Source organism: Sessilibacter sp. MAH3 (assembly GCF_054658275.1).
Genome location: NZ_BAAGIE010000019.1, coordinates 1 through 57671, shown reverse-complemented (window position 1 = coordinate 57671; position 57671 = coordinate 1). Strand labels below are relative to the sequence as shown.

Below are 57671 nucleotides of genomic sequence, written 5' to 3'. Positions count from 1 at the left end.
GGTTGAACAAGAGGGTACTTATCCTCTTCCAGAAGCGCAACTTGATCGATTTCTTCTGCACGTCAATGTCGACTATCCGAACGCCGCTTCTGAGAAAAAAATTCTGCAACTCGCCAGAAGCGAAGCCAAACACGAAAATCTTGAAAAACCAACACCTATTAGCCAAGAAGAATTATTCGCTGCTCGCAAAGAGGTGTTATCTGTGCACATGGCCGACAGTATTGAAGACTATATTGTTAATCTCACCTGTGCGACACGACGCCCCGCCGCGGTTGATATTGATCTCGCCAACTGGGTGGAATTTGGTGTTAGCCCACGCGGCACTATTGCCCTAGATCGCTGTGCCAGAGCCAATGCATGGTTGAACAGTCGAGACTATGTTAGCCCTGAAGACGTACATGCCGTTATTCACGATGTATTTCGCCATCGCCTAATTTTAAGTTTTGAATCAGAAGCCAGCGGTATTAATACCGATGAGGTTATTGATCATCTATTAGAGCTGATTGCCATCGCGTAATCGCCTACGACAATTTTCTAACAACAAACGTAATAGCGAAGTTATTTTGAGCGCGAGACAAGATTTTATACCTACCGGCGCCTATTCCGATTTACAAGCGCTATTGAATACTCGTTTTTTAGTTTCTGGTTTGAAATTGAAACTCGTCGGCCCGAGCAAAGGTATTGTCAACGGCCCTATTCGCACGCGTTTTCGTGGTCGAGGCATGGAATTCGAAGAAGTTCGAATCTACCAACCCGGTGACGATATTCGTACCATCGATTGGCGAGTGACTGCGCGTACCCGGGTTCCCCACACCAAACTTTTTACGGAAGAACGAGAACGTCCTGTTGTTATTCTGGTTGATCAGCGTTCGAATATGTTCTTTGGTAGCCAGGTGTGTTTTAAGTCGGTATACGCTTCTACATTGGGCGCCATGCTGGGCTGGATTGGACTTTCACAAAATGATCGCATCGGTGCGCTCGTCTTTAACGATAATGAGCAGTGTGACGTTAGGCCAAAGCGCGGCAAACACGCTCAACTAGAATTAGTGCACAGACTCAACGAGTTTAATCACAAACTGACGTCGCCAATTGCGCCTTCAGGCAGTCTTTCACTCTCAAACATGTTCAAAGAAACGCTAAGAATTGCACGACCTGGTTCGTTAGTGTTGATTATCAGCGACTTCCACGACTTTTCTGCGGAATGTGAGCAACAGCTAGGCAGTATTTCTCGTCACAGCGACATTACACTGTTTCATACCTTCGATCCTATCGAAACTCACTGGCCAGAGTCGGAATTAGTAGTCAGCGATGGCAAACAGAAAATGCGTGTTAGCGGTCGAGACAACGCATTCCAAAAGCAATACGAAGCTCAATTTAGAAATAACAAATCTAAGTTAACCCACTTTGCAAATAAGCATGCTATTCCCTTGGTTTCTATGGATATCACCACAGATCCTGCATCAGTGCTGCGAAGTATTTATTCGGGAAGAAAATAGTCTGAACAAAATTCAAACACCTAGATCTTAAATTGTGTTTAAACCTGGGTTTGCGGCAAATGCTTACATTGCAACGTGAACTTAACAAAAACAACGGTAATTTTTATATTTTTCAAGCGCTCATTGAAGATATCGCCACAAAAGCATAGAGCAATAAAAGGAAATACTGAGTACCCACTCTTATCATGGATACACAAAAACCAATCGCACCAACTCTAGACAATCTAACGCAAAATGCGCCTGTGGCTGCGCCTCAAACAGGTCTAGAACAATTAAACGACATTTTAGTCCCACAGACAGTCACGACCTATGTCATTACTCCAGGTTTGGTGATTTGCGCGGTTGCCATAGCCATTATGGTAATGGCTGCGTATTTGTTTTACCGAAAGCATAAAAAGTCTAATGCCTATAAAAGTATTGCTATTGTCGAGCTGCACCAATGGATGAGCGAACAATCGCCCGACGCTACCATTAACAGTTCACAATTGAGTTATCTGAACGGATTGCTAAAACGAGTAGCAATGTCTCAAGAGGGTCGCCGAAAAGTAGCATCTTTATACGGCGCTAAATGGCAGGATTATTTGACTAGCACCGGTAATCTACCAGAACCTATTGCCGTAGTTCTAAGCGAAAACCAATACCAAAATAACCATTCAGAACACAAACTTAACGAACTTTGTGTGAGCGTCGAAAAATGGATTAAAAATTATCGACCACCAAAAGAGCTGGCGTCATCTAAAACTGTGCAGTCCGAATCCGCCGAGGTCAGCCATGCTTGAATTTTCTTGGCCTTGGGTGTTTGTTTTATTACCGCTACCGATTGTTGTGCGCTTTTTATTGCCCAAGGCACGGCAGCAACAATCTGCTTTGCTAGTACCATTCTTTGCGAACCTAGCGCCTATGGCAGAAACCCAAACCGCTCTCACTCAAACAAAATACGCAAAAATTGCCTGTTTAACCCTTATTTGGCTTGCAATGGTATGCTCAGCCGCCAAACCACAATGGTTGGGCCAACCCATTACCCTGCCAATATCTGGACGTGACCTACTACTGGCGGTGGATATTTCTGGCAGTATGGATACCCGAGACATGCAAGTGAGCGGGCAAACCTTAGACCGTTTAACTGTGGTGAAATACGTGGTTGGCGACTTCGTGGAAAGACGCAGTCAAGATCGTTTGGGCCTAATCCTATTTGGTACCAACGCCTACCTCCAAGCACCGCTAACCTTTGATCGCAATACGGTAAACACACTGCTGCAAGAAGCCCAGTTAGGTTTCGCTGGAGAAAAAACCGCTATAGGCGAGGCAATTGGTCTTGCTATTAAACGACTACAGGATCGTCCAGAGTCCTCTCGCGTTGTTATTTTATTGACCGACGGCGCCAACACCGCCGGTGCGGTAACGCCGTTGCAAGCCGCCGAGCTTGCTCAACAAGCCAAAGTTAAGGTCTACACCATTGGTGTAGGCGCCGAAGAAGTTACTATGCGTAGCTTATTTGATCCGCGCGGCCGCTCTTTTAATCCATCGAGAGATCTTGACGAAGAAACCTTAACTCAAATTGCCGAGATGACCGGTGGCAAGTATTTTCGAGCGAAGAACCCTCAGGAATTAATTCAAATTTACGAAACGCTCGACGAGCTAGAGCCCATTGAGCAAGACCCAGAAACCTACCGCCCTGTGCAAACATTATTTTACTGGCCTTTGCTCTGCGCTCTTATCATCAGTGTCATTTGGTCGTTGGTATTTTTGGTAATGAATCGCCAAAACTTAAGTTTTCAGTCACCCAGTAACCACGCCCATAACAATGCTTCACCAATAAATGCCCAACAAAAAAGTCGTGTTAAATCGCAAAACGCGGTTTAACCCAACCTATTACGCCCAAATATGCATTGATAAATTATGGTAAATCAATACTCAAACTTGAACAAAAACGTCAAATGATCAGCGAATTTCATTTTGTACGCCCCTATTGGCTGTTTGCACTTGTACCCTTGATCGTGATTGCGGTACTGATTGCTAACGCTCGAGTGAATCAATCGGATTGGAAAAAGTTTATCAATCCTAATTTGCTTAACCATCTACTCGAAGTTCAAGGCCAAAGCCAAGGTCGTTGGCCCTATTACGCCCTGCTCGTTATCTGGCTGACGGCAACAATTGCAGGTGCAGGCCCTACCTGGCAAAAAATTCCCCAGCCAACACTCAAAAAAGACCACTCACTGGTCATTCTTTGGGATATGTCACCGTCCATGCTTGCCGAAGATTTAAAACCCTCTCGATTAGATCGTTCACGCTTCAAGTTGATTGATCTATTGCACACACGCAAAGAAGGCCAAACGGGTTTGGTGGTGTACGCCGGGGAGTCCTACGTTGTTACGCCTATGTCTGACGATACCAGTACCATCACCAGTCAGCTTTCTGCCTTAGAACCCGGACTCATGCCAATTCGCGGTAGTAATACCGAAATGGCCATCGAAGATGCTCTTAAATTGTTTCGCGACTCCGGTGTCGTAGCCGGTGATATTTTATTGATTTCCGACGGTGTTGTGCCTTTAGCTGCTCAAACGGTTTCGAATCTTTTAGAATCAACGCCTCATCGATTATCGGTTTTGGGCGTAGGCACGCCAGAAGGTGCACCGGTGCCGTTTGGCGATGAATTTGCTCAAGACCAAAATGGTCAGGTGATTATCGATAAGCTCGATGTCTCAACACTTGAGACACTTGCCCACGAGAATTCCGGCATTTATGCAAGTTTGTCATCGAACTCAAGCGATATTGATCGCCTGTCAGCATTTTTTAACAACGAGCGCGATTTCAACGGAGACGCAGTGTTAAACGAAGATCGTGAATTCGACAGCTGGTACGAATTTGGCCCATGGGCAGTGTTATGCCTACTACCGTTGGTCGCGGTATCCTTCCGTCGCGGTTGGCTATTTGCCTTTGCAATGGTCATGAGTTCGACACTTTTTGTATCTGCATCCAATCCTGCTCAGGCCGCGTCTTGGAAAGACTTATGGTCTACAAAAGACCAACAAGCAAAAGCATTACTTGATGAAGGTAATGCCGAACAAGCCGCCGAACTGTTTAAAGATCAACAGTGGAAAGCGGTTGCAAATTATCGCGGCGAAAACTTTGAGAACGCCGCCGGTTTATTCAATGGTGACGATGCAGTATCCCATTACAACCGTGGCAACGCCCTAGCAAATGCAGGGAAACTGGATGAAGCCATCGCTCAATACGATGAAGCACTTAAAATCGATCCAGATTTAACGGTTGCCCAAGAAAACAAAGAAATAGTCGAAAACTTAAAGCGACAACAGCAGCAATCCCAACAATCAGACCAAAACTCCGATCAAAATCAACAGAACAATCAAGATCAGCAAAACCAAGACTCTCAAAACCAAGACTCCCAAAGCCAAGAGTCACAAAATCAAGATTCTCAGAATCAGCAAGCAAACTCAGACCAACAACAGCAAGACGCCTCACAACAAGATTCGCAACAGCAAGATCAACAACAAGCCCAAAACGAGCAGCAAGAGCAAGAATCCAAGGAACAATCCGAACAACAGCAACAAGCTGCCAATGAAGAACAAAGTGACGAGCAGTCTGGCGAAGATGGTGAACAGGAGAGTGTAGCGGAGGTTTCTGAAGGCGATTTATCGGAAGAACAACAACAAGCTCTGGAACAATGGTTGAAACAAATTCCTGACGATCCGTCTGGTTTATTGCGTCGCAAGTTTCAACATGAATATCGGAAACGCGCTCAACAGTATCGTGCCGGACAGTGGCAGCCGCCAAGCAACAATGCGGCTTCAAGACTGTAATCATCAAAAAAGTCAAACAAGCTCATTTCTTAACGCTTTATTTGAGGCTTTAATACAGAAAAAATAAGGCGAACAAACTTAAAAGTCGTGTAATTCACGGAAAAATACAGACGCATTTACGAGTAACGAAACCTATAGCGGCTGTGAGCGTCAAACCGCTCAGCATTTAGTTTAAGGATTTAACCAGTTCCACATGAATAATCGTCCATTAATATCCACACATGCTTTCTACTGGTTACTGCTATCGCTGGCCTTGTACGCCCTACTCCCTCTACAACTTGCGCACGCACAATCCGTAGAAGCGACGGTTGATCGAAACAGCATCAACCTTGATGAAACCCTGGTTCTTAGAATTCGCCAATCAAATACTACCAATGTCAAACAACCCGACCTTACAAATCTTGAAAAAAATTTCGAGGTACTGTCACAAAGCCAAACAAATCAGTTCATTTCAACCAATGGCCGCACAGAAAGCTCTTTAGAATGGACATTTATTATTGCACCTATTCGAACTGGAACATTGTTAATTCCATCGTTTGAATTGGATGGTCAATACACAACTCCCATCGAAATTACGGTCAATAAACCCGAGAGCTTAAACATTGAAAAAGGTGAATTAAAAGACGTATTCCTAGAAATGGAAGTGTCTTCTGACAAGGTTTATGTGCAAGAACAATTGCTGGTTACCGTTCGCCTAAATACCAACCTACCCATTTCTAGTCTAGATCGCGGCGATATCGATTTACCAAACACTAAAACCGTTTTAGTCAGCGAAGAGAATCGTCTGCGCACCATTAATGGCAACCAATATTCTGTCGCCGAATGGGTTTATGCCGTTTATCCGCAGCAATCTGGCACCATAGAAATTCCAACATTAAATTGGCAGGTCGGAATTGGCTCCCGTTCGGTGTTTTCAAGAAGTTTCAGAAACCCAAATTCCGTACGCAGATTAACCGTAGAAGGCAAAACCATTGAGGTAGAAGCAAAACCAGACTCTTTCACCGGCACTATGTGGTTGCCCGCCAAGCAAATAGCACTCACAGAAAGTTGGAACGGTGATCTCACCAGTGTTAAACAAGGCGAGCCAATTACTCGCTCAATTATTGTTACCGCTGACGGCCTAACGGCTTCGCAGTTACCTGAAATTACTATCGAATACCCTGATAACTTAAATCACTACCCAGAACCGTTAAAATCGGAAGAACAAAAAACAAAGCAAGGTGTAACAACCATTATGAGCCAACGCCAAGCTGTCTTGGCTACTCAACCCGGTATTTACACATTGCCCGAGGTAAAAGTCAGTTGGTGGAATACCATAGACGACCGCGAAGAATCGGCCATTATTCCCGAGCGGTTAGTAAAGGTATTAGCGGCAGAAAATAGCATCGATAATACCTCGATTACCGATACCGAGAATAACAATCCAGACGAGACAGACAATGCAGAACCGAAAACCCCGACCACTAAATCTAAATCGGGATTAAGTATTTGGTTATTAGCGAGCAATCTAGCTACGGCTTTAATTGCTTTATTTTTTGCTTATCTTTGGTTTAAACGTCAACAACAAGGTACCACCCCAACTGATCAAGCGTCACCCAAAGTTGAAAACTCAGTACCCTTAAAAACCCTCGTGAATGATATTTCCTTTGCCTGTGATGCGAACAATCATTTAGGCGTACGCAAGCTATTGCTGCAATGGGCAAAAAACAAATGGAGTACTGGACCTTATACTTTAGAACGCATTAAAAATAATTTGATCAGTGACGAGGCTAAACAAAGTATCGACTCACTGAACGCGCTACTTTTTAGTGACAATAAAGATCAAAAAATAACGTCTTACGATGCACTTATCAAAGATTTAAAGATTTTAAGTAGCACTCAAAAAACTAAAGAAATGCCAAACAAACTGGCGCCCTTAAACCCTGTTTAATAAAACCTCTAAAAAATTATCGTCTTTACCACGTAAAAAAGCCGTTTTAAAAAACGGCTTTTTTATTATAGGAACCGCTGATTAGCCCGTCCCTAATTTAATCAGAGAACAGAAATTGAAAATACAATTTCCGGTTTCATCACAACGTCAATCACTTACCGTTCTTGAAATTGGTAACACATCCTTGTGCCGTAAGAAACTCCAGGTTAATCAGCGTTGTTTACAGATTTATTTTTGGTGTTATGGCCGTGACTCAACTTTAGGCGAGTTAGAGTTATCACCTGTTACACTCGACCAATCTAAACGAATATCAAACGCAGCTCGATATTCTGGTTCCAATGGTTCAATTTCGGTATCAATACTGCGATAAACATTGACCGCAGGCTTTATATTCGCATCACGGCCGTAAATATAATCTTGATCATCCACAATCGTCTTGTAAGCTTTATTCAAAGCGCGAGCACGCTCTGGTGATGGCGTAATTAATTCATACACATCGCGTACTGCCGCCAACGATGATTCATCAAGCTGACCGTGTTTAAAGTATCGAGCATCAATTTCTTCATTTTCACGAAATTCATTACCACCACCAACGCGCTCTAAATAGTCAAAATTAGCCGATTTATCGCTGCCAAACATGGGTACATTAGGCATACCTTTTAAATTTAGATAACCCCAACCTTTGGCGCCATCAATTTTACGAGCAAAGGCAAAGGTCTGGTCGATGGTAGAGCCAATAGTCGTGTGGCAGCCCATACAGAAAAAGTTTTCTTCAAATTTTTGTTGGCGAAGCTCCCCGTTTTTATCTTCAATAAAACCAATTAACTGCCAACCAAATTTATTATCCAAACCTTTTTCGCCAAGACTTGCATAACGCGGCAAGTTGCCTTCAAGTTTATCCTTTTGTTCTTCGGCGTAAAATGCACCTAAGGTCGATTTACGATGCTGTTCGGTTTTTACCATGTAGCGAACTTCTTTCATTCGCGGCGGCGTGTAAATTTCACCATTTTCACGCACACCTACATAGCGAATGGTGTGTAAAAACTCCGTGTAGCGAGGGTACAAAAAAGACTTTACTTGAACATCTGAAGCGCCACCCAAATAATTACTTGGACGTTTTAATGTTATTGTTTTCGATAATCGACCATCGCCATTTAAATCAGACCCAACCGTGTTTTCGTCGATTTCTGGAATTGTCAGCTGGGTAAAATTTTTAATTGCTGCCTCAACAATGGTTAAATTGAGCAAATAAATATCGCGATCAAATTCACCATGCTGATTTTTTTGAAAATCATCAGCCAAACGAATCATTACATCATCGGTGGCGCCATTGGTTGGCCAAAAAGTACTGGGCAATGGCATATAATTAAAAGCAACCCAACCACTACCATCTTTAGCAAAACCCTGGTCATCAAAGGCAGCTTCACTTAATTGCAGATTTTTTAAATCGGGATACCAAGCATCCCAACCTTGTGCCATTAAGCGATCCGCTAAACTCGAATAATTATCGTAATTTACGTACTCATCAATTTCGGCATCGGAGATTTTTGCCATACGCTCGGTGCGATCTTCAAAAAGATTCAGCCAATGATTGGTTGTACCCAAATCCGAAAATCCGTAATCGCCTTGTAATTCGCCATCGCCCATGCGATTGGCGCGGCCTTGATTGCGCGGCGTAAATTGATGACAGGTATAACAGGGGTTAAAATGGCCTTCGGTTTTGGTGTAACACTGGGGAGGAATCACCGCCTCGCGATTAAACATATCTGATTGACTGCTGACCGAAGACGCCAATAATTGTTGAACAAAGTCAGGATCTTGTTTTAGTACTTCTTCAACATGTGTTTCTGTCTTTTTGAGATCAACGTCTTTGAGATTAATAGCGGCGGTTTTTTCACTGTTATCAACGGCCGAGGCTTGAACATCTAAGTTAGATTCTTGCTTACTGCAAGCCGTTAAAACCGTAACCAGCGCAACCAACACCGGCCACTTCGATAAATTTGTACCAATCATTACACAACTCCCCCAATCAACGCTGAAGCAAAAACCTGCTTAAACAGCCAATAATTATCACTGGTGTATTCTTTTATTGGCCAAGCACAGTAAAGGAGAATTGTTACAATTTGCAGATAGATTCATAAATTAGACGCGAACTTGTCATAATTTATGATCTTAAATAAATGAGACAATAGCGATAAATTAAATACTTCTAATCATTAGAAGCTCTTTAACTTACAATTTTAAACTATAGGAAGCTCTGATTAACGCAGAGTTTACCGAGACACAAAGATGCGTCGCCAATTTTAAGAATTCCATTTGATTGAAATTATGAAAAACTGGTATTCGGCTTTCAACTTCTACCTTCTGATTAAATCCTAGATAAGTTAATCAGAGGTTTTTATAAAAAATTTTAATCCTTACGATCAATAAAAGATGTATTAATAGCTTTAGGAGCATCAATAACTTCTACGAATTTATTTTTATAATTAGACCCTATAACGGATATTTTTTGTGCATTAATTATTACAATTCGCATTATAACAGGGTCAAATTTTTCCAATAAATAGTCCAATAATTTAGCGTTTATACATAGAATGACAAAATACAACTACTGGTTTTAGAGGTTATAGTTCTCTGCATAATCGAAAACCTATTTTATTACTGCGGGCATCTTTCCAGCGACCATTGCGAACCGCAGACCGGATAGATCTTGGTCCATTCACATATGATCCTCCTCGAACGGTTTTTGGAGTGTCTTTCGACAAAAATTTTCTAGGCTCACCATCACTAGGCATATCATGATAGTGATCTTTATACATATCTGCGCACCATTCCCAAACATTACCATGCATATCGAATAAACCAAATGCATTAGCAACACTATTTCGCACCGGTCTCGTTTTATTTGGTGAGAAAGGTTTTATCTGGCAATCATGGTAGGGCTCAAAGCCGTTGAAATTCGCATGATTGAAATCAATACATTCACCAGTATTAAAAGCAGATTTAAAGCCTGCTCGGCAAGCGTATTCCCACTGAGACTCACTAGGTAATCGATAAGATTTTCCCGTTTGTTCACTTAACCACAATACAAATTCATTAGCGTCATCCCAACTGATGTTAATGATGGGTCGATTATTCCTACCCCAGCCTGAGTCATGAGGTAGTACTTTTTCGCTTGCTTTACAATAAAGGTCATAGTCATAAAATGTCACAACCGTTTCGGATAATGCAAAGCTTTCAAGTGAAACCAAATGCTGTGGGCCTTCGTTTTCGTATCGTCCAACTTCATCATCCGGCGAACCCATCAAGAATTCTCCCGCTGGTATAACCACCATTCTTGGTCCTAGAGAACCGTCTTTTAAAGTATCTTGAAATACATCACCGGGCTGATGTGTTTTTGAATCGGTAATAATTGTGGGAACTGCGGGGTTATTACTTGGTGTATTAATATTGAGTTCCGCGCTTTGATTAATTTGACTCGATAAAAAACGTTGTAAATCTGTTAATTCAAGATAAACGTGACGATCACGTTCTTTCGCATCCATATCAATTACAGTTTTACGAGCGACGTTTAAATAACTGATGTCATCTTTTACTAGTCTTCGTAGGCGAATAACACTTCCTAGACGAACATCTGGATCATTGCTAAATAATTTTTTGTGCAGACCTTCGGGCAGTACCTTTTCGGTTATCGCTTTCAGAATCAGATCTGAGTCGCCATCTGGCCCAAACAGTTTTGGCTCTTGTAAAGTACTTAATCCTGCTACGTAATTATTAATGTAATTATAAATACCACGAACAGAAATTACGCCTTCGTTGTTTTTAACTTTTCCGGTTTGCAACCCTTCGATAAACGCATGGGTAAACGGCGAGTTAGGAGTATTAAAACTCCCTTCGATTTTTTCGTAGGCTTTTTGATTTTTCGCACTGGAAGTAATAACAAATCGGCCACGAGTATTTTGGTCGATTAAATCAGATTGTATTGGATTGATATCACCACGGGATTCTAAAAAGTGTCCGCCGTAACAACAGTCCAACAACACCAGTTGTTTTTTACTGGCACTGTAACGCATCCAATTTCGTAGGTGATAGCAATCTAATGCAGTTGCCTCTAAGAAATCTGGATCACTATCTTCAAAGGCAAAATACAATTTATCGGCAATAATATCGCGATGGCCGTGGCCTGCAAAAAACAGTAATAAAAAGTCGTCTTTTTCAATATTTGGATCAGTAAAAAAACGTTTAATGGCAATAGAGGTTTCTTTGTTGGTGACGTTTTGGGTTAACGAGACAATGCTATCAAACTCCCCCAAAACGTGATCAGACAATAATTTTTCCACAGCCAATGCATCAGCTTCGGCCTTTTTTAAAGTGGGAAAGTTCTGATAGTTATTACTGCCAATAACCAATGCGTATCTTTTTGCCATTGTATTTTATTAATTAAATATTATTGATTATCGCCAGTTTTAGTGAGTATTTTTACATAGCTTTCGAGCAATTCCGGCGTCATTTCTTGTTTGGATGAGAACTCCACCTCGCGGCCATCTATTTTAAGTTTGACAGGACTTTTGGTGTTGCTCGCTTTTATATAATCACCAAATATACTCAGAACCTGTTTGAGGTAATCTGGCATAATCTTTAACCAAATCGACTCTTGGTCATCGCCGCCACGAGTTACGATATCGTCTGAGCTTGCCGGAGACGATGCCGGAAGAGGTTCTGGTATTTGTTGCGCAGCTTCGACAACATCCCTTTTTCGTTTTAGCGATATGTCGTGACCAGTTCGGAGCGTCTTCTCAACACCGGGCCAATCTTTGGCATCACGCATGATTGAGGAGAACATTACAGATCTGGCATCAAGATCGTCGTCTTCTAGGGTAATTTTCAATATTAATGGTAATTCCACTACGGCATCTCTTTAAAATCGTACAAAATTCAAACTTCGCACTTTAGTAATCAACCAATACATAGGAAACTCTGATTAACCAGAGTTTCTCGCGACACAAGGATGTGTCGCCAATTTCAAGAACGGTAAGTGATTGAAATTGTGAAGAAATTGGAAATCGCATTGTCAATTTCTGTCCTCTGATTAAATCATGGATGAGTTAATCAGAGGTTCCCATATAATAAAGTTATAAATACATGAACTTGAATGTTCTTTTCAAGCCAAAAGTGGGAATTTGATTATTTTGTTGGAGTTTTAGCGGTGACTTACAGAAAACAGTCTCGATGGCTTTTAATGATATGCCTCGTGAGCACAACAGGCTTTACGCTGGCTGACGGATTAAAAACCAATAATCCTGACGAAAATTGTAAAGAAGTTATCTTTAGTTGTGTTGGAGAATCTCAACGCTATAAATTGTGTAAATTAATGGATGAACGATTTGTGTTTCTTCATCAAACACACGAGCAAATAGATGTGGCTTTCGAATGTAATTCATCAAACCATTTTGAATTTTCCAACTACCACCGTTTTAAGGTTAACCAAAACTCGTTGAGTTTTAGCACTCACGATAAAAAGTTTGAGTTGTTTGATTATTACGATGAAGAGTCTCAACCGCCGGAGTCTGAGATTGGTATTGTGATTTCGGATTTAGAGGGAAATATTGAGGAGGAGATTTCTTGCCAGGCAGATTCGGTCAGTAATCTGGTTGAATTCGAATAATAAACTCTGATTAACCTAGAGTTTCTAGCAACACAAGGATGTGTCGCTAATTTCATGAACGGTAAGTGATTGAAATTGTGAAGAAATTGGAAATCGCATTTTAAATTTCTGTCCTCTGATTAAATCAGAGTTTCTTTTATAAAAAGGGCCTCAATTGAGACCCTTTTTTTTGTTTAGCAATTCATTAAAATTGTGTTCACACTTATAAATCACCAACGGTTGATGATTCGGCAAGTGGCCCTTCGAAGCCGAATAGTGCCGCAGAATTGCTGTGCAGCGTTGCTTCGTTGTTGGTACCAAAGCCTGAGAAATCAACGTTGGTACTAAAGCCTTCGATGATCAACAGGTCGTCGGTGTCGTTCCCGTCTAACAATGCTTCACCGTTAGCGTGTTGCAGTGACAGGTAAGCACGAGTGCCGTCTTGTGAAAAACTAAAGCCTGTTGGCTCTGCGCCTTGAACCGCAATCGACAACATGCGTACACAGCCGTCGGTTTTTATATCGCGGTCGTCACCATCCGGTAAACACGCCCAAACGTCGCCGTCGCTATCGTCTTCGATAACGTAGGCTATGCCGGTAACAGGTTGGAAAGCGAAGTTATCCGGCGCATTAAAGTCTTCGTCGCCTTCAACGAAACGATTCACCGAAACTGTCAAATCGCTACTGGCTGTTAACGGTGCCGAATCGATTCCACAAATAACCTCACCCACCTGACCGGAACCAGTTCGACCGGTGTTGGTCCAGCAGAAGCGAACTGCGTCTGGGTTAGTTGCATCAACGAACATCGGATCACGGTGCATGTCTTCTGGGCGGTAGTAGCCGGTGGCACCACGACCATTCGCTTGCACGCGTGCGTTAGCGGCGTCTACTTCAATCCAAGAGGCGTTACCCACTTCACAACCTTGGCCTGCTTGCTGACGGCTGCTTTGACAACTTACTTGCATTGCATAGGTACTACCGGCAACAAATGGTGAGTCGTTTAGGTTGGTGATTTGCGTATCGAGTGTACGTGGCGTCGCTGGTACAAACTTAAAGATCGCACCACCGTCGGTGTCGCTATTAACTAACAATGCCGAACCGTCGTCTTCGCCAGCAATGGTGCCGTCGGCTAAGAAGAATTGGTCGTAAGAACCTGGACGCAACTCATCACCACCCACAACCACACCGCTGTCGAGTACGAAGAGACCTTCCCAGGCCATGGTTGGCATTGCGGTACGTTTAACCACTAGGTTGCTTGCTTCTACCGAGGTAGGTACGCCGTTAGCGTCACCCTGTTCAATAGTTGCCGCCATTCCTGCATCGCCACGTTCAACAATGACTACGTTGGTGGTGGTTAATGGATCAAGAATTTCATAGGCCGCGCCATCGGCACTTTCTTCGGTAGCAAGCACGGTGCCCCAAGGTGTGGTACGAATACCGTCGCAGCGATCCATACCACGTGCAATGGTTTCAACAACACCAGTGGTTAGATTAACGCGCTGTACGCTCGGTTTGTATTTATTGGCGGTGCCATCATCAACAATACCGCGTGACTCTTCGATACAACCAATTAAATGGGTTGGATTATTTAACGGATAAAGATCGTGCTGATCCCACCATTCTGAGGCGGTGCGCGTTAAGAAAGTCGCCGACAATCCACCTGCTAAAGAGACATAAGCAGAGGCATCTTCACCGTTACCAAAACCGTTGCTCAGATCAGCACCGTTAAGTGCGGTTGTGATATCGGCTTGGCGATCGACTGTGTTAGCGTTTGATGCAGTAATTGGTGTACCAAACCCAAATAGCGCTTGGGAGTTTTGCTCCGCCAGCGCGGTAATGTCAGCTGCAATTGCAGTTGGTGCGCTAAAACCGGTAATGCGAACAATATCGTCGGTGCGATAGTTATTCACCAGTGGGAAAGCGTTATCGGAAGAATGCTGGATAGACACCCAAGCTTCGGTACCGTCGGCATTAAAACCAAAACCGGTTGGCTCTGCTGAGGTATCGTTCAACGACAGAACACGAACACAACCGTCTGAGGTTAAACCTTGGTCATCGCCGTCTGGCAAACAGGCCCAAACATCGCCGTGTTGGTTGTCTTCAATTACATACAAAATGCCAGTGCCCGGTTGGAATGCTAGGTTATCGGGCGCATTAAGTTCGCTGTCGCCTTCAACAAAACGCACCAAAGTCACGTTACGACCAGAGTCAGCCGGATTTGCATCAGTACCACAAATCACTTCACCGAAGTTGTCTGCACCACGATTGCCGGTGTTAGCAAAACAGAAGCGCACCTCATCGGCATTTTCTGGATTGGAAAAATCAGGGTCTAAATGCAAATCTTCAGGACGATAGTAACCCGTCGCACCGGCAAGGTTCGCGTCTTCTCGGGCATTAACCGCAGAAACCGGAACCCAAAGCGCATCGCCAATTTCGCACCCTTGGCCGAACTGCACACCGCCGGTACATTGCACTTGCAACGCGAAGCTACTGCCGGAAACCAGCGGCGAGTTAGCAAGATCGGTAATTTCAGTACCATCAGAAAGATTGGTTGGAATAAATTTGAAAATCGCGCCGCCGTCGGTATCGCTACCAAAACTTACCGCAGTAGCGCCGTTATCCAACTCTAATTCATAACTGCCCGGACGCAGTTCATCGCCGCCAACCACCACACCGTTTTCAAGTACGAACAAACCTTCCCAAGCCATGGTTGGCATTGCTGTACGCTTAGCAACCACGCCAGAAGCATCTGCACCCGAAGCGTCGATAATAGTTGCAGCTTCACCGGCGCCACCACGATTAGTAATGGTTATGTTGCTGGTAGACAGCGGATTTAAAATTTCGTACACAGAGCCGTCAACGGTTTCTTCTGTGGCAATCACAGTACCCCAAGGTGTGGCGCGAATACCGTCGCAGCGATCCATACCGCTTAAGATTGTTTCAACGCTACCGTCACTTAAAGAGACACGCTGAACCGCCGGATTACGTTGGCCAGTCGCGGTATCTAGAACCTCAACATTGCCCTCAATACACCAAATTTGATGGGTAGGATTTTCTGCCGGGAACAACGCGAACTGATCGGCATTGTGTGCGACATTACGCGTTAAAAATTCGGCTTGTAAGCCCGCGGCCAACTCTAAATGTTGCGCGGCCGAATGCAGTGGACTGCGCGAGGCAGTGGCTTGTCCGGCTGGAGTAACGACGTTATCCGCGGCTAAAGTAATAGCAGGAAATGCGTTAAGAATATCTGATGCGCTAGTTCCACCAGAGAACGTTGGCACCACAGAAATAATGGATGGAATTGCGGCATCAATAACGCCATCGGCTGCGTCTAGTGCATACGCCAATAAAATTTCTTCGCGAGAAAAATTCACCGCCGTGTCGCTAGCACCAGTTACCACTGATGCGCCGACACGAACAAATTCACCAAGTTCAGAAGAGGCTTGAGCAAGTAGATCGGAATCCAAACCGGTGATTGGGTTAGAACCTTCTGGCAGATCGCCATCGGTAGCATCAACCACGTTTTGAATCGATGAGTTCAACGCCACTTCGATATCGGCAACCGTGGCATCAGAGGTGGTTTGCGCGATGACCAATTGCGTAATGGCAGAGCTAAATGGGTTGACGTTGATCTGTTGGGTCTGACCAGACTCGGCAACAATGGCAATAGATTCCATGTTGATCGGCAAATCATTGAAGGTCGTATCAATAGCGCCTTCGTTGTCGAAGACTAAAAATACGGCTTGGCCTGCATTTTCTGCCGATAGGTTTAACAAGAAATTTTCACCATCGGCAAGATTGCGATTCTCTAGGGTGGCAATTGGGCTTGCAGCGGCAAGCGCAGCGGCACGAGAGGTGCCGGCAATTTCGGCGGCATCGGCAGCGGCTAGTGCAGCTTCAATGTTGGCGCGATTAAAAACATAAATGCTACCGCCCGCTACCGGGCCATCTTGCACAAAACCTTGCACCGCAACTGCAGCATTGGCTCCGTCTTGGCCATTGGCGCCGTTAGCACCATCACGTCCGTCGTCGCCATCACAGGCCGCCAACACAAGAGCCGGAAGACCAACCAGCAAAGCTTTGCGGATAAAGCTAGAAAGCTTGTTCCTCTCAAACATTCTGTTCTCCTATCGGGATAAGGTATCTGCAAATCACGATCAACTGCTATTTGCTAATTATTTTTTTTGAATTAAACAGCACGAGTAATTCTGCGCCAGAGAGTACAAAAATGAGGTTACGCCACAATGACTTAGTTGTTACGCTTATATGAAAGAAAAATTATAGGAGATATATTTAAAGAAGGGTCAATCAACAATATTTACTGCCAGCAGTATCGGCAATTGCAAGACAACATTTTTTATCTCCAAAATGCCATCGCTGGTTAAATCGAAGAAGAATAAAAAAACCTCCAATTAACGATAAAATTAAATTGGAGGTTTGAAATTTAAAACTCTTAAAAATTACTCAAATAATTTTGATACTTTTATTAGCATCTCATTTTTGAATTACTGAATTTTGATTCAATCATAAATGAGTTAATCAAAGGTGTTTAAAGTTTAAAACTGAAAATACGTTAAATTTAAAATCAAACCGTTGGCTGTTACGTTACAAATAAAGCCACCTTCTGTTGAATCACAGCCATCCCAAAAACTGGAAATAAAAGGAATTGCTTCCTCTGGAACTTCTACCACTAAATCAAATGGCGTACCTACAGGAGCAACAACACTGCCTATACATCCGCCTGGATTATCGGCTAAGGTACAAATGAATTCACTCTGCCCATCTATTACAGCAACTAAATCACCCAAACCGATAAAATCACCTAGACCGACATCGTCAAAAAGAACATTGATGGTTGTTACAGAAGGAATATTAGGTGGTACATTTAAAACAGAAAGGTTATCAATGGCGATGTCACCCAAAAAACCACCAGCAGCTTCTGCACGTATGCGCACCTGAATATCACCAATGAATTCCGACAAGTTCACACGCGCGGTAAGCCAAGGATTGGTTTCATCTAATTGTTGTTGACCAGAAACCGACCATACACTTTCAAATAAAGTACCGTTGGCCAAAACATCAACGTGTAAACTGCCAATATCAGCACCATAGGCATGATAATCAAAAACCACATATCGATTTGGAGCCGCAGTTAATACGGGCGATTCTAAAATTGCAGTATTACCCGCAGAATTAGCAGAGCCGGTTGAGGTTTCAAAATAATAATAGGTTCTGCCTGTGGCAGCACGAAATGGACCGGTATTTCCAGAAGACGTCTGTGCTGTTCGTGGTCGCCAATCAATGGTGTCATCTTGCAATTGTGTCCAAACGCCAATTCCATTTTCAAAATTAGTATAAAAATCGTTAGGCAAAGTTATTGCAGAATAAAACTGGTTAGAAACACAACCAAAACAACCTTGACTGAGAGTGAAAGTACCCCCAGCAACATAAATATCTAAGTCACCATCAACATCAAAATCAATAGCATCTATAGTATTCAATTCAAATGCATCACGGTCTGGATCTATCAATTGTTGAGTGAAAAGCGGTAAACCTTCACCATCATTTAACCAAAGCGTTGGACTGCCAAAACTATTTGAAATAGTCGCAATATCAACATCACCATCCGAATCGAAATCTTCTAATTCAACATCATAAGCATTAGAACTGAATCTGTTTGGTAGGCTTGCCACCTGCACAAAATTACCAAGCGCTTGTGGATCATTGATATAAACGTTGGTCACACCGTCGGCACCGATAACAATATCCATTAAGCCGTCGTCGTTGAAATCTTCAGCTTCGCCCGAAAAACCCGCGCTAAAAGAGGTACTTTTTACTTCGGTAAATGCTGGAAGACTTTCGCCAGAATTAAGATACAGCTTTGATGGGCCATTTTCATTCACGACAAATAAATCTTGATGTCCATCATTATTGGCGTCAATAAAAAATACATCGTGAGATGAAACGCCATGATAGGCAACAATTTCAGGAATGCTAGTATTGAAGGTACCATCGCCATTATTTAACAACACATTGGCGCGGCCAGTGCCACTGTCAAAACAAAAACCCAAAACGGTTTGACCGATAGCAAAATCCAAAAAACCATCTTTATTGACATCAACAACATCAATATCAATGGGACAAAATGTTGTTTCTAGTTGATAACTCGGGCTTGATAACGAAAACCACGGTGCTTGCCTTAGATTTAAGTAAACCGATACCTGACGAATATCACCGTCGAACTCGGCTCGAATTAAATCCACATAGCCGTCATTATTTAAATCGGCTAAATCAGCATCAAAGGTACTGAGGCTCGCACCTTCATTAAGAAACTGCTCAGTAAAACCACTACCATCACTATTATTAAAGCGAATACTCGGGTTAGGAGCGTCAAATAACGTAGAGTTAGCATCAAATATATCGAGATAACCGTCAAGGTTAATATCGCCTATTGCAGCGTCTCCTGTTGCCTCATTATTTCTACCCAAAAACCCTGAAAGCTCACCACCACCACTATTTATTCGTGTCTCTTCTGTATAGGCAACTTGCGCCGTTGCTATTGAAGAAACTCCAGAACACAGCAATACAAAACTTACACCCAAGGTTTTTTTCATTTTTCATCCCGCCTCATTAGAAGTTACTAATGATAGTACCAAGCAAAAATTGAAAAATGTTTTTCGAATAAATTAAATCGCGGACTAATTCACAAACTCGAATATTAAGTGTTTAAAAATCATCATACAACAGACTTTTAAATTATAAAAAAGCCAACATTAACACGATTAAAAAATTAGACATTTAATAATTAAGGATTACACAAAAAGGAAGAAGATATTCTTTATAAAAAAATATCTTTAAAAAAAGACAGAAAGGATTATTTAATTATAGATAAGTAACCACTCAGACCAAAATAATATTTATTTTTTTCAAATCCATCAAGACTCCATACCTTCCACAAAAATTGTCGTACGATTTCTACCACCTCGTTTTGACGCATAAAGTGCTGCATCTGCGCATTTAATCCAATCTGTGTGACATTCTTGTTGAGAGGATATTTCTGCGATTCCGAGACTAATAGTGAATCGAATTTTATGATCATCAACTTCGATTAAAAGTTCTGAAATATTTTTTCGTAATCGCTCAGCGAAATAATACGCTTTTTCTGCATCGACACCGACAAGAATTACCCCAAACTCTTCACCACCGTAACGACCAGCTATATCGATATCACGTTTACTGTTTAACAATTCCTGCGCCACAGATTTAATGACAACATCACCGGGATGATGACCGTAGGTATCGTTCACTTTTTTAAAATGATCTATATCAAACATTATCAAGCTAGCCATTTCATTGTGGCGAGCATGTCTTTTGAATTCTTGCAGAAGACAATTTTCCCAATGAGACCGATTGTATAACCTAGTCATTTGATCGGTGATGCTAATTTCTTCGAGGGTTTTATTGGCCTTTTTTAAAGCCATTCGGTTTACAGCAATATCGGTTACATCGTAAACAACAATAGCAACATGAGAAGTTTCGCCGGTTACCGATTTTAAGGGCAGTAGCGTTGTGTATTGATACATAAAATCGGCGGTACTTGTGATAGGACGATAATTTTTAAATTTAAAAACGTAAGGTCGCTCCTCCCAAATGGTGTAGGCACGGTTATCCAACAAAAACACTGAATCAATTTTGTGTTGAAACCAATCTTTTTGTATTTCTGGAAAAATATCAAATAGCGGACGGTTACTTACATCTTGAGCGAGCTTGCCACTGTGATTTTCCATAAAGCTATTCCAAACGCAAATTCGGTAATCTTTATCAACCACCACAAGGCCTACATCGATGGTCTGGAGGATGTACATCATCCAGTGCCAATTTTCCATGCCTTCAGGCATATTTTTATCTTGTTTCATCGGTAATATTTATTCGTCGCTTAAAACGTAAGATAAACGTGAGTTGATAGACGCCATCGATTCCGCGGTAAACAGCAGCAATACATCGCAAATAATGTCGTGACTTTCGATAACGTAAGTAACTTCAATGGTGAGTGTTTTTGTCCACTTTCCGGTATTTGCTGAAATTAAATTACTAATGCTGGAGTGACGTCCTAAAACGGTTGGATAACCCTGACTGAACGACAAATCTAATTGCTCACCTAATCCATTTAGAATAGCGCCTAATAATGCGCTAGATAAATCGGTTAAGACTTCAATTTGTACCGACTCTAATTCACCGGGTTGCTTCATTAATTCGGCCATATTAGCGAAAGAACTGTCGCTGAATAACAGTAATGCTTCACCGGCGATACCTCGACTAATAAACCCCTGACACACCGCTGACACGGAATCATCATCGGCAAAGGCAAGTGCCATCAATAACTCACTGGCCTCAAGCATAGCAACTTTAGGAATGGGTAGACTTACAAACTCGCCGGTTAATCGTGCTAATAAATCTCCGGCCCGGCCCATGGCTACGTTGGTAATTTCTTGATAGCAGTCGAAAATTTCTGCTTGATCGGCAAGACTTAAACTGTCTTTTTTGGCGGTTTTAACGGTAGATGATTTTGACTCTTCCGGATTTTTAGAAACATTAAGAGCAGCTTTTGGCGCCAACTTATAGAGCTTATGGTCTAACAGTACTTTCTCAATTTGATCAGGAGTAGACGGCTTACGGATAAAATCCAATGCTCCTAGCTCCATAACCCGTCGTCTGGCCTCCTCTTGAATATCGCCAGACACCACTATCACATCGACGGTGATACATTGCTTTTTAATTTCGGCGAGGGTTCCAAAACCGTCGAGCTCTGGCATGGTTAAATCTAAAAATAGAATGTCACCCAAGCCGTCGTGCATTAAATCAAGAGCTTGTAAGCCATTTTCAGCAAAGTCGATCGACACCTCCCATTCTTTTGGCAAGCAGCGCGCCAGCTGTTTTCTCGCCATGTTAGAGTCGTCACAGATAATGACTGATACGGTCATAGGTTATGTAAAATCATCGTCGAAATTTAATACGGTAAATAGGGATGTTCGACTCAATCTTTAATCTCATATTTGACCAAGCCACGTAAAAGTATCCCAATACTTAAATCAGTCTAGTAGATATTTGTAGGTTGACCACGAACTTAAAACACAAATTGTTAATATTTGCGAAACGATATGAAACAAGGAAGGAAGATTCGTTAAATAGTTACTTTAGGAACCTCTGATTAACTCATCCTTGATTTAATCAGAGGGCAGAAATTGAAAATGTGATTTCCAATTTCTTCACAATTTCAATCACTTACACTTCTTGAAATTGGCGACACATCCTTGTGTCGCGAGAAACTCTAGGTTGATCAGAGTTTCCTTTAAAGAGATTCTTAAACGAAGTTTGCGCGTAACAGCAGGAAATTAATCCAGAAATCTTAGCAATAGAAAGCTCTAATTAGCACCGAATTTTCAGCAGTAAAAAAGAATTGCCGACTATCTCAAAAAACGTAAGTGATTGAAACTAAGAAGAAATAGTACACAGCATTGCGAATTATGCCCTTGGATTAAATCACAAAAGCGTTAATCAAGGTTCCAGCATATGATTAGATATTTGGTAAGTCTCTTTAAATTATGAAAACCTTAACCGGTAATGCAGTGCTAGTTAGAACCACCAATAGATGGATAAAAACAAGATAGGCCATGCCACAAATGGGCTGAACAGAGCCCACCAAAACCAGTGTCTCGGAACAAACCCCACTCCATGAATAAAACCGCCGGAAATACCGAGCATACTTAACATCAGTAAACTGTGATTAACTTCGTGGGCTTCTTCGGCAATAAGCTGGGGAACAATCATTGCAACCCCAGCTAACAATATCGCCAATACAAACGATACCAACCGAGCAAATCCGCCATAAAAAAATCGTATAACGTATGGCTGATGACCAATTTCTTGGTTATCAGTACCTTGGTTATTAACGGTTTGGTTATCGATTTTTAAACCGCTGTCGGATTCGCTCATACGTTAAACCTAATTTTTTACATCAGAGTCGCGATCTAAGTTTTCGTTAACTTCCAACCAGAGGGCATTGATAATGCCAAAGGAACAAGCCAACAGAACACCTAAAATCCAAGCAAAATACCACATAATATTTACCTGTTTTCTTTCAGTTATTTAAGTTTTCAACCAAGTGAGTGGCACTCATTTCGAAAACTTAATGTTGTGTATTGGTGTATGTTTGTATTCTGGTTAATTCATCAACCCATTAACCAGAAAATTCTTACCCAAAAAAGTTGTACTCAAAGCTAGTAGGTACCAAATTTGTTGTCTTCAACAAACTTGGTTGAAACACGACCCCACATTTTGTAGTAACCCCACAAGGTGTAACTCAACACAATTGGCACAAAAATAATGGCCACCCAAAGCATAATGTTGAGCGTTTTTTGGCTTGAGACAACATCCCACATAGTCAAACTTACCGACGGATTAATGCTTGAAGGCATAATAAACGGAAAGAGACTAAACGCAGCGGTTAAGATAATTCCAGCAATAGCAATAGAGCTAAACGTAAAGGCAAAGCCCGGTTTATTCAGTTTTGATAAAAATGCAGTCGCTAATAAAGAAACTAGAGCGATTACAGGCGCAAGCATAAATAGCGGATATTTACCGTAATTAGCAAACCATCCAGACTCGACCTCAACCACGGTTTTCTGCAAAGGCGTTACCACACCGGCGGTCGTTTTAATATCGACGATATCCATACCGGGCATAAAGTAAACCCAGATACCCGCCAATATAAACAACACAAATGTAGCAAGAGCGGTAATTTGCGCTACCGATCGAGAACGCAAATAAACATCGTCGTCGGTTCGCATTTGCAAAAATACAGCGCCGTGCATTGCTAACATAATAACGCTAACCAATCCGCATAAAATAGCGAAAGGACTTAATAACTGCCAAAAAGAACCTTCGTAATAAGAGCGTAAATCGGCATCAATGGTAAACGGTAATCCTAAAAATAAATTACCAAAGGCAACACCAAACACTAACGCTGGAATTGCACTACCTGCGGTTAATAACCAGTCCCAATTGTTTCGCCAGCGAGCCGTTTCAATTTTTGATCGATACTCAAATCCCACTGGACGGAAAAAGAGCGCGAACAAAACCAACAATAACGCCCAATAAAGTCCACTAAAGGCAACGGCATAAACAATTGGCCAGGCAGCGAAAATTGCACCACCGGCGGTAATAAACCAAACTTGGTTACCGTCCCAGTGCGGGCCAACGGTATTTAGCATGACTCGGCGTTCGTTATCGGTTTTACCAACAATTTTTAGCAGGCTTAAAACGCCCATATCAAAACCGTCGGTAACAGCAAAACCAATCAATAAAACACCCACCAACAGCCACCAAATTATTTTTAATAACTCATAATCAAACATGGCTTACTCCTTAATGTGCGCCCGCGTTAGTTAGTGGTGCACCACCTTCGTGGGATTCAATTTCGTGATGGTAACGTCCGGTGTGTAGCGCACTTGGGCCAAGTCTTGCGAACTTGAACATCAAATACATTTCTACCACGAGCAGCCCAGAATAAAACACGATAAATCCGGTGAGACTCATCCAAATATCTGCCTCTGATCGAGTCGAAGCCGACAAGGCTGTTGGCAACACTTCACCAATTGACCATGGTTGACGACCAAACTCAGCCACAAACCAACCCATCTCACAAGCAATCCAAGGCGCAGGTAAACAAATCAACAAGGCTTTTAACAACCAGGTTTGTTTTTCTGCAGTGTGTCGAGTGGCAAAATAGAACGATAGGCCAATTAAGGTCAGCATTAATACGCCTAAACCCACCATAATTCGGAAGGTCCAGAACATGGGAGCAACTGCTGGAATGGTAGATTTTGCGGCAGCTTTAATTTCTTCGTCAGTCGCATTCTCGATGTCATCACGGATGCGTTTTAACAGCAATCCATAACCAAGATCGTCTTTTACGTCTTCAAAAGCGGCTTTGGTTTCTTCGCTCTCATCGCCAGCACGAAGTTGTTCAAGTAATCCGTAGGCACCAATACCCGAACGAATTCGATCTTCGTGTTCAACAATCAGATCTTTAATACCAGTGACTTCTTCGGTTATCGAACGTGTGGCGATTAATCCCAATAAATAAGGGATTTGCAGGGCGGCATCGGTTGTTTGCGTTTCTTCGTTAGGAAAACCAATTAACGTGAAAGCCGCCGGTGGTTCATGGGTCTCCCACTCAGCCTCAATGGCCGCTAATTTGGTTTTTTGTACGTCGCCAAGCTCGTAGCCCGACTCGTCGCCCAACAAAATTACCGACAAAATCGACGCTAATCCAAAACTGGATGCAATAGCAAACGACCGGCGGGCGAACGGTAAGTCGCGTTTTTTAAGCATGTAGTAGGCAGAAATTGCCAATACAAACATGGCTCCAGTTACATAACCCGCAGATACGGTATGCACGAACTTAACTTGCGCAACAGGATTTAGAATAATTTCGCTGAAGCTCACCATTTCCATGCGCATGGTTTCGTAATTAAACTCTGCACCCACCGGATTTTGCATCCAACCGTTTGCAATCAAAATCCAAAGTGCCGATAAATTAGAGCCCAAGGCTACCAGCCAAGTCACAATAAGATGCTGAACTTTAGTGAGCCGGTCCCAGCCGAAAAAGAATAAACCAATAAAGGTAGATTCTAAGAAAAACGCCATCAGCCCCTCAATGGCCAGTGGCGCTCCAAAAATATCACCGACGTAATGTGAGTAATAAGCCCAGTTGGTACCAAACTGGAATTCCATGGTTAAGCCTGTAGTAACACCTAACGCAAAATTAATTCCGAACAGTTTTCCCCAGAATTTAACCATGTCCTTATAGATCTGCTTGCCTGTCAAAACGTAAACCGATTCCATAATGGCAAGAATAAAGGTCATGCCTAAAGTTAAAGGCACAAATAAAAAATGATAAAACGCGGTAATCGCAAATTGTAGCCGCGATAAGTTAACAACCGATTCTTCAATCATAACTACCCCAATAAAGACACTTACTCAGGCTGACTTTCGGACTTATCTATTCCAAGGTGACTTTCAATCCCCAACTCTTGAGACTTAACATCCACCGGATCAGAAAAAAACATCCACTTAATGGCAAAAATAACAACAAGTTTAATGACTAAAACAACGGCCAACTCTTTAACTAAAGGTTGGGTTAACCAAGAGTTTTTGAACAAGAGAACACCTCTGAAATGCTCGTGACCTAACAGTGCCGAAATTGTCGTTCAATTAGACTTACGTCGTCTGTTAGAGCAATTACCGCTCCAATAAAAGTTGATATAAATCAATAGTTTTGAAGAGAATTTTAATGCATAAAATAAACACATATTCTATTTTTTGAATATCTCGAAAAATAAATAGTTATTTAATTTCAATAAGTTACGTTTTTTAATAAGGTTTCAAAAAAAACTTATCGAGAATCACTTTAAACAACACATTTGGCCTTTTTTGTTTAGCACAAAAAACAGACGTTTGCTTTTTATCAAAACCTTGTCGAATTTGGCAAACTATGTCATTTTTGACATAGCCAGTTCTGGATAGAGATATTTAAAATAACCACTCTTTAACTTATTCAGATTACGATTTTCAATGCGATTAGATTAAGCTCACGGATACACTCATGCCATTGCCGAAAACACCGCAAAAACTACAGCAGCAACTCGACGAACAAGAAACACCAGCTGCGTTGTTAAATAGCCAATACAAAATTATTGCCGTGAATGAATTATACGAGCAAGAATTTGGTACCCAGGCCGTAAACAGGTTTTGTTATGAGGTTTCTCACGGTTACAACAAACCCTGTGACCAGGCCGGCGAAAGCTGCCCGTTGAAATCGGCCATCGGTTCAGGGCAATCGCAACGGGTTCTGCACATTCACCAAACCAAACAAGGGCCAGATCACGTTGATGTCGAAGTCACGCCGGTAAATTCACCACGGCCCGGAAAATTATTTTTAGAAACCATGCGATTCGTAAATCGCGCTGGTGACGAACAACATAAAATTCTCGGCTTAAGCCCAACGTTTACCGAAGCACTCTCATTGCTCAATCGTGCAGCCAAGTCAAATATCAGTGTTTTACTACTGGGCGAATCCGGCACCGGCAAAGAACTCGCGGCGCGCTATTTACACTCACACAGTAAACGCAAAGACAAACCCTTCGTGGTGGTTGAATGCTCGGGATTATCAGAAACTTTGTTTGAGAGCGAATTGTTCGGTCACGAAAAAGGAGCTTTTACTGGCGCCATTCACAAAAAGCACGGACTGGTAGAAGCCGCAAACGGGGGTACGCTGTTTTTAGATGAACTTGGTGATGTGCCTTTGCCCTTACAGGTAAAATTATTGCGTTTAATTGAAACTGGTAGTTATCGCCCGGTGGGATCTATTACTGAGAAGCATGCAGATTTTCGATTAATATGCGCAACCCACCAAAACTTGGAACAATTAATTGCCGAAGGTAAATTTCGCAAAGATTTATTTTATCGTGTCAGTCCTTTTCCGGTAATTTTGCCGCCGTTAAAAGAAAGAACAGATGATATCGAATTACTCAGCAATCATCTTTTATCGCAAATGGAAGAACCATTAAAGCTTTCTCAAGCAGCTTTGAACTATTTAAAAACCCAAAGCTTTCCTGGCAATATTCGCGAGCTTAAAAATATTTTAGCGCGCGCAGCCATTTTATGCGACGGAGATTTAATCGAGGTAAAGCATTTAGACACCAATTTAAAGTCAAAAAAACAATTGGAAGACTTATCCGCACGTGCGACAGCAAATATTAATTTCAACTATGCCGCTAACAAGAATACAACGGGTGTCAATAATGGAATTAATAACCCAACAAACCCCTTTAATAGTGATCAACTCGTAACCTTAGAAACACTGGAAAAACTGTATTTAAAATACGTCAGTAGCCGCTATTCGGGAGACAACAAACACCTAGCAAAAGCGTTGGGTGTAAGTGAAAGAACTCTATATAGAAAACTGAGAGAAGCTCAAGAAAACGAATAAAAACGATGAATTAATACTTAAGAACCTCCGATTAATTCATCCGAAACTTAACCAAAACACATCCTTATGTTACTGGAAACTCCAGGAAACTCTGATTAACCTAGAGTCTCTCGCGACACAAGGATGTGTCGCCAATTTCAAGAACTGTAAGTAATTGAAATTGTGAAGAAATTGGAAATCACATTTTCAATTTCTTCCCTCTGATTAAATCAAGGATGAGTTAATCAGAGGTTCCTCTAGATTAATTAGAGGAAACTCAGATTAACCAGAGTTTCTCGCGACACAAGGATGTATCGCCAATTTCAAGAACTGTAAGTAATTGAAATTGTGAAGAAATTGGAAATCGCATTTTCAATTTCTGTCCTCTGATTAAATCATGGATGAGTTAATCAGAGGTTCCTAGAGTTTCTCTTGTCTTAAGACTAAGTATTACTCGCTATTAAATACATAATAGCCGCATAGCGAGTAAATTTACCCGCTAACACCAAGATCAAAAATGGCAAAAACTTTATTCTGAGTACACCGGCAACAACGGTAATAGGATCGCCAATGATGGGTACCCATGCAAACAACAAAGACCAGTAACCATATTTTTGATAGCGTTGCTCAGCCTTCTTAAATTGTTCGGGCTTTAAACGTAGAACCTTCTCAACCAAATAATTACCACCGAAATAACCAAGGCCGTAATTTGTACAGGAACCCAATACATTACCCACGGTTGCGAACAACAATAACAACGCTCCACTATAGCCTTTCAGATACAACACCGACAGCAAGCCTTCGGAGCTAAAAGGTAAAATAGTGGCTGCTAAAAATGCGCTAAAAAATAAACCAAGATAAACCCATAAATCAGCTAATATCATGGTTTATGCTACGCAACTCGTGCTGTAAATTATTGCTTAGGACGCTTTTTTAAACGAGCCTGAACACGCTCTTTCTGCGTTATTTGTTTGTAATTACGTTTAGTTGCTTTGACCGCATAAGGGTTGTCGCTGGTTTTAAATTCAATGCGTAACGGCGTACCGTGTAAATCAAGAACGCGACGGAAGGTTTTTTCTAGGTATCGCTTGTAGTGCGCGGGAACGGCATCGGTTTGGTTGCCGTGAATAATAATAATCGGTGGATTGTGTCCGCCGGTATGAGCGTAACGCAGTTTTATTCGGCGACCATTAACCAACGGTGGCTGATGAACAGAAACCGCATCTTCGAGGATTCGCGTCAGTTGATTGGTCGAGAATTTATCGGTTGCTGAACGATACGCACGCTCGACCGACTCGTATAAATGGCCGACATTGGTACCGTGCAAGGCAGAAATAAAATGTAGGTCGGCAAAATCAACGAATTGCAATCGACGCTCTAGATCGCGTTTGATTTTCGCTTTGTGTTCAGCGTCAAGGCCATCCCACTTGTTTAAAGCGATCACCACACCACGACCCGCCTCAATCACCTGCCCCAGCAAATGCAAATCTTGATCAACAACCCCTTCACTAGCATCCATCAACAAAACAACAACATTTGCGTCGTTAATGGCTTGCAAGGTTTTAACAATGGAAAATTTTTCAACGGTAAGAGAAACGTTTTTACGACGACGAATACCCGCAGTATCGATGATGGTGTATGGAGTTCCTTCGCGCTCGTAACGAATGTAAATACTGTCACGAGTCGTTCCGGGCATATCAAAGACCACGACTCGATCTTCACCGAGCATACGGTTCACAAGTGTTGACTTACCAACATTTGGACGACCAACAATGGCGATTTTAACACCGTCGGCTTCATCATCTTCAACTATCTCGTCGGGCTCCGGCAGTTCATCAAGCATGGCCTGCATCAAAGAGCGAACACCTCGACCGTGCGTGGCCGTGGTTGCATGCAGTTCGCCAAGCGCTAACTCATAAAACGGCGCCACGGCAACATCGTGATTGGCACCATCAATTTTATTAGCAACCACCAACACTTTTTTACCGGTTTTACGCAGATGATTTGCGATCATTTCATCGGTATTGGTCAATCCGGCTCGGCAATCCACCACAAATAAGACCAAATCAGATTCATCGATTGCGGCTAAAGATTGGCCTGCCATTAGAGAATCAATGCCCTGCTCTTCGCCACTTAGGCCGCCGGTATCAACAACCATGCATTTGCGGCCCAGTATGTCAGCCTCGCCGTATTTGCGATCACGAGTCAGGCCCGCAAAATCTGCCACCAGCGCGTCTCTGGTTTTAGTGAATTGATTGAAGAGCGTCGATTTACCAACGTTTGGTCGTCCGACCAAGGCGATTACTGGAAGCATTTAATTTGATTTACCGAGAAGGTGTTCTGTTTACAAGAATTTAGAGATGAGTATAGATTCGATTGGGTATTGAAATAAAGTAACTATGACCAGAGGTGGTGCAATTGTCACCTCTGGCCATAGAAATAAGAAGTACTGTGTCCTCAGAAGCTATTTAAGCCCTTAGTAACTGTTTAGCTGTTTAGTTAGGTCTAAAAACTCATTAGGCCCTTGGAAAACGTACTTCTAAATTGCGGTTAAGACTTAGCCTCAACTTGAACGGCATGCAGCGAACCGCCGTTATCAAGCACGTACAAGGTACCACCAAATACAACTAACGGAGAGCGAATGCCTGCACCACTAACATGGGTACGGCCGCGATACTCACCACTTTCGGCGTCTAGAGCGTGCACATAACCGGCGTCATCGCCGATTAAAACAAAGCCGTTAAGAGTCACTGGGCCGGTTAACTTGCGACGCAACATTTGGTCGTTAGTCCAAACATCTTCACCATTGGCGACATTGTAAGCTTTAACTTCGTCGTTATCGGCGGTCATAAAAACCGAGAAGCCGTTGGTTGCCAAGCCGTAATATGTTGATGCGTCTTTAGCCCATAAACCACGACCGGTTGAACGACTGATAGCAACAATGCGTCCTTGGTAGCTGGCGGTAAACAACAAATCACCCAGCATTAAAGGAGTTCCATCGATATCAACCACACGTTCTAGATCACTGCGACCGCTGGGAATAGCAACACGTACGTCCCATTGGGCGATACCATTCCGTGGATTAATACCAACTACCTTACCGCTATCAAATCCAGCGATGACTAGAGTTTCTGTCACCAATGGCGCTGCTTGACCCCGAAAGGTTAGAAGAGGTGCGGTGTTATCATACAACCACAGGCGCTCGCCAGTTTCGATGTCCAGCGCGTGTAAACGACCATCAATGGTATGAACTACAGCAATTTTGCTGTTTAACTGTGGGGCTGATAGCACCTCGGTGCTAACCATGTGCCGCCATTTTTCTTCGCCGGTATCGGCGTTTAAGGCAATCACTTCACCGTCGTAGGTACCCACCACCACGGTAGAGGCGTTTGCGCCAACACCGCCAGATATGCTCTTGGCCACTTTGGTTTGCCAAAGCTTTGTGCCTTTTAAAGCGTCATAAGCACTAACGCGACCTTTAGTACCCGCAGTGTAGGCACGACCATTGGCAAGTGCGGGCGTAAGCAAGGTGTAGAGTTTTTTCTGACCTGCGCCGCCGTCTCGGCTCCACAGTTTTTTGAAACTCACAGCGCTTTCGTGCTTAACAAGCGGCAATGGTTTCAATTCTTTTGGAGTACTGGAACATGCGGCCAAAACTAAGGCCGCGAAAAAAATGATTGCAAAACGCATTAAACTTATTCCGCCTCAGCAACTGAACTCGAAGAAACAGCCTGCTCAGACAATTTCATTTCTATAAAACGACGACGATTTGATTGTTGGTCACTTAAGCTCGATAGTGCCAATTGATAAGACTCCGAAGACTTAGCGCTATCACCTTTGGCGGCATAAATATCGCCGCGCAACTCTGCGTAGGAGCTAACCGCCGCAGGTTTAGGCGCCTTAGCTACCAATGCCAAAGCCTCATCAAATTTTTCTTTGGCGACATACAAGCGAGCCAAACGCGGATCAATAACGATATCAAGTTCTGCGTCGTCGTTGTTTTTCTTCGCCCACTCAAGATAAGTGATGGCAGAATCTAAAGAACCTTTCTCAACATCCAGCTTGGCCATCATTAAAGCACCAGCAACAGAATAATAACTGCCGGAAAATCCTTCTTGAAGTTGCTTACCCAGGCTAATTGCGCGATTGTATTTGTCTTCATCAAGCGTCTCACCGGGTGCCAAGGTAGAGCTATCAAGCATGCTTTGGTACAAACTGGATGCTTCTTGCTTTTGCTGAATCTGATGTTTTGTCCATGCCTGCCAACCAAAATAACCGGCAATTGCAGCTAAAACCACGATTACGGTGAACTTACCGTTTTCGCTCCACCATCGCTTCAGCGACTCAATTTGTTCTTCTTCTGTTAGGTGTGTAGCCACACGTATATCCTCTAATACTTTTTATACTGAGCTGGTCGATTATGGTTAATATTGTTAGGTATTAACTCGACGAAGCAATTACTCGTTCCTAAGTAGCCAATACAACTTTTGCGAGACGCGCTATTTTGACGATTGAAACAAGCTTTGCAACCTTTCGGTCACATCTGAGAGATTTAAAGTCAGTTGCTCGCTGTCATCACGCAGACTTTTTAAGACGACCTGAGCAGCACTGGCCTCATTTTCACCCACAATTAGCGCCCATTTAGCACCGCTTTTGTCGGCTTTTTTCAATTGACTCTTAAAGCTGCCGCCACCGCAGTGATTAACCAGTTTTAAACTAGGCAATGCATCACGAATTGATTCGGCCAGACCTAAAACATAACTTTGAACATTACCTACGCCGCACAGATACACGTCGGCACTGATATCCAACTCAGACGGAATCAACTTCAGCTCTTCGAGTAACAGCACCAAACGTTCCGCCCCCATGCCAAAACCAACGGCGGGAGTTTCTTTGCCGCCAAGCTGAGCAGTAAGGCCATCGTATCGACCGCCAGCGCAAACAGTGCCTTGGGCACCCAATTTATCGGTTACCCACTCAAAAACGGTTTTGTTGTAATAATCTAGGCCGCGCACTAATCGCGGATTAATTTCGTAACGAATTCCCAAACCGTCCAAAAGCGTGAGCAACTGTTGAAAGTGCTCGCGACTGTCTTCATCTAGGTAATCGGTGAGAACCGGCGCCTGATCAAGCAAGGCTTGTGTTCTCGCGTCTTTGCTGTCGAGAATGCGTAAAGGGTTGGAATCGAGGCGGCGCAAGCTGTCTTCGTCGAGTTGATCTTTGTATTGAGACAAATAATCGACTAATGACTGCTTGTAATTAGCTCGCGCCAACAGACTACCGATGCTGTTCAATTGCAGAGTGACAGCGTCCGTTAGGCCGAGTTTTTTCCAAAGACGCGCGGTCATGGCCAACACTTCAACATCTATGTCTGGGCCATCAAATCCAAAAGCCTCAACACCAAATTGATGGAACTGACGCAAGCGACCTTTTTGAGGTCTTTCATGGCGGAACATTGGCCCAAAGTACCAGAGCTTTTGGGTTTGGTTGTGCAGTAAACCATTTTGCTCACAGGCACGAACGCAAGACGCAGTGTTTTCAGGTCGCAAGGTCAGGCTTGAGCCATCGCGATCTTCAAAGGTGTACATTTCTTTTTCAACAATATCGGTAACTTCACCGATAGATCGTTTGAACAGCTCGGTCTTTTCGAGGATTGGCGTACGAATAAGTCGATAACCGTAGGTTTCGAAAACTTCAGACACTACACGCTCGACGTACTGCCAAGTAGATGATTCACCGGGCAAAAGATCGTTCATGCCGCGAATGGATTGAATTTTACTCACAATTTATTGCTCAATCGGTGTTCAAAAATATCTAAATTTTTAAATTATGCTTTAGCAATCAGCTGATCCAGCTGTGCTTGCTTGCTTTTGGCTTTCTCTCTAATCAAACGCTCTAAATCATCAACAAGATTATCGTTCGCCAACTTAGAATTCGGTTCGCCATCAATGTAGATCAAATTTGGCTGACCACCGGCTAAACCAAGATCAGCTTCTTTCGCTTCACCGGGGCCGTTAACTACGCAGCCGATAACGGCAACATCCATTGCCGTAGTGATATCTTCGAGACGAGTTTCTAACTCGTTCATGGTCTTAATCACATCAAAGTTTTGGCGCGAACAGCTAGGACAGGCGATAAAGTTAATGCCTTTTGAGCGTAATCGTAGACTTCTTAATAAATCCCAACCCACTTTCACTTCTTCAACAGGATCGGCCGCCAGAGAAATACGTATCGTATCGCCAATGCCATCCATTAATAACGCACCAAGGCCAACCGCTGATTTTACCGTTCCGGATCTTAAGCCGCCGGCTTCGGTAATGCCCAAATGCAGTGGCTGCTCAATTTGAGTCGCAAGCTTACGATAAGCCGCAACGGCCATAAAAATATCCGATGCTTTAACGCTGACCTTAAAGTTCTGAAAATCGTATTTATCCAAAAACTCCACATGACGCATGGCGGATTCCACCAAGGCATCAGGTGTTGGCTCGCCGTATTTTTTTTGCAGATCTTTTTCTAAAGAACCTGCATTAACGCCAATGCGAATTGGGATATTTTTGTCTTTTGCTTTTTCAATAACCGCCTGAATGCGCTTTTCACGGCCAATATTACCGGGATTGATACGCAAACAATCAACACCTAAATCAGCAACTCGCAGCGCAATTCGATAGTCAAAATGGATGTCGGCCACCAAAGGTACGGTGACACGTTTGCGAATTTCACCAAAAGCCTCTGCCGCTTCAAGCGAAGGAACCGATACACGAACAATATCTGCTCCAGCGTTTTGAATTCTCTGAATTTGATCGACAGTTGCCAATACATCCGTAGTTTCGGTGTTGGTCATACTTTGAATCGAAATAGGTGCATCACCACCTACGGGAACATCGCCCACCATAATTTGGCGCGACTTGCGTCGAGTAATCGGAGATTGAAACTGCATATTTAGCTCTGGGGTAGGAGTTTCTATTTACTGTCCAACTTGGAGTCGCAACGTATTGCGTCCAGGAACGGGGGTTAGCTCAACGGGCTCACCATTGAGCTGCAATGTGGCTGCACGAGCATTACCCAACATCACCGTAAAAGGAGCCTGCCCGGTTAATGTCAGCGTCTCGCCACTGGATTTTAAACCAACGTGGAGTGTACGGCCGTCGGAATCTTTAACATCTAACCAACAGTCTTCTTGAAAAACAAAACTCAGTTTACTGGAGCCACTCGCCAATAAAGACTTAAATGAATCAACGGGATGTTGAACTTGAGCTGTTAAATTATCGTTGCTGGTTGATGCAGAATCACTGCTTACAGCATCACTGGACAATTCAGAGTCACCATCGATCGAATCGGGTGTGAGTTCAGGATCTTCATTTGCTTGAGAGAAATCTATAACTCCCGACTGATCCGATGTTTCAAAAGGGTTGGGAATGGGCGTGATATCGTCGATCAAATCGCTGTCAACAACCGTGTCGTCTATGGCAGAAGGCGCAACCTGAACTTCTGTTTTAGGTATTTGCTGAGACGGGTCGATCATTGCTTTGATTTCGTCACCCCATAATATGTAAGCAACGACTAGAGACAAAATAATAGCGCCAATTACGATTGGCCAGCGCCACTCTGGAAAAGGTTTTTCAACCGGTTCCAAACGCATGGTTTGTTGCGGGATAATGTAATCGTGCTCAGGGGTTTCCGTAGCTAAGCTATCGTAAGCGCGAACCACAAAATCAACATCTAGATCGAGATAACGACTGTACGCTCGGATATAACCTTTCACAAAGGTAGGTGACGCAAGTTTTGAAAAGTCATCACTCTCCAGTGCACTGAGTTTTGACTCTGGAATTTTCAGCTCTTCACTGATGCGAGTCAGTTCAAAGCCTTTATCCACCCGAGCAGCGCGAAGTAACTGCCCTGGGCTAATGACAGGGACAGAGGCCGACGAATTTTGTTCATCGGTATTACTTGCTTGGTGTTCGGCAACGTTACTCATCTAATAACCGTTTATATTCCAGGTACTCGGCAGAGTAAGGGTACAAATTTTTCAATGCCAAAGCTAGGCTCGCTTCACGATCGGCATTACCAAAAATACGTTCTAGTCGAATTGCTAACCAAAGTGATCGAGAAGAAGCCTTAGTGACTTTGTTGTATAAATCTAAATACGATTTTGCTTTCGAATATTCCCGATCCTGAAATTCTAAATCGGCTAATTCTATCAGTGGTATTGACGCTCGCGGATCGAGGCGAAAAGCTTGAGAAAAGCTTGCTTTGGCTTTATCTCGTAAACCCAACTTAAGCGCTGTTTGTCCTAAATTGGTTAAGGCCACCTGTCGGCGATCGTATTCTAAATCGTTTGCAGCTATTTGAAATTGCTCAAGAGCTTCTTCGGCGCGCGCTCGACTCGCTAAAAATACACCGTAATTATTGCGTGCCGCTGAAAAATCCGGGGCTTTTCGCAATGCAGCTTTAAATTCTTCTTCTGCACGAGCCGGTTCTCCCTCAAGCTGATAGAGCATCCCAGCCGCGTTATTTACGCGCGGATCATTAGGATTTATGTCGCGAGCTTTATTTAAATTGGTACGTGCAGAATCGCGATTACCTTGACTGATGTAACCCAAGGTCAATTGAATTCGAGTTTCGAGGGCTTTGTTTTTATCAACCACTGCTTCACTAGGATTGGATTCAGTAACCACACACCCAGTAAAGACTAAAGCGCACAAAACCAGCACTAATTGGGATGAATATTTGGCAAAGCGAGCGTCGATAAGTTTCAGCATAATTCCACAAGCACAGAGTTTGTTCGAAGTTCCATTCGGTTGCTACGACTCTCACACCAATTACGAGGTTTGAATTTCGAGTCAGCCTAAATCTAGGCAGACACTTTAACAACAATGAAGATCACTGCAAAACGTGTGAGTTCAACTTTGAGCAAATATTTGTGGCTATACCGTATATGCACTCATTATTTAACAATAATTAGGCAAACGGAATAATGCGCAAAGGTTCTGGTTGATCTGCTTTGTAGCGTTCACTGCGTCGAGTTTTATCGTTCACACTACCGGCAAGCTGGCCGCAGGCTGCATCAATGTCGTCACCACGAGTGGTTCTAACGGTGGTGATGTAACCTTCCTTCATCAAAATGTCTTTAAATCGATTTAACGCATTATTACTGACTTTTTTGTAATCCGACAAATTAAATGGATTGAAAGGAATTAAATTAATTTTTACCGGAACATCGCGCAGCAGCTCTGCAAGTTCATAGGCATGTTCTGGGCGATCGTTAACGTGATCGATCAAGGTATATTCGATCGTCATTTTGCGATGCGTATCGGGAAGTTTTTCGATGTAACGCTTGGCACTGGCTAACAACATAGCAATAGGATATTTCTTGTTGATAGGAACCAGTTTATTACGCAACTCATCGTTAGGTGCGTGCAAAGAAATTGCGAGACAGGCATCGGTGTAATCGCTCAAGCGATCCAGTGCTGGCACAACACCCGAGGTACTGAGCGTTACCCGGCGCTTAGAAATACCATAAGCGTTGTCTTCCATCATCAAGTGCATGGCATCAACAACGTTATCAAAATTCAATAAAGGTTCACCCATGCCCATTAAAACAACATTGGTGATCTTACGCGGCCCTTTTACCTGCAACTGCCCAAATGATTTTGCCGCAATATGAACCTGACCGATAATTTCGGCCGCGGTTAAGTCGCGGTTAAAGCCTTGTTTTCCTGTTGCACAAAAGCTGCAATCTAACGAACAACCAACTTGAGAAGACACACACAAGGTGCCGCGTTCTCCGTCGGGAATAAAAACCGTTTCAATAGCATTACCGCCTGAAACCTGAATCAGAAATTTACGGGTACCATCAACAGAATCAAGTTGGCGAAGTACTTCAGGCGCTTCAATAACCGCTAATTCTTTGAGTTTCGATTTTAAACCTTTGCTAATGTTGCTCATTTCATCAAAGTCGGAAACACCCAGCTGGTGAACCCATTTGATTACCTGTGTCGCACGGAACGGTTGTTCGCCGATTTCAGCAAACCAAGCCTTCATCTTGCTAGGTGACATGCCCATCAAGTTAACTTTTTCAGACACAGTGTTGATTTGAGCTTCAGACATTAAAAAATCCAAGAAAAACGGTGAGGAAACGCTGCTTTAACGATTTTGAGGTTTAATCAGAGTACAGAAAGCGTACTTTCTGCGACTTCATATTCTAGCGAATGCTAGTCATCGAAGATAGCGACACAAACTTGCCCCACGATGAAAGTAAACAACGTGGGAACAAATAACGCTGTGCCGCAAAAAAAGCCCTTACATTAGAGCCTTATTAATTAGCGCTCGCAAATTTCTTCAGCAGAGAAGAAGTAAGCAATTTCACGCTCAGCCGAGGCCGCAGAGTCAGAACCGTGAACCGCATTAGCATCGATAGATTCAGCAAAATCAGCACGAATTGTACCGGCAGCCGCTTCTTTAGGATTGGTAGCGCCCATCAACTCACGGTTGGTGGCAATGGCGTTTTCGCCTTTAAGAACTTGAACCACAACTGGGCCAGAAGTCATGAACTCAACAAGCGCAGAGAAAAATGGACGCTCCTTGTGTTCTGCGTAGAAGCCACCTGCCTTTTCGTCATCAAGCTTAACCATTTTCATGGCAACGATTTCTAAACCGGCTTTTTCAAAACGAGCGTTAATTTCACCGATCGCGTTTTTTGCTACTGCGTCTGGTTTAATGATCGAAAGAGTTTTTTCAACTGCCATTCTTGTCTCCGTAAAATAATGCAATAAATTCAAGGATAAGGGCAAATATTTGTACAACTTTTGTACATTCTAGGCCATCACCCAAAAAAGAGCGCGGATTATACGCACTCATTTGGCAATTGCCTATTAGTCTATAGAGAGGATTTTTATCGATTAGATCATGAATGATCAATCAAAAGACAATTTAATGCGAATTATCCATCGATCACAGCGATTTAAGCTTAGCCAAACCTTCAGTGACCGATTGCACAGCAACGTCGATATCGTCTTCGGTGGTAAAGCGCCCAAAACTAAAGCGCAAACTAGCATGAGCCTCATCATCGGTCATTCCAATGGCTCTTAGCACATGAGAAGGCTCCAAGCTCGCAGAAGTGCACGCCGAACCTGACGATATCGCCAGCTCTCGAAAGACCATCATTAATCGGTCTGACTCAAAACCTTGAAAACAGATATTGGCAATATTAGGAACGGCTTTCACGCCAGAACCGTTGAGCACAACACCTTCTAACTCAAGTACCAGTCCTAAAAATTTTTTCGCCAAGGCAGAAATGCGCTGATCTTCGGATTTCATTTCTTGCGCAGCGATTTCAAATGCGGTTCCCATACCTACGCACTGATGAACCGGCAAGGTGCCCGAACGCATCCCTCGTTCGTGACCGCCACCGTGAATTTGAGCGTCAATTGCCAAAGGCGGCTGCCTGCGCACGTACAAAGCGCCAATACCTTTAGGGCCATAAATTTTATGCGCACACATCGACATAAGATCGACATTCATAGCGTTCACATCGATGGGTAACTTGCCAACACTCTGTGCCGCATCAACATGAAACAGACTGCCGTTATTTTTGGCACAAGCACCAAGCGCTGCAATATCATTAACAACACCCAGCTCGTTATTAACGTGCATTAAAGACACTAAAGCAGTGTCTGGCCGTAACGCTTCAGATAAAGACTCGGCTGTAATAACTCCCTGACGGGTTGGCTGCAGGTAGGTAACTTCAAAGCCTTGTCGTTCAAGCTCGGCAAAACAATCCAAAACGGCCTTGTGTTCGGTTTGCGAGGTAATAAGATGACGGCCTTTATTTTGATGTGCCGAAGCGGCGCCTTTAATCGCTAGGTTATTCGCTTCTGTGGCGCCACTGGTCCACACAATTGCGCGGGTATCGGCAACAATTAAATCCGCAACTTGACGGCGAGCAGTTTCAACAGCCGATTCGGCTTGCCAACCGTAGATATGACTTCTAGAGGCAGGATTAGCAAAGTTGCCATCAAGCGTAAGGCATTCGGTCATGGCTTTTGCAACGCGGGGATCTACCGGTGTTGTGGCAGCATAATCTAAATAAATCGGTTTATTCATAAATACGTAAGATCTTCTTTTTGAATATTCAGCCAATTATGCCATCAATCGAAATAAGGCTGTGCTAACAATTTTTGAAGAATATAAAGACTAAGCCAGTTGATACAAGCAAACTGTGCGGAATAATAAAAGAAAGAGGATTTTTACAGCGAAGAGAATCTGGGTGGCAGCTCTAACCAGCCACACCCCGGCACATGATGTCACCACTACCGTTGCTCCCTTCCGGGCCTGGCGGGGTTCGTAGTTGATCATTGCGAGGGGACCGGAAAGAGCCACCATTGCAGAGGCGCGCATTATGGTGATTTTCTATTAACAATGCAAGTGTACAAACCCCAATGCTATTTTTGCGCGCAATTAGCCTACAAACTGCTCAAACTCTCACAAAAATACGCAAAATTCACACAAATTTGGATGACCCACCGGCGGATCAACAAACATATCTCATCAATACAATACAAATTTTGCACTTAAATCACCGCAGTGCCGCTACGCTATCGAAACAAACGATTGATCATTTGTTATGTGAATCGCGGGTGGGATCAGGTTCGGCCGCTTTTGTGCATTGAACATCTGCTCCGAATCGTCTTCGATCAATACCAACCAAATTACTCAAGATATATTTTTAAGCGCCAGACTGCTAGAATCCGCCCCGAATTTTGACAAGAGATTTTTACAATGCAGTTATTTGTTGATCAGCTCACCAATGTAGATTTTAGTTACCTTGATGAATCTAGAGGTTTAGTGGGCGAAACCTGGCTTGCGAATTTCGCGCTTGAAGGTGAGCTTGATCAGCAAAGCATGGTCTGTGATTTTGGCATCGTTAAAAAAACTTTTCGTAAATGGCTCGATGAAACCTTAGACCATAAACTTTTGGTACCCAAACACTCCGCGTCTTTATCGATCACAACATCCAACGGTACCACCCAACTAACATGGCATTCAGTTTCTGGTGAGATCACTATGTCTGCGCCCGAAGATGCCATTACTTTGGTGGATGGTGATTGTATTACTCCCGAAACTCTTGCTGCTTGGTGTCAACATCAAGCGTTGCAATTGATGCCCAAAACCGTTCTTAACATCGACGTAAGCTTTGAAACCGAACACATTCCCGGCTATTTCTACCAATACAGCCACGGCTTAAAAAAACACGACGGCAACTGCCAACGTATTGCCCATGGACACAGATCCACCATTAATATCTGTAAAAATGGTCGCCGGGACTTTGAACTCGAACGAGCTTGGTGTGAGAAGTGGCGCGATATTTATATCGGCACCGAAGAAGATATTATCGATGACATAAACGGTATTTATAAATTCGCCTACGAAGCGCCTCAGGGTAGATTTGAACTTAGCTTACCGAAAAACAATTGTTATATAATCCAAACCGACAGCACGGTAGAGCAAATAGCGCAACATATTGCCCAGGTACTTAAAAGTCAGTTTCCCGAAGATGCAATTCAAGTGAAAGCATTTGAGGGAATTGGTAAGGGAGCCCTTGTCTCCCTTTAAAATAATTCGCCAAATTTCCACCAAAACAATTTTTGAATGATAAATTCAGAGCGGCTTTTTAAAGGGTCGCCGAGTTTTTCGAATTAAAATATAGGAAACTCTGATTAACCTAGAGTTTCTCGCGACACAAGGATGTGTCGTCAATTTCAAGAACTGTAAGTGATTGAAATTGTGAAGAAATTGGAAATCACATTTTCAATTTCTGTCCTCTGATTAAATCATGGATGAGTTAATCAGAGGTTCCTATAGGTTGAAATCACACGAATGATGGTTTTTATAAATTGGATGAGAGTAAGTTGCCAACTCACCAAGACCTTGCGACATAGATTGCACCAAACCAAATTGCGAAAATATCTCACCAAACGATAAGCTCCGCGCTTGGTATTAAATTAAAGATTTCTCTGCACCGGCTTTCTTTACGGCACTGTCGTTAAATTATCGCTACGATTTAAGGAAGCACCTTTGTTTGATCCTACCTCAAGCTTAAGCTTTGCGCTTAGCATTACCCTGCCCATATTCATTGTTTTGTTTATTGGAACTTGGCTACGAAAGATTGGATTTATTACCGATGCGTTTGTGGATGTGGGCAGTAAACTGGTTTTTAATGTAACTCTACCGGCGTTGCTATTTGTCAGCATAGTTAATAGCGATATCAATTTCGGCAAAAGTTTAAGCTTGGTGATTTACGGTATTCTTTCAACCATTGTTGTTTATATTTTATTAGAAATTGCCGTCCCGTTTATGTGCAAAGATCGCAGCTCAAGAGGCGTGATGGTACAAGGTGCTTTTCGCGGCAATATGGGCATTATCGGTTTAGCCTATTGTGTAAACGCCTACGGCGACGCCGTGTATTCAACGGCCGCTATTTATATTGCACTGGTTACCATTTTTTATAATATTTTCTCGGTCACGACACTGACGCGATGGTCTGATAAAAACAGCAACAGCAGTAAAATAGCCATGATTAAAAGCGTGCTTTTAGGCGTTGCTAAAAATCCACTGATTATCGCCATTGCCTGCGCACTAATCATTAACCAACTGCACGTACCAATTCCTGAAATTATTCAACAGTCCGGCCAATATTTTGCGCGCATGACTCTACCTTTAGCGTTATTGGTGGCAGGAGCAGGTTTGAGTTTAAAATTTAATGCAGACCTCACCTATGCGGCGATTACAACAACCGCAAAGCTGATTGTTATTCCTATGGCGGTTACTGCGGTGGCGTGGCTGCTTGACTTTAAAGGTATGGAGTTGGGCGTGATCTTTTTAATGTCTAGCGCACCGAGCGCATCGGCAAGTTTTGTTATGGCAAGATCTATTGGCGGCAATTACACTCTCGCGGCCAATATTATAGTGCTTACAACGGTTCTCTCTTTATTTACTACAAGTACCGGTACCGCATTATTACGTTCGTGGTCACTTATGTAACTTACACATTCGGTTGAACTTTTAGAATTACGTAAAAACACCTCTATGGTACGTAAACAAGGCATACTTTAAAACAGAAACAAAAAAGACGGGATATTCTCCCGCCTTTTTTACTGGTAACTTATTTAAGTTTACTTTCTAGAAATTTCAACCCAATTAGCATCGCCTTTTTGAATGGACTCGCCACGATCGCGCTGCCAAATTTTATCAGAGGTTGGGTTATTGTTTAGATACAATTTACCATCAACAATAGTCCAGCTGTCTGGACGTGGTGGTGCGGTAAAACCCTTCGCAACAGCAAATGCACAGTAACCACCGTATTGAGGAACGTATTTTTCAGGTTCCAAAATAAATTTGTTACGATTCACTTCATTGGCAAAGTGCCAAGTAACACCGCCCCAATCATAAGTAATGTCATCGGTACCAATAATGGCAGGGTCTCCCGGTTGCAAATCATAGTAAGCAACTACATCGGCACCTTTCAAAGCCCCACGAGTTTTATGCGAATAGAACTTCGACTCCTGCGCATAAGTATTAAAAGCCAACAAAAGAGCCAAAACGGCTACAAATCTAGCCAACATTAGAGCCTCCGCATGTTCATGCAAGAATAATATTTAATTGAAATTCAAAACTGTGCTACTAACAAAAACAGTCATCTGCAACGACAAGAACTGAGTTGTTTAATTCAACAAGAACTAAAGAAAACTCTGACTTATGGCACTAACAACACAAAAATGCGTCGTTTGTTTTAAAATCAACTGTGCAATAAGGTAAGCTTACTTTAGCCCGCGTTAATAACGACATCGGCAGTTGTAGCGTCTGTGCCGATATATCATCAATTTTATTTGCGAGATTATGACGAGAAATAATGCACAAAGTTCTTCACATCGAAACGACGTGCTACAACTAAGATCTCTCAAAATATCACACATTTATAACGCTAAAAAATTATATAGCGAGAAATTGTTATTTATTTAAAATGCATATCATCAAACTGAATATCTGTCATAAATACCAGTTATTGAATAAATATTATTGAAATTGTCAGAAAATTAAATTATATCCACTGTTTATAAATCAAAAACTCTATTTTTTACCTAAAAATCACTCGAAAAGAGCAATAAATATTCAAAAAATCTCGGTAAAGAAAGAAACCAGATGAGTTAAGATTAGTTAAAACAGAATTTAATCAAGATTTGTAGAATAAAAAACACGCAAAAATTTAACTTATTAATTTTAAAATTAATACCCACACAATAAATACCGAACCAATATCACCTCTTAAAAGACAAACTTTTGTGATAAACCCTTAAAAGACACAAGTTTTAAAGGGTTGTATTTAGGTAAAAATTTACAATTAAGAATAAACCCCTGTTAATCGAACGTTTTCTCCGGTGCTTAAAAATTTTCTCCAGCACGTAGAGGTGCCATCAATTTAAAAATTACTAGCACTTGAAATTGGGAGATATTAGAAATCCTCTTACCAATTTCTATTCTCAGCCTAAGAGATAAGCAATTATCCATAACAACATTGAGTACACCCTGCAAACGGACTTTATCTGCGTGAACGTTTTTGAAAATTATATTCAACCCATAAAAAAAGCGACCGAAGTCGCTTAAAGGCAATATCCTGGAAATAATTTCAATTCAAAATTACCCGAATCGCTAGCAGGTAATTTCGCTGAAAACTTGGGTAAAAAACACAGAATTTTCGAATTTACGCCCTTGGTATACTTAATTTACTCAGATATTAACAGTAAATACATAGGGTTCGCACAAATCACTGACCATCAAAAACTATCGCCGGGAATACGCACCGAACCTTCCATTAATACACGTGCGCTTCGGCTCATGATGGCTTTAGTTGCAGTCCACTCACCGTTAACAATTTCGGCTTCAGCACCAACACGTAAAGTACCTGACGGATGACCGAAACGAACCGCGTTACGCTCGCCACCGCCAGCGGCCAAATTAACCAAAGTACCCGGTACAGCCGCTGCGGTAGCAATGGCAACCGCGGCAGTGCCCATCATGGCGTGGTGTAATTTACCCATCGACAAAGCGCGTACTAAAAGATCAATTTCGTCGGATTTAATGACTTTACCACTGGATGCCGTGTATTCAGCTGGTTTAGCTACAAATGCAATTTTAGGCGTATGTTGACGAGTTTTGGCTTCTTCAATATCTTTAATTAAACCCATTTTAATGGCGCCGTAAGCTCGCAATTTTTCAAACATGGCTAAGGCTTCTGCGTCATTATTAATGTCGTCTTGCAACTCGGTGCCCTTGTAACCAATGGCTTCGGCATCCACAAAAATGGTAGGAATACCAGAATTAATCATGGTTGCCTTAAAGGTACCAACACCGGGAACCTCAAGATCATCAATTAAATTTCCGGTGGGAAACATAGAGCCTTCGCCGTCGGATGGGTCTAAAAACTCGATTTGAATTTCCGCCGCCGGAAAGGTCACACCGTCCAATTCGAAATCACCGGTTTCTTGAACTTGACCACCGGTCATTGGAATTTTAGCGATAATGGTTTTTTCGATATTCGCCTGCCAAATTTTTACGGTAGCAATACCATCGCTCGGGACCTTATCGGCATCGACCAAACCATTGCTAATGGCAAAAGCACCAACTGCACACGATAGGTTCCCACAGTTACCGCTCCAATCAACAAACGCAGTATCAATAGAAACCTGGCCGAATAAATAATTAACGTCGTGATCTGGTTTGGTACTTTTACTTAGAATCACAATCTTGCTGGTACTCGACGTTGCACCACCCATGCCGTCGATTTGTTTTCCGTACGGATCAGGACTACCAATAACACGCAATAATAACGCATCTCTTTGCGGACCAGGCGTTTGTGCAACTTCGGGTAAATCCGTAAGACTGAAAAACACCCCTTTACTGGTACCACCACGCATGTAGGTTGCGGGGATTTTAATTTGCGGTACGTGAGACATGTTTATTCCTATAAAAACAGTAAGAAAATTTAAACCGTGCGTAAGAATTTTTGCGAACGACAGAAAGCTCTCTATCAACAAGAGCTTTCTGCTCGATTAACTCGCCGAAAAATAAATTACGCGTTTTCCATTTCTAAGAAGTCTTTCGCAAAGCGCTGTAGTACACCACCGGCAGAATAGACATGAACTTCTTCCGCGGTATCTAAACGACAAGTCACAGGTACTTCGGTAACAGAACCGTCTTTGCGATTAATCACTAGGGTTAATTCGGCCCGTGGCGCAAGGTCACCTTTAACGTCGTAGGTTTCGGTACCGTCAATTTCTAAGGTTTTACGAGTAGTACCTTCTTTAAATTCTAACGGTAGAACACCCATACCCACTAGATTGGTTCGGTGAATACGCTCAAAACCTTCGGCGGCGATGGCTTCAACACCGGCTAGACGAACACCTTTTGCCGCCCAGTCACGAGAGGAACCTTGTCCGTAATCGGCACCAGCAACAATAATTAACGGTTGCTTGCGATCCATGTAAGTTTCAATGGCTTCCCACATGCGAACCACTTTACCTTCCGGCTCGATACGCGCAAGAGAACCCTGAATAACCTTGCCGCTGTCATCCAAACACATTTCGTTTAACAGTTTTGGATTCGCCAAGGTTGCACGTTGTGCCGTTAAATGGTCGCCACGGTGCGTTGCGTAGGAGTTAAAGTCTTCCTCAGGCAAGCCCATTTTCGCCAAGTATTCACCGGCGGCACTGTTTGCCAAAATAGCGTTCGACGGCGACAAGTGATCGGTGGTGATGTTGTCTGGCAGTACCGCTAAAGGACGCATACCTTTTAATGTACGCTCACCGGCAAGAGCGCCTTCCCAATAGGGTGGACGACGAATGTAAGTACTTTGTGGACGCCAATCGTACAATGGACTTTCGGCTTCCTCTACCGCACCCAAGTCGAACATGGGAATGTACACTTGGTTAAATTGTTCTGGTTTAACCGAACTCGCCACAATCGCATCGATTTCTTCGTCGCTTGGCCACAAATCTTTTAGTGTAATTTCTTTGCCATCAACCACCGCGAGTACATCTTTTTCGATATCAAAGCGCACGGTACCGGCTATTGCATAGGCAACTACTAACGGAGGTGAAGCAAGGAATGCTTGTTTTGCGTAAGGGTGGATGCGACCATCAAAGTTACGGTTACCCGACAACACCGCCGTTGCGTATAAATCGCGATCGATAATTTCTTGTTGAATCACCGGATCAAGCGCACCACTCATACCGTTACAGGTGGTACATGCGTAGGCGACAATACCAAAACCGAGTTTTTCAAGCTCAGGCAATAAACCCGATTCTTCTAAATACAATTTGGCAACTTTAGAACCCGGCGCAAACGAAGATTTAACCCAAGGCTTACGAACCAAGCCAAGTTCGTTGGCTTTTTTCGCCACCAAACCTGCGGCTACAACATTGCGTGGGTTACTGGTGTTTGTACACGAAGTAATTGCCGCAATAATAACGGCACCGTCAGGCAATTTGCCGTCGGCTTCTTCGGCTTTGGCTGCATCTAAATTCACCGCAATGCCACGCTCAGCCAACGCGCTGGTTGGAAGACGACGATGTGGATTTGATGGACCCGCCATGTTGCGCACAACGGTTGATAAATCGAACTCTAAAACACGTTCGTATTCGGCTTCGACCAAATCATCTGCCCACAAACCTGTGGTTTTCGCGTAGTTTTCAACAAGAGCAACCTGCTCGGCATCACGTCCGGTCAATTTTAAATAATCGATGGTTTGTTCATCGATATAAAATAAACCCGCAGACGCACCAAACTCAGGAGTCATATTCGAAATGGTTGCGCGGTCGCCAATGGTTAAGCTTTTTGCACCGTCACCGAAGAACTCTAAATACGCAGAAACAACACGCTCTTGACGTAAAAATTCGGTAATTGCCAATACGATATCGGTTGCCGTAATACCAGGATTACGCTTACCAATTAATTTAACCCCAATAATGTCTGGAAGGCGCATCATTGATGGACGACCCAGCATCACGGTTTCGGCTTCTAAACCACCTACACCAATGGCAATTACGCCCAAGGCATCAACGTGTGGCGTGTGCGAATCAGTACCCACACAGGTATCAGGATAAGCAACGCCGTCACGGGCTTGAATAACCGGTGACATTTTTTCTAGGTTAATTTGATGCATAATGCCGTTACCGGCAGGAATCACATCAACATTTTTAAATGCCGTTTTGGTCCACTCAATAAAATGGAAGCGATCTTCGTTACGACGGTCTTCTACCGCGCGGTTTTTCTCAAACGCTTCCGGATCAAAACCACCAAATTCTACGGCCAGTGAATGGTCAACAATTAATTGTGTTGGTACCACAGGGTTTACTTTGGCAGGATCACCGCCCTGCTCGGCAATAGCATCACGAAGACCGGCCAAATCCACCAACGCGGTTTGACCTAAAATATCGTGACAAACAACACGCGCTGGATACCACGGAAAATCTAAATCGCGCTTGCGACCAATAATTTGTTTTAAAGAATCAGTAAGGCTTTCTGGATCGCATTTACGAACCAATTGCTCAGCCAAAACACGCGAGGTATACGGTAATGTTTTATAAGAACCCGGCTCAATGGCCTCAATGGCTGCACGTGTATCGTAAAAATCGAGATTGCTGCCTGGTAATGATTTTCTAAATTCTGTGTTCATTTGAAATAAATCTCTGCAAACGTTTCAGGCTAATGGTCTTAGAAAAATATAGGAAACTCTGATTAACCTAGAGTTTCTCGCGACACAAGGATGTGTCGCCAATTTCAAGAACTGTAAGTGATTGAAATTGTGAAGAAATTGGAAATCACATTTTCAATTTCTGCCCTCTGATTAAATCATGGATGAGTTAATCAGAGGTTCCTATAGTAGAGAGAAACTCTAATAACGCGTTATTTACCGATTTTATTGATACATGTAATTCTTTAATTTACAGCTAACTACAACTAATTGTGTGGAATACTGGCAAACCACTCTTACTTTTAGTATCTGCGTAAAAATAAAATCCATAAACAGTAAAACCAAAAAGTGGCTCACTAGAGCCACTTCGATTTTTTATTAACGCTCGGTAATTGGAACCACTTTACGTGATCCAGGACCAATGTATTCAGCATTTGGACGAATAATTCGGTTATCGGCACGTTGTTCAAATACGTGTGCAGACCAACCTGTAGTACGAGACATTACAAAAATCGGGGTAAATAATTTGGTTGGAATACCCATGTAGTAGTAAGTAGACGCATGGAAGAAATCGGCGTTACAGAATAATTTCTTTTCTCGCCACATAACTTCTTCACAACGCAAAGACACTTGATACAAAGTATCGTCAGTTGCGTCTTCAGAAAGTTTTTTCGACCATTCTTTAATAACGGTATTACGTGGATCAGACTCGGTATAAACCGCGTGACCAAAGCCCATGATTTTTTCTTTGCGCTCAAGTTTACCAAGAATTTCTTTTTCAGCTTCTTCCGCTGATTTCCAATTCTCGATCATATCCATCGCAGCTTCGTTAGCACCACCGTGCAGCGGGCCACGCAAACTACCAATCGCGCCGGTAATACAGCTGTGGTAATCAGAAAGCGTTGACGCACAAACACGAGCGGTAAAAGTAGACGCGTTAAATTCATGCTCTGCGTAAAGAATTAACGACACGTGCATGACTTTTTCGTGCAATTCGCTGGGTGCTGCACCGTGTAATAAATGCAAGAAGTGACCACCAATGGATTTTGCACCGGTATTTAAATCAACACGAACGCCATCGTGACTGTAGCGGTACCAGTAACAAATAATACTGGGTAATGCTGCCAATAAACGATCTGCGTGTTCTTGTTGTTCAGCAAAGCTTGCTTCAGTTTCTAAGTTGCCCAACATAGAAACGCCGGTACGTAACACATCCATTGGATGAGCGCTGGCAGGAATTCGCTCTAGCACTTCTTTTAATGCCGTAGGCAACTCACGTTTATCAGCAAGCTTAGCTTTGTAAGCTTCTAACTGATCGGCGTTAGGTAATTCGCCGTTAAATAATAAATAAGCAACTTCTTCAAATTCACAATTTTCGGCAAGGTCTTCAACTTCGTAACCGTAGTAAGTTAAACCCGTGTGGCCCAATGCAGCAACCGTACAAATTGCGGTTTTACCGGCAACCTGTCCGCGCAAACCTGCGCCTTCTAATTTCTTCTGTGCCATGATACAAAAAACTCCGTTACGTTTACTCTTCAGACTTATCGGACTGATTTATTTATTTTTCGCGAATAATTCATCAAGCTTTTCTTCGTAAGCGTGATAACCGAGATAATCGTAAAGCTCCATGCGAGTTTGCATATTATCGATCTGCGCTTTTTGATCGCCGTCAGTCAATAGAGATCTATAAACGGCTTCGGCAGCTTTATTCATTGCACGGAATGCAGATAATGGATAAAGCACCATGTCGGCGCCCCACTCGGCCAATTCTGAGCAGTTATATAAAGGGGTTTTACCAAATTCGGTAATGTTCGCCAAAATAGGCACATCTAGCGCTTCGCGGAAGGCTTGGTAATGTTCTTTTTGATTAATGGCTTCTGCGAAAATACCATCGGCGCCGGCTTCAACGTAGGCTTGTGCGCGCTCAATAGCAGACTCTAAACCTTCAGCAGCGAAAGCATCGGTACGGGCCATAATAAAAAAGCTATCGTCAAATTTAGCGTCGGTAGCGGCTTTAATACGATCACACATTTCGTCTTTAGAAACGCATTCTTTGTTAGGACGATGACCACAACGTTTTTGCGCAACCTGATCTTCAATATGCACGGCCGCGGCGCCACTGCGAATCATATCTTTTACGGTTTTAGAAATATTAAATGCACCACCCCAACCGGTATCAATATCCACCAACAAAGGCAAATTAGTAGCAGCAGTAATGCGGCGCACATCTTCTAAAACATCGTTTAAAGATGTCATACCCAAATCTGGTAAACCGTAAGAAGCATTGGCAATACCACCGCCGGACAAATAAATAGCCTGATGGCCAATACGCTCAGCCATTAATGCAGCATAGGCGTTAATCGTACCGACAATTTGCAACGGCTTGTTGTTCGCGAGCGCTTCGCGAAAACGTGTACCTGGTGTTTTCATCTTAATACTCTCAACTATTTAATAATTGCTGTTCTATGTTTTCACGCGCACGCACAATGTGTTTACGCATAATTAATTCAGCCAATTGCTCATCGCGTTGCTCTAATGCGAGTACCAAATGCTGATGTTCTTTAAATGCTTGTAATGACCGTGAAGGCTGAAGACTGGATTTGTAGCGATACATTCTTACCAGGTAATACAGCTCTTCACATAAAGTATGAATTAGCATCTGATTATTACTGGCTTGAATGACTCGATAATGAAAATCGATATCGGCGTCTGCCTGAATATAAGCACCGCCGGTTGCGGCCATGTGCTCTTCGGCAATTTTCAATAATCGCTTTAAATTCTCTATGCCTTCATCGGTAATATTTTTTGCCGCCAATGCAGCGGCCTTACCTTCGAGCGCTTCACGAATGTGATAAATCTCAATAACCTGTGGTAAATCCAAAGTAATAACTCTGGCACCACCGTGCGGAACGTACTTCACCAGCTTCATGCTTTCGAGCCTGCGCATGGCTTCGCGAAGCGGCCCACGGCTGATGTTGTATTCCTTAGAAAGCTTAGGCTCACTCAATTTACTGCCCGGTGCTAAATCACCACAGACAATGGCATCTCTAAGTGTGCGAGTGATATTGCTCGCTAAGGTGTTTTCGGTTGTAGCGTTTTCAGATTCGGACATATACAGGTCTCACATCGCAGGCGAGCCATCCGTAAACTGGCCTATCCAGAAAAGCGTTTCTAGGGATAAAACCAGTGACCTCGGCTCAAAATCGTAGACATATTAGATGACGCTATATTAACGCACATAAAAATTGTCAACAATTTTTGCGAAACTCATCTTGATGGGGTCTTAATTTAATCCAACACTCGTTTTTTGTCTACACTTTTACAATATTACCCTGTAAAAAATTCTAAACCACAAAAGATCACCTAAAGATTGTCGACAATATGATATCTAAGCGATCACCTCAGTAAAGAATAATCAGAGACCGAATACAGAACACAGAAACCAACTGGCAGAATCTGCCGTTCATGAAAAATGAGCTGAAAAACACTGAAAGCGGAGATTGATGCGTAGAGATCGGGTAGCGACACTTAAGAACAACAGATGAAAAGCCGAAAACGGCAAGGCAAAACGAGGGCTAAAGACGGGAGTAACAGGTCACTCATGGCCAAATAAAGAACACAACCACAAGAATGTCTAGGACTTCTGATTAATTCATCCATGACATAATCGGACAGCAAAAATTGAGCACGTAATCTCTAATTTCCTGACAATTTCAATCACTTACGATTCTTGAAATTGGCAACACATCCTTGTGTCGCAAGAAACTCTGAGTTAATCGGAGTTTTCGAATAAAGCAGATTTTTTTGTTGATCGCCAAACAGAAATTAGGCAGCTTTTTTACGCTTAAACAACTTAGAAACCAAAGCGCCAACGCCAACAACAATAAATACACCGAATTTTTTCAAGAACACCAAAATAATCGCGAACAAACCCGCTTTTGCTGCAAGTTTACCCGCCACCAAGGCGCCCAAACCATAGGCAGCCACCTCATCAAGATCTGGATCAAAGTCTTGATAACGCGAACCTTGGTTAAATTCGGCCACCGATAAAACCGAGTCAATCTGCGAATCAATCACATCTTTTTGCGCCATGCTAGCAATAAAACTCAACACCAAAACCCCTTTTCGGCCTAAGACGCGGATGTCGTAGTTCAGGGTATTAACATCTTGATCGCCAAATTTGATTTCTTTCGCCCAGTGTAAAATGTGTGCGCTTTGATCGTAGTAAGGCTCAGACGCCCAACCCACCAAACTGATCGGCTCATAGCCTTGCTTAACTCGCTCGGCACTGGCATCACGCATTTCACTCTTCATTTGCGAGAGTAAATCCGAGTAATCAATGTCTTCTGCGCCTTCATCCGACACATAACCGTCTTCGGTGTATTCAACGGTCACCGCCCAAGCATCGTCATCAAACGGAGTGAGATCGGCCGGAAAAAGCATGCCTAAGGTTCCGGTGCCAGCACCAGGCACATTACCCCAAAGGTTGACCAAAACAGTTTCAGAATCTTGCGGCGAGAAATAAACAAACTCATCAGGCACATGCAACGTTGCAATTCCATCCGCCAAAGTAACATCACCGGTTTGTGGCGTTACCGAATCCCAAGCCTGGGTCATTTCGGCAATAAGCTGTTCTTCTTCAGGCGTTAAAGATTCTTGAGCGTTGGCAGCCATTCCTAGGCCCGTCAACACAATTAAAAAAGATGTAATAATAAATTTCATAATAAATATTCCCTAGGTGTAAACCCGGAAGAATACTCATCAGCACATTAGCATTCAATAAAAACTCTGCCACTAAACAGATATTTTTGATCTAACTGGCGCGATTAGATAATTGACAACAAAAAAACACCACTTAAGATTTTAAAAATAAACTTAAGCATTATAACTTTTTAACTTCTAAAAAACTCTCAAGCCAAAAAAGCGCTCGGAATTTAGCATTTTAAAACTCAATCCATTAGCACAAGCTTTTATTAACACATACCCCAAATAGCCTGAGAATTGAATAGCATAAACACCTAATTTAAACGATTCGTATATCGCGAAACCAACCATTGCACTGAGTAAAAAATTACCACCCCCAAAAGCCCGCTATAAAGACAAAACTTATGAAGTGCTGCCACGGAAATAAAACCCAAAAACGGATTTCTCAACACAAAGGGATAAAAAGGCTGTAAATCAGAATGCATAACCGCATCAATTAAAACGTGACTAATACAACCGATAAAGGCGCTCAAAAACGCAACCCACCAAGAAATACAAATGGTCCTACCATTACGACCTTTAAGATCTAATATTTTTAAACCGAATTCCGATAGATACTTACCCGTTAATGCAGAAAAAATCGCCAACAATACACAACCCACAAACGTATGCGAAAAACCATGCAAATGACCATGACCAACAATCAGCACCCAAAGTGGCTGAACATCCATAATAATTTGCGACCAGCCAAAAACCATTAAACTAAAGCTACCTTGCATAAGTGCTTTAATAAAAATTCCAGGCCCCATATGAAACGGCGTAAAAGGCATATTAAAAACCAATACAATTATTGAGCAATTAAAAACTCAACCACTCTAAACAAGCTTAAAAAACCCAATAAAAAGTCGAGCGTAAGAATCACTAAAAACGCGAATACACATACAACGCAACCAAACCTAAAAACATCAACATCGTTGGTGCTAGCACAATATAAAACCACGTTTTTATTAAAGGAACCTCTGATTAACTCATCCACGATTTAATCAGAGGACACATCCTTGTGTCGCTAGAAACTCTAGGTTAATCAGAGTTTCCTAAAACCTTGTCACCCTTAACCGCTAAAATAATCCCATCACCCACCGTGTAAAAAGGAGTAAGAATATTCGTATCGCAAACATATTCTTTAAACGAACCATCTCCGGCCTTATACCGTAATTTTAAAAACTTTCCTCGGCTAGAAGAGTTCTCCGCACTCGTATTTCTAAACACCTTCTCAACAACAATCGCAGGCAAACAAATAGCCGAAAACACAAATCGAATCCGAAACATCAATAGAGCAATACCACCTAACAGCAGAACAGAACCAACAACTAAACAATAAAGCCCCATTATTCATTCACCAAAATAAAAAACCGATAAAATAATAACATCACAATAAATGTATAAGAATTTAAGTTTTGTAATCAAAAAAGGAACAAACTGAGAATGAGCAAACAATATTTGCATGTCACTGAGAATGGAAAAACTAATTTTTCTTACAAAATTATCGATTTTATTTGAGGAAACTCTGATTACCCTAGCGATTTTCGCAACACAAGGACGTGTCGCCAATTTCAAGAACTGTAATTGATTAAAATTGTGAAAAATCGGGAATCACATTTTCAACGTCTGCCCTCTGATTAAATCATGGCTGAGTTAACCAGAGGCGCCTATAAGAGTTATCAAGTTAAAACATTAAACGCTGTGGTTAATTAAATTGACTTTAATATACAGATAATGCACAGAAGTTTATTCCTTAAAACTGGCTAAGAATTTACTAACACCCGGAGTAAAAGTTCGATTGATTGGCATATTTATCCCAGGGCCCAATATAATTCCATAATAGGTAACCTTCCATTTACCTTCATGACGAACACATATTAACTGATACAAATACGAGAGCCCTGCCCTTGGATTTTCTTCTACGATGGTTTGTCCATAGGGAATTTTCATATATTGATTTGGCTCTATTCTACATAACTGCCTGCCTTGAGGTTGTTTAAGATCACCTAGATACCGATTGTCTGCATCATGATAAAAAATTAAATTGTTACCACTGCGGTTAACCTGGAGCGCACAACCATTCATACCACCTGTTGTTACAATGGTACCATTTGGTTGATTTATAGGCACAGAGACTTCGCCCACACCTCGGTTAACCCAAGGAAAAAAGTAATCGCTACCACCATTTTCAACGGCTAAACGATAAACACCATTTTGCTTTGTTAAATTAAGTGTTGCAGCACCACCGACCTCACACCGATTAGTACCTTCAGGTGTCGTTCTAAAACCTCTAACATCCACAAAAAAGTCGTTTTGTTTGCAAATTGGTTCTGGATTATCACGTAAATTCTGTAAGATCGTCATTGTTATTTCCTTATTCGATATGCATAACGTCCCGTTAATGGTCTAACTACACAACAAAGAAATTACGGATAACGTTATCACTATTAGTAACAAATACTGTATCTATTAAATCACCAAGTAAAGTAAAACCGATAATCTTACAATTTTAGCTCACGGCTCTACAGGGTGATTTAAAATTTAGCACAAATGAAAAATAACCGAGATACCTCAGCAAACAACTGGATGAACTTTTTGAAATAAAACAATGAGACTGTTAATGGCTATAGAAATAAGATTTATAAAAAGCAAGATTTTACAACACTCAAGCATTTCTAAAAGAGAATTATGGGTTATTTTCGAAAAGTTTAAATAACTCACCAAACTGCACAATAATAAATTTTGTAAATTCAAATAAAAGAATAACGGTTCAAGTAATCTAAAATAAGTTTTTGTTGGTTTTTGTAAATCTAGACAACTCCACATTCACACTCGACTTTACACTTTTTACGTTTAAATTTTTGACAAAAAAACCTGAAAACTTACAGTTTACAATTTCAGAAATAGATAACAATATAAAATCGGAATAAGTTACCAGCTCTATACTTTCATCCGTTAAAACTAGACTATAGGAACCTCTGATTAACTCATCCATGATTTAATCAGAGGACAGAAATTGAAAATGCGATTTCCAATTTCTTCACAATTTCAATCACTTACAGTTCTTGAAATTGGCGACACTTCCTTGTGTCGCGAGAAACTCTAGGTTAATCAGAGTTTCCTATAATCAACGACCTTGGATGAACCGCAATTTAGTATTAAAAGCCATAAAGTAACAATCAAAGGCAACATTGCCAGAATTAATGCGTTAATTAACATCGATTCGCGAAACTGAATAACACCTAAGAAGACCAACGGAATGGTAAAAGCGAAATAAACCAAAACAGACAGCAGCGCCCGAGTTAATCGATATAAAAATCCTTGCCATCGAGTTTTAACTATCTTCACAAAATTATTCCACCTAATGTACAAAATAAATAAACAGCTCACAAGAAACATGAGCATCATAGATTAAACTACTGAACACAGATCGAAGGTTATTCATTATCGATTTTTAATCACTAACACTCATCAACATCAACTGTGCATTTTCACCGTAACATTCGCTCACTTCTTGGTTAACGCTCATAAACCCTTGTTTTAGCCAAAATTCTGTTGAACCTTGCACAGCTACCAACATAATTTGTTGATATCCGTTTAACTTTGCGATTTTTATAAGATGTGTAATCAGTCTTTTACCAATACCTTTCCCCGTCGAATTTTTATGCACGGCCAAATCATGGACAAAAAGTTTGGAGCCTTTGCAGTTTTCAGGCAAGGGTTTGAATAATTTCGGTGGCATTTCTTGATTCCAAGAATGAGCAAGTAAATAACCCATTAACATGCCTTCTTCGTATAAAACCAAACAACTCTCTGGCGATGTTAGCCATTTACTTTTTAATACATCTAAACTTTCAGGCGCAACTTGCAAATAGACACCCTGCTGCAACTCAAGTATGTCTGCCCAATTGGATTCGGTTATTGCTGTAATCGACATTTTTACTCTAAACCACCATTCTTCACTAGCACTTATTAATTTTCATTAAATTTATTAAATACGATAATACATAATTTCAATTACTAATAGCAATCACAACAAACCCTGATCAACCAATATTGTTAGCTACCCAGGGGTATGTCGCCTATCTCAAGAATGGTAAGCCTTTAACAAAGCAATGTAATTAGAGATTGTATTTTTAGCCTCTGCCTTCTGATTAAATGACGAAGGTGACAGTAAAAGATTTCTATAGGAACCTCTGATTAACTCATCCATGATTTAATCAGAGGACAGAAATTGAAAATGCGATTTCCAATTTCT

The 57671-nt window shown here is 42.3% G+C and carries 45 protein-coding genes and 1 other RNA gene (1 of these 46 running past the window's edge); 10 read left to right on the top strand and 36 right to left on the bottom strand.

Annotated features, from left to right (window positions below):
- The 6 genes from ACYQ2C_RS12605 to ACYQ2C_RS12580 form a co-directional block, all read left to right on the top strand.
- A protein-coding gene (locus tag ACYQ2C_RS12605) for an AAA family ATPase (RefSeq protein ID WP_460050654.1) crosses the window boundary here: on the top strand, positions 1–517 show its 3' portion. It extends 443 nt beyond the left edge of the window; 517 of the gene's 960 nt are visible here — the last part of the coding sequence; its start codon lies off the left edge, out of view; the stop codon is at positions 515–517.
- Positions 518–563: 46 nt separating this feature from the next.
- Positions 564–1496, top strand: a complete 933-nt coding sequence (locus tag ACYQ2C_RS12600; protein ID WP_460050652.1) for a DUF58 domain-containing protein — start codon at positions 564–566, stop codon at positions 1494–1496.
- Between the two features lie 185 nt (positions 1497–1681).
- Positions 1682–2275 carry a DUF4381 domain-containing protein gene (locus tag ACYQ2C_RS12595; protein WP_460103031.1) on the top strand — a complete coding sequence of 198 codons (594 nt, stop codon included), beginning with the start codon at positions 1682–1684 and terminating at the stop codon, positions 2273–2275.
- On the top strand, positions 2268–3359 hold the full coding sequence (locus ACYQ2C_RS12590) for a vWA domain-containing protein (RefSeq protein ID WP_460103033.1): 1092 nt from the start codon (positions 2268–2270) through the stop codon (positions 3357–3359). Before ACYQ2C_RS12595 ends, ACYQ2C_RS12590 begins: the two co-directional genes overlap by 8 nt.
- A 74-nt stretch (positions 3360–3433) precedes the next feature.
- Positions 3434–5317, top strand: a complete 1884-nt coding sequence (locus ACYQ2C_RS12585; RefSeq protein ID WP_460103035.1) for a VWA domain-containing protein — start codon at positions 3434–3436, stop codon at positions 5315–5317.
- 193 nt (positions 5318–5510) lie between these two features.
- Complete coding sequence (locus ACYQ2C_RS12580; protein ID WP_460103037.1) at positions 5511–7247, top strand: BatD family protein; 1737 nt, start codon at positions 5511–5513, stop codon at positions 7245–7247.
- Between the two features lie 240 nt (positions 7248–7487).
- On the opposite strand, the gene ACYQ2C_RS12575 is transcribed toward ACYQ2C_RS12580, so the two are convergent.
- The 3 genes from ACYQ2C_RS12575 to ACYQ2C_RS12565 form a co-directional block, all read right to left on the bottom strand.
- The gene (locus ACYQ2C_RS12575; RefSeq protein ID WP_460103040.1) at positions 7488–9260 is read right to left on the bottom strand and encodes a hypothetical protein; all 1773 of its coding nucleotides are present in this window, start codon (positions 9258–9260) and stop codon (positions 7488–7490) included.
- Positions 9261–9871: 611 nt separating this feature from the next.
- Complete coding sequence (locus ACYQ2C_RS12570; protein ID WP_460103042.1) at positions 9872–11674, bottom strand: SUMF1/EgtB/PvdO family nonheme iron enzyme; 1803 nt, start codon at positions 11672–11674, stop codon at positions 9872–9874.
- 20 nt (positions 11675–11694) lie between these two features.
- A complete protein-coding gene (locus ACYQ2C_RS12565; protein ID WP_460103045.1) occupies positions 11695–12153 on the bottom strand; it encodes a hypothetical protein in 459 nt (152 codons plus the stop codon).
- 300 nt (positions 12154–12453) lie between these two features.
- Here ACYQ2C_RS12565 and ACYQ2C_RS12560 point away from each other — a divergent pair, with 300 nt between their 5' ends.
- Positions 12454–12912 carry a hypothetical protein gene (locus ACYQ2C_RS12560; protein WP_460103047.1) on the top strand — a complete coding sequence of 153 codons (459 nt, stop codon included), beginning with the start codon at positions 12454–12456 and terminating at the stop codon, positions 12910–12912.
- Between the two features lie 202 nt (positions 12913–13114).
- Here the strand turns inward: ACYQ2C_RS12560 and ACYQ2C_RS12555 are convergent, their stop codons facing one another.
- The 9 genes from ACYQ2C_RS12555 to cydP all read right to left on the bottom strand — a co-directional run bounded on the left by ACYQ2C_RS12555 (position 13115) and on the right by cydP (position 26113).
- Positions 13115–17008: an alkaline phosphatase PhoX gene (locus tag ACYQ2C_RS12555; RefSeq protein WP_460103049.1), complete on the bottom strand. Its 3894-nt coding sequence runs from the start codon at positions 17006–17008 to the stop codon at positions 13115–13117.
- 438 nt (positions 17009–17446) lie between these two features.
- On the bottom strand, positions 17447–19504 hold the full coding sequence (locus ACYQ2C_RS12550) for an FG-GAP-like repeat-containing protein (RefSeq protein ID WP_460050631.1): 2058 nt from the start codon (positions 19502–19504) through the stop codon (positions 17447–17449).
- A 321-nt stretch (positions 19505–19825) separates the two neighbouring features.
- Positions 19826–20806 carry a GGDEF domain-containing protein gene (locus ACYQ2C_RS12545; protein ID WP_460103052.1) on the bottom strand — a complete coding sequence of 327 codons (981 nt, stop codon included), beginning with the start codon at positions 20804–20806 and terminating at the stop codon, positions 19826–19828.
- Positions 20807–20815: 9 nt separating this feature from the next.
- On the bottom strand, positions 20816–21871 hold the full coding sequence (locus tag ACYQ2C_RS12540; protein ID WP_460103054.1) for a response regulator: 1056 nt from the start codon (positions 21869–21871) through the stop codon (positions 20816–20818).
- A gap of 652 nt (positions 21872–22523) precedes the next feature.
- Positions 22524–22883: a cyd operon YbgE family protein gene (locus tag ACYQ2C_RS12535; protein WP_460103056.1), complete on the bottom strand. Its 360-nt coding sequence runs from the start codon at positions 22881–22883 to the stop codon at positions 22524–22526.
- A 9-nt stretch (positions 22884–22892) separates the two neighbouring features.
- A complete protein-coding gene (gene cydX / locus ACYQ2C_RS12530) occupies positions 22893–23009 on the bottom strand; it encodes a cytochrome bd-I oxidase subunit CydX (protein ID WP_460050623.1) in 117 nt (38 codons plus the stop codon).
- A gap of 158 nt (positions 23010–23167) precedes the next feature.
- Positions 23168–24304 carry a cytochrome d ubiquinol oxidase subunit II gene (cydB, locus tag ACYQ2C_RS12525; protein ID WP_460103059.1) on the bottom strand — a complete coding sequence of 379 codons (1137 nt, stop codon included), beginning with the start codon at positions 24302–24304 and terminating at the stop codon, positions 23168–23170.
- Between the two features lie 10 nt (positions 24305–24314).
- Positions 24315–25907 (bottom strand): cytochrome ubiquinol oxidase subunit I, encoded by a 1593-nt coding sequence (locus tag ACYQ2C_RS12520; RefSeq protein WP_460050619.1) that lies wholly within the window; start codon positions 25905–25907, stop codon positions 24315–24317.
- Between the two features lie 20 nt (positions 25908–25927).
- Positions 25928–26113: a cytochrome oxidase putative small subunit CydP gene (gene cydP, locus ACYQ2C_RS12515; RefSeq protein WP_460050617.1), complete on the bottom strand. Its 186-nt coding sequence runs from the start codon at positions 26111–26113 to the stop codon at positions 25928–25930.
- Positions 26114–26556: 443 nt separating this feature from the next.
- Between cydP and ACYQ2C_RS12510 the strand changes: the two genes are divergently transcribed.
- A complete protein-coding gene (locus tag ACYQ2C_RS12510; RefSeq protein ID WP_460050615.1) occupies positions 26557–27942 on the top strand; it encodes a sigma-54 interaction domain-containing protein in 1386 nt (461 codons plus the stop codon).
- A gap of 422 nt (positions 27943–28364) precedes the next feature.
- On the opposite strand, the gene ACYQ2C_RS12505 is transcribed toward ACYQ2C_RS12510, so the two are convergent.
- The 12 genes from ACYQ2C_RS12505 to ffs form a co-directional block, all read right to left on the bottom strand.
- A complete protein-coding gene (locus tag ACYQ2C_RS12505) occupies positions 28365–28805 on the bottom strand; it encodes a YqaA family protein (protein WP_460103062.1) in 441 nt (146 codons plus the stop codon).
- A 29-nt stretch (positions 28806–28834) separates the two neighbouring features.
- Positions 28835–30235: a ribosome biogenesis GTPase Der gene (gene der / locus ACYQ2C_RS12500; protein ID WP_460050611.1), complete on the bottom strand. Its 1401-nt coding sequence runs from the start codon at positions 30233–30235 to the stop codon at positions 28835–28837.
- A gap of 236 nt (positions 30236–30471) precedes the next feature.
- On the bottom strand, positions 30472–31611 hold the full coding sequence (gene bamB / locus ACYQ2C_RS12495) for an outer membrane protein assembly factor BamB (RefSeq protein ID WP_460103065.1): 1140 nt from the start codon (positions 31609–31611) through the stop codon (positions 30472–30474).
- 5 nt (positions 31612–31616) lie between these two features.
- Positions 31617–32300, bottom strand: coding sequence for a YfgM family protein (locus ACYQ2C_RS12490; RefSeq protein WP_460103068.1), 684 nt, complete (start codon positions 32298–32300; stop codon positions 31617–31619).
- A gap of 120 nt (positions 32301–32420) precedes the next feature.
- A complete protein-coding gene (gene hisS / locus ACYQ2C_RS12485) occupies positions 32421–33704 on the bottom strand; it encodes a histidine--tRNA ligase (protein ID WP_460103070.1) in 1284 nt (427 codons plus the stop codon).
- Positions 33705–33748: 44 nt separating this feature from the next.
- Positions 33749–34858: a flavodoxin-dependent (E)-4-hydroxy-3-methylbut-2-enyl-diphosphate synthase gene (gene ispG, locus ACYQ2C_RS12480; protein ID WP_460050603.1), complete on the bottom strand. Its 1110-nt coding sequence runs from the start codon at positions 34856–34858 to the stop codon at positions 33749–33751.
- A 27-nt stretch (positions 34859–34885) separates the two neighbouring features.
- A complete protein-coding gene (locus ACYQ2C_RS12475; RefSeq protein ID WP_460103073.1) occupies positions 34886–35896 on the bottom strand; it encodes a RodZ domain-containing protein in 1011 nt (336 codons plus the stop codon).
- Entirely contained in the window at positions 35889–36680 is a 792-nt protein-coding gene (pilW, locus tag ACYQ2C_RS12470) for a type IV pilus biogenesis/stability protein PilW (protein ID WP_460050599.1), read from the bottom strand. The genes ACYQ2C_RS12475 and pilW overlap by 8 nt, the downstream gene beginning before the upstream one ends.
- A 199-nt stretch (positions 36681–36879) precedes the next feature.
- Positions 36880–38028: a dual-specificity RNA methyltransferase RlmN gene (gene rlmN, locus ACYQ2C_RS12465; protein WP_460050597.1), complete on the bottom strand. Its 1149-nt coding sequence runs from the start codon at positions 38026–38028 to the stop codon at positions 36880–36882.
- 212 nt (positions 38029–38240) lie between these two features.
- Positions 38241–38666, bottom strand: a complete 426-nt coding sequence (ndk, locus tag ACYQ2C_RS12460) for a nucleoside-diphosphate kinase (RefSeq protein ID WP_460050595.1) — start codon at positions 38664–38666, stop codon at positions 38241–38243.
- Positions 38667–38871: 205 nt separating this feature from the next.
- The gene (locus ACYQ2C_RS12455; RefSeq protein ID WP_460103076.1) at positions 38872–40023 is read right to left on the bottom strand and encodes an IscS subfamily cysteine desulfurase; all 1152 of its coding nucleotides are present in this window, start codon (positions 40021–40023) and stop codon (positions 38872–38874) included.
- Positions 40024–40194: 171 nt separating this feature from the next.
- An RNA gene (gene ffs, locus ACYQ2C_RS12450) (signal recognition particle sRNA small type) lies at positions 40195–40291 on the bottom strand.
- Positions 40292–40698: 407 nt separating this feature from the next.
- Here ffs and ACYQ2C_RS12445 point away from each other — a divergent pair.
- Both ACYQ2C_RS12445 and ACYQ2C_RS12440 read left to right on the top strand, forming a co-directional pair.
- Positions 40699–41532, top strand: a complete 834-nt coding sequence (locus ACYQ2C_RS12445; RefSeq protein WP_460103078.1) for a 6-carboxytetrahydropterin synthase — start codon at positions 40699–40701, stop codon at positions 41530–41532.
- A 462-nt stretch (positions 41533–41994) separates the two neighbouring features.
- Positions 41995–42960, top strand: coding sequence for an AEC family transporter (locus tag ACYQ2C_RS12440; protein ID WP_460103080.1), 966 nt, complete (start codon positions 41995–41997; stop codon positions 42958–42960).
- A 131-nt stretch (positions 42961–43091) separates the two neighbouring features.
- Here the strand turns inward: ACYQ2C_RS12440 and ACYQ2C_RS12435 are convergent, their stop codons facing one another.
- The 12 genes from ACYQ2C_RS12435 to ACYQ2C_RS12380 all read right to left on the bottom strand — a co-directional run bounded on the left by ACYQ2C_RS12435 (position 43092) and on the right by ACYQ2C_RS12380 (position 57350).
- Positions 43092–43541 carry a YHS domain-containing (seleno)protein gene (locus tag ACYQ2C_RS12435; RefSeq protein ID WP_460103082.1) on the bottom strand — a complete coding sequence of 150 codons (450 nt, stop codon included), beginning with the start codon at positions 43539–43541 and terminating at the stop codon, positions 43092–43094.
- A 1209-nt stretch (positions 43542–44750) separates the two neighbouring features.
- A complete protein-coding gene (gene prpF / locus ACYQ2C_RS12430; protein WP_460103084.1) occupies positions 44751–45929 on the bottom strand; it encodes a 2-methylaconitate cis-trans isomerase PrpF in 1179 nt (392 codons plus the stop codon).
- Positions 45930–46045: 116 nt separating this feature from the next.
- Complete coding sequence (gene acnD, locus ACYQ2C_RS12425) at positions 46046–48649, bottom strand: Fe/S-dependent 2-methylisocitrate dehydratase AcnD (RefSeq protein WP_460103086.1); 2604 nt, start codon at positions 48647–48649, stop codon at positions 46046–46048.
- A 396-nt stretch (positions 48650–49045) separates the two neighbouring features.
- Positions 49046–50173, bottom strand: a complete 1128-nt coding sequence (gene prpC / locus ACYQ2C_RS12420) for a bifunctional 2-methylcitrate synthase/citrate synthase (RefSeq protein ID WP_460103088.1) — start codon at positions 50171–50173, stop codon at positions 49046–49048.
- Between the two features lie 48 nt (positions 50174–50221).
- Positions 50222–51097 (bottom strand): methylisocitrate lyase, encoded by an 876-nt coding sequence (gene prpB / locus ACYQ2C_RS12415; protein WP_460103091.1) that lies wholly within the window; start codon positions 51095–51097, stop codon positions 50222–50224.
- 10 nt (positions 51098–51107) lie between these two features.
- On the bottom strand, positions 51108–51779 hold the full coding sequence (locus ACYQ2C_RS12410; RefSeq protein ID WP_460050577.1) for a GntR family transcriptional regulator: 672 nt from the start codon (positions 51777–51779) through the stop codon (positions 51108–51110).
- 713 nt (positions 51780–52492) lie between these two features.
- Positions 52493–53389, bottom strand: a complete 897-nt coding sequence (locus tag ACYQ2C_RS12405) for a DUF2167 domain-containing protein (protein ID WP_460103093.1) — start codon at positions 53387–53389, stop codon at positions 52493–52495.
- A gap of 296 nt (positions 53390–53685) precedes the next feature.
- Positions 53686–54201 carry a metal-dependent hydrolase gene (locus tag ACYQ2C_RS12400; RefSeq protein ID WP_460103096.1) on the bottom strand — a complete coding sequence of 172 codons (516 nt, stop codon included), beginning with the start codon at positions 54199–54201 and terminating at the stop codon, positions 53686–53688.
- A gap of 250 nt (positions 54202–54451) precedes the next feature.
- Complete coding sequence (locus ACYQ2C_RS12395) at positions 54452–54760, bottom strand: hypothetical protein (RefSeq protein WP_460103098.1); 309 nt, start codon at positions 54758–54760, stop codon at positions 54452–54454.
- 399 nt (positions 54761–55159) lie between these two features.
- A complete protein-coding gene (locus ACYQ2C_RS12390; protein ID WP_460050571.1) occupies positions 55160–55777 on the bottom strand; it encodes a hypothetical protein in 618 nt (205 codons plus the stop codon).
- Between the two features lie 747 nt (positions 55778–56524).
- The gene (locus ACYQ2C_RS12385) at positions 56525–56761 is read right to left on the bottom strand and encodes a hypothetical protein (protein WP_460103101.1); all 237 of its coding nucleotides are present in this window, start codon (positions 56759–56761) and stop codon (positions 56525–56527) included.
- Positions 56762–56867: 106 nt separating this feature from the next.
- On the bottom strand, positions 56868–57350 hold the full coding sequence (locus tag ACYQ2C_RS12380; protein WP_460103103.1) for a GNAT family N-acetyltransferase: 483 nt from the start codon (positions 57348–57350) through the stop codon (positions 56868–56870).
- Positions 57351–57671 lie beyond the last annotated feature (321 nt).

Excerpts from the sequence above, each read along its gene's own strand:
- ACYQ2C_RS12590 (WP_460103033.1), top strand. The coding sequence starts at position 2,268 with ATGCTTGAATTTTCTTGGCCTTGGGTGTTTGTTTTATTACCGCTACCG.
- cydB (WP_460103059.1), bottom strand. The coding sequence starts at position 24,304 with ATGTTTGATTATGAGTTATTAAAAATAATTTGGTGGCTGTTGGTGGGT.
- ACYQ2C_RS12435 (WP_460103082.1), bottom strand. The coding sequence starts at position 43,541 with ATGTTGGCTAGATTTGTAGCCGTTTTGGCTCTTTTGTTGGCTTTTAAT.
- ACYQ2C_RS12410 (WP_460050577.1), bottom strand. The coding sequence starts at position 51,779 with ATGTCCGAATCTGAAAACGCTACAACCGAAAACACCTTAGCGAGCAAT.
- cydX (WP_460050623.1), bottom strand. The coding sequence starts at position 23,009 with ATGTGGTATTTTGCTTGGATTTTAGGTGTTCTGTTGGCTTGTTCCTTT.
- ACYQ2C_RS12380 (WP_460103103.1), bottom strand. The coding sequence starts at position 57,350 with ATGTCGATTACAGCAATAACCGAATCCAATTGGGCAGACATACTTGAG.
- ACYQ2C_RS12445 (WP_460103078.1), top strand. The coding sequence starts at position 40,699 with ATGCAGTTATTTGTTGATCAGCTCACCAATGTAGATTTTAGTTACCTT.
- acnD (WP_460103086.1), bottom strand. The coding sequence starts at position 48,649 with ATGAACACAGAATTTAGAAAATCATTACCAGGCAGCAATCTCGATTTT.
- ACYQ2C_RS12545 (WP_460103052.1), bottom strand. The coding sequence starts at position 20,806 with ATGAAACAAGATAAAAATATGCCTGAAGGCATGGAAAATTGGCACTGG.
- ACYQ2C_RS12535 (WP_460103056.1), bottom strand. The coding sequence starts at position 22,883 with ATGAGCGAATCCGACAGCGGTTTAAAAATCGATAACCAAACCGTTAAT.
- ACYQ2C_RS12455 (WP_460103076.1), bottom strand. The coding sequence starts at position 40,023 with ATGAATAAACCGATTTATTTAGATTATGCTGCCACAACACCGGTAGAT.
- pilW (WP_460050599.1), bottom strand. The coding sequence starts at position 36,680 with ATGCTGAAACTTATCGACGCTCGCTTTGCCAAATATTCATCCCAATTA.
- ACYQ2C_RS12575 (WP_460103040.1), bottom strand. The coding sequence starts at position 9,260 with ATGATTGGTACAAATTTATCGAAGTGGCCGGTGTTGGTTGCGCTGGTT.
- ACYQ2C_RS12540 (WP_460103054.1), bottom strand. The coding sequence starts at position 21,871 with ATGACCGTATCAGTCATTATCTGTGACGACTCTAACATGGCGAGAAAA.
- ACYQ2C_RS12510 (WP_460050615.1), top strand. The coding sequence starts at position 26,557 with ATGCCATTGCCGAAAACACCGCAAAAACTACAGCAGCAACTCGACGAA.
- ACYQ2C_RS12395 (WP_460103098.1), bottom strand. The coding sequence starts at position 54,760 with ATGGGGCTTTATTGTTTAGTTGTTGGTTCTGTTCTGCTGTTAGGTGGT.
- ACYQ2C_RS12400 (WP_460103096.1), bottom strand. The coding sequence starts at position 54,201 with ATGCCTTTTACGCCGTTTCATATGGGGCCTGGAATTTTTATTAAAGCA.
- bamB (WP_460103065.1), bottom strand. The coding sequence starts at position 31,611 with ATGCGTTTTGCAATCATTTTTTTCGCGGCCTTAGTTTTGGCCGCATGT.
- prpF (WP_460103084.1), bottom strand. The coding sequence starts at position 45,929 with ATGTCTCACGTACCGCAAATTAAAATCCCCGCAACCTACATGCGTGGT.
- ACYQ2C_RS12595 (WP_460103031.1), top strand. The coding sequence starts at position 1,682 with ATGGATACACAAAAACCAATCGCACCAACTCTAGACAATCTAACGCAA.
- ACYQ2C_RS12585 (WP_460103035.1), top strand. The coding sequence starts at position 3,434 with ATGATCAGCGAATTTCATTTTGTACGCCCCTATTGGCTGTTTGCACTT.
- ACYQ2C_RS12390 (WP_460050571.1), bottom strand. The coding sequence starts at position 55,777 with ATGACGATCTTACAGAATTTACGTGATAATCCAGAACCAATTTGCAAA.
- ACYQ2C_RS12405 (WP_460103093.1), bottom strand. The coding sequence starts at position 53,389 with ATGAAATTTATTATTACATCTTTTTTAATTGTGTTGACGGGCCTAGGA.
- prpB (WP_460103091.1), bottom strand. The coding sequence starts at position 51,097 with ATGAAAACACCAGGTACACGTTTTCGCGAAGCGCTCGCGAACAACAAG.
- ACYQ2C_RS12555 (WP_460103049.1), bottom strand. The coding sequence starts at position 17,008 with ATGTTTGAGAGGAACAAGCTTTCTAGCTTTATCCGCAAAGCTTTGCTG.
- ACYQ2C_RS12505 (WP_460103062.1), bottom strand. The coding sequence starts at position 28,805 with ATGATATTAGCTGATTTATGGGTTTATCTTGGTTTATTTTTTAGCGCA.
- rlmN (WP_460050597.1), bottom strand. The coding sequence starts at position 38,028 with ATGTCTGAAGCTCAAATCAACACTGTGTCTGAAAAAGTTAACTTGATG.
- der (WP_460050611.1), bottom strand. The coding sequence starts at position 30,235 with ATGCTTCCAGTAATCGCCTTGGTCGGACGACCAAACGTTGGTAAATCG.
- ndk (WP_460050595.1), bottom strand. The coding sequence starts at position 38,666 with ATGGCAGTTGAAAAAACTCTTTCGATCATTAAACCAGACGCAGTAGCA.
- ispG (WP_460050603.1), bottom strand. The coding sequence starts at position 34,858 with ATGCAGTTTCAATCTCCGATTACTCGACGCAAGTCGCGCCAAATTATG.
- prpC (WP_460103088.1), bottom strand. The coding sequence starts at position 50,173 with ATGGCACAGAAGAAATTAGAAGGCGCAGGTTTGCGCGGACAGGTTGCC.
- ACYQ2C_RS12550 (WP_460050631.1), bottom strand. The coding sequence starts at position 19,504 with ATGAAAAAAACCTTGGGTGTAAGTTTTGTATTGCTGTGTTCTGGAGTT.
- ACYQ2C_RS12580 (WP_460103037.1), top strand. The coding sequence starts at position 5,511 with ATGAATAATCGTCCATTAATATCCACACATGCTTTCTACTGGTTACTG.
- ACYQ2C_RS12520 (WP_460050619.1), bottom strand. The coding sequence starts at position 25,907 with ATGATTGAAGAATCGGTTGTTAACTTATCGCGGCTACAATTTGCGATT.
- ACYQ2C_RS12475 (WP_460103073.1), bottom strand. The coding sequence starts at position 35,896 with ATGAGTAACGTTGCCGAACACCAAGCAAGTAATACCGATGAACAAAAT.
- ACYQ2C_RS12570 (WP_460103042.1), bottom strand. The coding sequence starts at position 11,674 with ATGGCAAAAAGATACGCATTGGTTATTGGCAGTAATAACTATCAGAAC.